Origin of the sequence: Staphylococcus sp. HMSC034G07 (assembly GCF_001835975.1) — a bacterium.
Lineage (GTDB): Bacteria > Bacillota > Bacilli > Staphylococcales > Staphylococcaceae > Staphylococcus > Staphylococcus ureilyticus.
Genome location: NZ_KV826593.1, coordinates 356,851 through 414,521 on the forward strand (window position 1 = coordinate 356,851; position 57,671 = coordinate 414,521).

The 57,671-nt window shown below is 33.2% G+C and carries 47 protein-coding genes and 1 riboswitch (1 of these 48 running past the window's edge); of the genes, 14 read left to right on the top strand and 33 right to left on the bottom strand.

The window, feature by feature from the left end; all coding sequences use genetic code 11:
• Nucleotides 1–166: 166 nt before the first annotated feature.
• The 8 genes from HMPREF2586_RS02965 to HMPREF2586_RS03000 form a co-directional block, all read right to left on the bottom strand.
• Nucleotides 167–1,909 carry a pyruvate oxidase gene (locus tag HMPREF2586_RS02965; protein ID WP_046206750.1) on the bottom strand — a complete coding sequence of 581 codons (1,743 nt, stop codon included), beginning with the start codon at nt 1,907–1,909 and terminating at the stop codon, nt 167–169.
• 81 nt (nt 1,910–1,990) lie between these two features.
• Nucleotides 1,991–2,677, bottom strand: coding sequence for an LrgB family protein (locus HMPREF2586_RS02970; protein WP_046206749.1), 687 nt, complete (start codon nt 2,675–2,677; stop codon nt 1,991–1,993).
• The gene (locus tag HMPREF2586_RS02975) at nt 2,678–3,034 is read right to left on the bottom strand and encodes a CidA/LrgA family protein (RefSeq protein ID WP_164987245.1); all 357 of its coding nucleotides are present in this window, start codon (nt 3,032–3,034) and stop codon (nt 2,678–2,680) included.
• Nucleotides 3,035–3,390: 356 nt separating this feature from the next.
• The gene (locus HMPREF2586_RS02980; protein ID WP_046206747.1) at nt 3,391–4,266 is read right to left on the bottom strand and encodes a cidABC operon transcriptional activator CidR; all 876 of its coding nucleotides are present in this window, start codon (nt 4,264–4,266) and stop codon (nt 3,391–3,393) included.
• Between the two features lie 246 nt (nt 4,267–4,512).
• Nucleotides 4,513–5,973, bottom strand: a complete 1,461-nt coding sequence (gene nhaC / locus HMPREF2586_RS02985) for a Na+/H+ antiporter NhaC (RefSeq protein WP_075100103.1) — start codon at nt 5,971–5,973, stop codon at nt 4,513–4,515.
• 428 nt (nt 5,974–6,401) lie between these two features.
• Entirely contained in the window at nt 6,402–7,376 is a 975-nt protein-coding gene (locus HMPREF2586_RS02990) for an SMP-30/gluconolactonase/LRE family protein (RefSeq protein WP_070812626.1), read from the bottom strand.
• A 196-nt stretch (nt 7,377–7,572) separates the two neighbouring features.
• Nucleotides 7,573–8,853: a hydroxymethylglutaryl-CoA reductase, degradative gene (locus tag HMPREF2586_RS02995; protein WP_070657992.1), complete on the bottom strand. Its 1,281-nt coding sequence runs from the start codon at nt 8,851–8,853 to the stop codon at nt 7,573–7,575.
• A complete protein-coding gene (locus HMPREF2586_RS03000) occupies nt 8,853–10,007 on the bottom strand; it encodes a thiolase family protein (protein ID WP_070657993.1) in 1,155 nt (384 codons plus the stop codon). The genes HMPREF2586_RS02995 and HMPREF2586_RS03000 overlap by 1 nt, the downstream gene beginning before the upstream one ends.
• A gap of 102 nt (nt 10,008–10,109) precedes the next feature.
• Here HMPREF2586_RS03000 and HMPREF2586_RS03005 point away from each other — a divergent pair, with 102 nt between their 5' ends.
• The gene (locus HMPREF2586_RS03005) at nt 10,110–11,282 is read left to right on the top strand and encodes a hydroxymethylglutaryl-CoA synthase (protein ID WP_070657994.1); all 1,173 of its coding nucleotides are present in this window, start codon (nt 10,110–10,112) and stop codon (nt 11,280–11,282) included.
• A gap of 236 nt (nt 11,283–11,518) precedes the next feature.
• Here HMPREF2586_RS03005 and HMPREF2586_RS03010 read toward each other — a convergent pair whose 3' ends face one another.
• From HMPREF2586_RS03010 to HMPREF2586_RS03050, 9 genes are all read right to left on the bottom strand, one after another.
• The gene (locus tag HMPREF2586_RS03010) at nt 11,519–13,078 is read right to left on the bottom strand and encodes a BCCT family transporter (RefSeq protein ID WP_070037317.1); all 1,560 of its coding nucleotides are present in this window, start codon (nt 13,076–13,078) and stop codon (nt 11,519–11,521) included.
• A 165-nt stretch (nt 13,079–13,243) separates the two neighbouring features.
• On the bottom strand, nt 13,244–13,777 hold the full coding sequence (locus HMPREF2586_RS03015; protein ID WP_046206741.1) for a methylated-DNA--[protein]-cysteine S-methyltransferase: 534 nt from the start codon (nt 13,775–13,777) through the stop codon (nt 13,244–13,246).
• 271 nt (nt 13,778–14,048) lie between these two features.
• Nucleotides 14,049–15,434, bottom strand: a complete 1,386-nt coding sequence (locus HMPREF2586_RS03020) for an MFS transporter (protein WP_070812627.1) — start codon at nt 15,432–15,434, stop codon at nt 14,049–14,051.
• A 214-nt stretch (nt 15,435–15,648) separates the two neighbouring features.
• The gene (locus HMPREF2586_RS03025) at nt 15,649–16,341 is read right to left on the bottom strand and encodes an alpha/beta hydrolase (RefSeq protein WP_070657996.1); all 693 of its coding nucleotides are present in this window, start codon (nt 16,339–16,341) and stop codon (nt 15,649–15,651) included.
• Between the two features lie 45 nt (nt 16,342–16,386).
• Entirely contained in the window at nt 16,387–16,851 is a 465-nt protein-coding gene (locus HMPREF2586_RS03030) for a hypothetical protein (RefSeq protein ID WP_070657997.1), read from the bottom strand.
• Between the two features lie 324 nt (nt 16,852–17,175).
• Complete coding sequence (locus HMPREF2586_RS03035; RefSeq protein ID WP_064209399.1) at nt 17,176–18,351, bottom strand: M20 family metallopeptidase; 1,176 nt, start codon at nt 18,349–18,351, stop codon at nt 17,176–17,178.
• A gap of 76 nt (nt 18,352–18,427) precedes the next feature.
• Entirely contained in the window at nt 18,428–19,825 is a 1,398-nt protein-coding gene (locus HMPREF2586_RS03040; protein WP_070657998.1) for an MFS transporter, read from the bottom strand.
• 335 nt (nt 19,826–20,160) lie between these two features.
• Complete coding sequence (locus HMPREF2586_RS03045) at nt 20,161–22,443, bottom strand: transcriptional regulator AryK (protein WP_070657999.1); 2,283 nt, start codon at nt 22,441–22,443, stop codon at nt 20,161–20,163.
• A 357-nt stretch (nt 22,444–22,800) separates the two neighbouring features.
• Nucleotides 22,801–25,338 (bottom strand): MMPL family transporter, encoded by a 2,538-nt coding sequence (locus tag HMPREF2586_RS03050; RefSeq protein ID WP_070812628.1) that lies wholly within the window; start codon nt 25,336–25,338, stop codon nt 22,801–22,803.
• Between the two features lie 148 nt (nt 25,339–25,486).
• On the opposite strand from HMPREF2586_RS03050, the gene HMPREF2586_RS03055 reads away from it, so the two are divergent.
• Nucleotides 25,487–26,041, top strand: coding sequence for a TetR/AcrR family transcriptional regulator (locus HMPREF2586_RS03055; protein ID WP_070812629.1), 555 nt, complete (start codon nt 25,487–25,489; stop codon nt 26,039–26,041).
• Between the two features lie 108 nt (nt 26,042–26,149).
• Here the strand turns inward: HMPREF2586_RS03055 and pruA are convergent, their stop codons facing one another.
• Together pruA and HMPREF2586_RS03065 are read right to left on the bottom strand one after the other, a co-directional pair.
• The gene (pruA, locus tag HMPREF2586_RS03060) at nt 26,150–27,694 is read right to left on the bottom strand and encodes an L-glutamate gamma-semialdehyde dehydrogenase (RefSeq protein WP_046206733.1); all 1,545 of its coding nucleotides are present in this window, start codon (nt 27,692–27,694) and stop codon (nt 26,150–26,152) included.
• A gap of 336 nt (nt 27,695–28,030) precedes the next feature.
• Complete coding sequence (locus HMPREF2586_RS03065; protein WP_046206732.1) at nt 28,031–28,468, bottom strand: DUF4064 domain-containing protein; 438 nt, start codon at nt 28,466–28,468, stop codon at nt 28,031–28,033.
• A gap of 172 nt (nt 28,469–28,640) precedes the next feature.
• On the opposite strand from HMPREF2586_RS03065, the gene HMPREF2586_RS03070 reads away from it, so the two are divergent.
• Complete coding sequence (locus HMPREF2586_RS03070; protein ID WP_070658002.1) at nt 28,641–30,332, top strand: BCCT family transporter; 1,692 nt, start codon at nt 28,641–28,643, stop codon at nt 30,330–30,332.
• 224 nt (nt 30,333–30,556) lie between these two features.
• Nucleotides 30,557–31,342 (top strand): putative hydro-lyase, encoded by a 786-nt coding sequence (locus tag HMPREF2586_RS03075; RefSeq protein WP_070658003.1) that lies wholly within the window; start codon nt 30,557–30,559, stop codon nt 31,340–31,342.
• 189 nt (nt 31,343–31,531) lie between these two features.
• On the opposite strand, the gene HMPREF2586_RS03080 is transcribed toward HMPREF2586_RS03075, so the two are convergent.
• The 3 genes from HMPREF2586_RS03080 to HMPREF2586_RS03090 form a co-directional block, all read right to left on the bottom strand.
• On the bottom strand, nt 31,532–32,548 hold the full coding sequence (locus tag HMPREF2586_RS03080) for a PTS sugar transporter subunit IIC (RefSeq protein WP_070812630.1): 1,017 nt from the start codon (nt 32,546–32,548) through the stop codon (nt 31,532–31,534).
• Between the two features lie 377 nt (nt 32,549–32,925).
• Nucleotides 32,926–33,498 carry a sugar O-acetyltransferase gene (locus HMPREF2586_RS03085; protein ID WP_046206728.1) on the bottom strand — a complete coding sequence of 191 codons (573 nt, stop codon included), beginning with the start codon at nt 33,496–33,498 and terminating at the stop codon, nt 32,926–32,928.
• An 83-nt stretch (nt 33,499–33,581) separates the two neighbouring features.
• On the bottom strand, nt 33,582–34,778 hold the full coding sequence (locus HMPREF2586_RS03090) for a DUF819 family protein (RefSeq protein WP_064209235.1): 1,197 nt from the start codon (nt 34,776–34,778) through the stop codon (nt 33,582–33,584).
• Nucleotides 34,779–34,931: 153 nt separating this feature from the next.
• Between HMPREF2586_RS03090 and HMPREF2586_RS03095 the strand changes: the two genes are divergently transcribed.
• A complete protein-coding gene (locus HMPREF2586_RS03095; protein WP_064209234.1) occupies nt 34,932–36,353 on the top strand; it encodes an SLC13 family permease in 1,422 nt (473 codons plus the stop codon).
• Between the two features lie 151 nt (nt 36,354–36,504).
• Nucleotides 36,505–36,711, top strand: a complete 207-nt coding sequence (locus HMPREF2586_RS03100) for a hypothetical protein (protein ID WP_064209233.1) — start codon at nt 36,505–36,507, stop codon at nt 36,709–36,711.
• A gap of 485 nt (nt 36,712–37,196) precedes the next feature.
• Here the strand turns inward: HMPREF2586_RS03100 and HMPREF2586_RS03105 are convergent, their stop codons facing one another.
• From HMPREF2586_RS03105 to HMPREF2586_RS03115, 3 genes are all read right to left on the bottom strand, one after another.
• Nucleotides 37,197–38,066: an SDR family oxidoreductase gene (locus HMPREF2586_RS03105; protein WP_070658005.1), complete on the bottom strand. Its 870-nt coding sequence runs from the start codon at nt 38,064–38,066 to the stop codon at nt 37,197–37,199.
• 174 nt (nt 38,067–38,240) lie between these two features.
• Entirely contained in the window at nt 38,241–40,127 is a 1,887-nt protein-coding gene (locus tag HMPREF2586_RS03110; RefSeq protein WP_070658006.1) for an FtsX-like permease family protein, read from the bottom strand.
• The gene (locus HMPREF2586_RS03115) at nt 40,117–40,878 is read right to left on the bottom strand and encodes an ABC transporter ATP-binding protein (RefSeq protein ID WP_046206722.1); all 762 of its coding nucleotides are present in this window, start codon (nt 40,876–40,878) and stop codon (nt 40,117–40,119) included. The genes HMPREF2586_RS03110 and HMPREF2586_RS03115 overlap by 11 nt, the downstream gene beginning before the upstream one ends.
• A 236-nt stretch (nt 40,879–41,114) precedes the next feature.
• Between HMPREF2586_RS03115 and HMPREF2586_RS03120 the strand changes: the two genes are divergently transcribed.
• The 3 genes from HMPREF2586_RS03120 to copZ all read left to right on the top strand — a co-directional run bounded on the left by HMPREF2586_RS03120 (nt 41,115) and on the right by copZ (nt 45,393).
• Nucleotides 41,115–42,569 (top strand): SulP family inorganic anion transporter, encoded by a 1,455-nt coding sequence (locus HMPREF2586_RS03120; RefSeq protein ID WP_064209231.1) that lies wholly within the window; start codon nt 41,115–41,117, stop codon nt 42,567–42,569.
• Nucleotides 42,570–42,745: 176 nt separating this feature from the next.
• A complete protein-coding gene (locus tag HMPREF2586_RS03125; RefSeq protein WP_070812631.1) occupies nt 42,746–45,130 on the top strand; it encodes a heavy metal translocating P-type ATPase in 2,385 nt (794 codons plus the stop codon).
• 56 nt (nt 45,131–45,186) lie between these two features.
• On the top strand, nt 45,187–45,393 hold the full coding sequence (copZ, locus tag HMPREF2586_RS03130; RefSeq protein ID WP_046206719.1) for a copper chaperone CopZ: 207 nt from the start codon (nt 45,187–45,189) through the stop codon (nt 45,391–45,393).
• 68 nt (nt 45,394–45,461) lie between these two features.
• Here the strand turns inward: copZ and HMPREF2586_RS03135 are convergent, their stop codons facing one another.
• The 5 genes from HMPREF2586_RS03135 to HMPREF2586_RS03155 all read right to left on the bottom strand — a co-directional run bounded on the left by HMPREF2586_RS03135 (nt 45,462) and on the right by HMPREF2586_RS03155 (nt 50,983).
• Complete coding sequence (locus HMPREF2586_RS03135) at nt 45,462–46,460, bottom strand: D-lactate dehydrogenase (protein ID WP_046206718.1); 999 nt, start codon at nt 46,458–46,460, stop codon at nt 45,462–45,464.
• A 14-nt stretch (nt 46,461–46,474) separates the two neighbouring features.
• On the bottom strand, nt 46,475–47,638 hold the full coding sequence (locus HMPREF2586_RS03140) for an aminotransferase class I/II-fold pyridoxal phosphate-dependent enzyme (RefSeq protein WP_070658009.1): 1,164 nt from the start codon (nt 47,636–47,638) through the stop codon (nt 46,475–46,477).
• 62 nt (nt 47,639–47,700) lie between these two features.
• A riboswitch (SAM riboswitch) is annotated at nt 47,701–47,813 on the bottom strand.
• A gap of 125 nt (nt 47,814–47,938) precedes the next feature.
• Complete coding sequence (locus HMPREF2586_RS03145; RefSeq protein ID WP_070658010.1) at nt 47,939–48,679, bottom strand: aggregation-promoting factor C-terminal-like domain-containing protein; 741 nt, start codon at nt 48,677–48,679, stop codon at nt 47,939–47,941.
• 513 nt (nt 48,680–49,192) lie between these two features.
• Nucleotides 49,193–50,236 (bottom strand): PTS sugar transporter subunit IIC, encoded by a 1,044-nt coding sequence (locus HMPREF2586_RS03150; protein WP_046206715.1) that lies wholly within the window; start codon nt 50,234–50,236, stop codon nt 49,193–49,195.
• 315 nt (nt 50,237–50,551) lie between these two features.
• The gene (locus tag HMPREF2586_RS03155; protein WP_046206714.1) at nt 50,552–50,983 is read right to left on the bottom strand and encodes a 6-pyruvoyl trahydropterin synthase family protein; all 432 of its coding nucleotides are present in this window, start codon (nt 50,981–50,983) and stop codon (nt 50,552–50,554) included.
• A 142-nt stretch (nt 50,984–51,125) separates the two neighbouring features.
• Between HMPREF2586_RS03155 and HMPREF2586_RS03160 the strand changes: the two genes are divergently transcribed.
• Nucleotides 51,126–51,479, top strand: a complete 354-nt coding sequence (locus tag HMPREF2586_RS03160; protein ID WP_046206713.1) for a DUF488 domain-containing protein — start codon at nt 51,126–51,128, stop codon at nt 51,477–51,479.
• A 12-nt stretch (nt 51,480–51,491) separates the two neighbouring features.
• On the top strand, nt 51,492–52,157 hold the full coding sequence (locus HMPREF2586_RS03165; protein ID WP_046206712.1) for a DNA-3-methyladenine glycosylase family protein: 666 nt from the start codon (nt 51,492–51,494) through the stop codon (nt 52,155–52,157).
• A gap of 139 nt (nt 52,158–52,296) precedes the next feature.
• On the opposite strand, the gene HMPREF2586_RS03170 is transcribed toward HMPREF2586_RS03165, so the two are convergent.
• A complete protein-coding gene (locus tag HMPREF2586_RS03170) occupies nt 52,297–52,854 on the bottom strand; it encodes a M23 family metallopeptidase (protein ID WP_226857789.1) in 558 nt (185 codons plus the stop codon).
• Between the two features lie 391 nt (nt 52,855–53,245).
• Nucleotides 53,246–54,184: a nucleoside hydrolase gene (locus tag HMPREF2586_RS03175; protein ID WP_064209225.1), complete on the bottom strand. Its 939-nt coding sequence runs from the start codon at nt 54,182–54,184 to the stop codon at nt 53,246–53,248.
• A 308-nt stretch (nt 54,185–54,492) separates the two neighbouring features.
• On the opposite strand from HMPREF2586_RS03175, the gene HMPREF2586_RS03180 reads away from it, so the two are divergent.
• Together HMPREF2586_RS03180 and HMPREF2586_RS03185 are read left to right on the top strand one after the other, a co-directional pair.
• A complete protein-coding gene (locus tag HMPREF2586_RS03180) occupies nt 54,493–55,461 on the top strand; it encodes a DMT family transporter (protein ID WP_070658011.1) in 969 nt (322 codons plus the stop codon).
• A gap of 88 nt (nt 55,462–55,549) precedes the next feature.
• Nucleotides 55,550–56,119, top strand: coding sequence for a TetR/AcrR family transcriptional regulator (locus HMPREF2586_RS03185; protein WP_103161494.1), 570 nt, complete (start codon nt 55,550–55,552; stop codon nt 56,117–56,119).
• A 125-nt stretch (nt 56,120–56,244) separates the two neighbouring features.
• Here the strand turns inward: HMPREF2586_RS03185 and HMPREF2586_RS03190 are convergent, their stop codons facing one another.
• Entirely contained in the window at nt 56,245–57,012 is a 768-nt protein-coding gene (locus HMPREF2586_RS03190; protein WP_080937841.1) for a trypsin-like serine peptidase, read from the bottom strand.
• Nucleotides 57,013–57,315: 303 nt separating this feature from the next.
• Here HMPREF2586_RS03190 and HMPREF2586_RS03195 point away from each other — a divergent pair, with 303 nt between their 5' ends.
• Nucleotides 57,316–57,671: the start of an LLM class oxidoreductase gene (locus HMPREF2586_RS03195; RefSeq protein ID WP_070658012.1), read on the top strand. The gene runs 616 nt beyond the window's last position; the window shows 356 of its 972 coding nt (coding positions 1–356); it begins with the start codon at nt 57,316–57,318; the stop codon falls past the right edge of the window.

Here is a 57,671-nt window from a genome sequence, read left to right on the forward strand (position 1 = left end):
GCGTCAGCACGCTACAAAATCACTTTGTATTTATTAAAATCCGGCCGCAACTTGATACAAAACTTTACAAAGCAAAAAACGCCAATTCCTATCATATTTCAATAGGAATTGGCGTTTAATCTTAGTCTGAGAAATTAAAGTCTCTGAATCTTTTATTTATAATGATTTAGAAGAAACGTTTGACAGCTGTTGACATTGGTGGAATTTCATCTAAATCTAATTTTTTATCTTCTGTAATAGATCTGTATGCCCATTTACCATAGTTAATAGCTTCATCTTTTACAATTTTACCAGGTAATGGTGCAGCATTTGGATCAACATAAACATTGACAATTGTTGGTCTATCTTGAGCCATTGCTTCTTCTACGACTTCATCAATTCTATTTGGATCTTTAAGTGTATAACCAACACCACCACAACTTTCAGCAAATTGCGCTAAGTCTATGTCAGTGAAGTTAATTGCATATTCTAACTCTCCAGCAGCTTGTTGTTCATATTTAATAAATGATAATTCTTGGTTGTTTAAAACAAATATAGTCATTGGTAAATCATATTGAACTGCTGTTGCAAAGTCTTGCATTACCATTTCAAATGCACCGTCGCCTGCTATACCAACTACTTGACGATTAGGATAAGCACGTTTTGCTGCCAATGCACCTGGTAGCGCACAGCCCATCGTACCTAACCAACTAGAAACGATAAACTTATTATTCACTGTTAGATCTAAATAACGTGTTGACCAAACAGTAGATGTACCGACATCGATTGAGAAAATCGCGTCATCTGTTTTTACTTGGTTGATTGCATCCATTAGACGTTCTGGACGAATTGGTGAACTTTCATCTGCTTTATCTTTATCCATCCAAGAATCCCAAGTCGCTTTTCTTTCTAATGTTTTATTTAAGAAGTCACGATTTTTCACATGTTTAGCACTATCTGTTAATTGTTGCAATGCTAATTTACTATCACCAATAATACCAGCATTTACGTCAAAACGATGTCCAATATTTTCTGGATTTGTATCGATTTGAATTGCTTTGATATTTTTCTTAGGTAAATAGTCAACATAAGGATAGTTTGTACCTACCATTATTAGTAAATCAGCATCTTGAATCGTTTGATAAGATACTTTAGTACCAATTTTACCTAAGTTACCTAAATTATATGGGTGTGCATCAGCTAAGATACCTTTTGCTGGTAAAGTAATGATTGAAGGAATTTTAACCGCTTCAATAAATTCTTTCACTTCATCTTTAGCATGTTTAGCACCAGTACCAATAATCATAACTGGACGTTTACTTTTGTTGATCAACTTAGTAGCTTTTTTGATGCTACGTGGTTTTGGTGCAATACGTGCTGGTGGCGCAGTGTCCACTGGTGTATTTGTTGTATCTTTCACTTTGTTTGTCAATAGGTTATTTGGCAGAATTAAAACTGCAACACCTTTTTTCTCATAAGCTGTACGAATAGCTTCATTAACAATACCAAATATATCTTTATCATTTTCAGAGATTTGACGATTATAGACTGCCACATCGTCTACCATTTTACTGATATCTGTTTCTTGGAATGCTTTTGTTCCTAGTGCTGTACTATCTGTTTGTCCTGCTAAAATAAGTTGAGGCACATTGTCCATTTTGGCATCATACATACCATTAAGTAAATGAACGACACCTGGTCCACCGATACTTAATGCAACACCAATTTTACCAGTTAATTTTGTATGACTGGCAGCTGCTAAACTTGCTACTTCTTCATGACGCACATGAACAAATTCAATATTATCTCTTTCAGTTCTTAAACTATCTACTACTGCATCTATAGAATCTCCTGGAATACCATATAAATGATCTATTTCCCATGCTTGTAATGCTTTTACTAATGCTTCATTTGCTTTAATTTTTGCCATTGTAAAAATTGCTCCTTCCAAATTTTAACGATTTATTTATTATCCCTTAAAATAGTTAATACTGTGCTTTAACACGATTGCTTAATATAAAAAGATTATGAGTATCGGGAGAACGATTGAACTTAATAATGCAGTCAAAATCATTCCAATTGAACTAAACGCGCCTGCTTCTAAATCAATATCAAGTGCTTGAGCTGTACCAAAAGCATGTGATGCATTACCAAAAGTTAGGCCTTTTGCAATAGAAGTTTTAAATCTTCCGAACTTAATCAAATATGCACCTAAAATGCTCCCGATTAAACCAGTTGCAACGATAAATAACACTGCTATGGCATCAACACCACCCATTTGGTGAGATACCTGAATACCTACTGCAGCTGTAATTGATCTTGGCAACATCGTAACAATAACTTCTTTTGAATAACCAAACATTTTTAATATGACATAAACAAATGCAAAGTTCAAAATTACTGCTGTAATTACACTGCTAAATATAATTTTACCATTAGCTAATATTTTATGACGATTTTGATATAGTGGATATGCTAATGTTACAACTGTACAATTTAATAGTTGGTGTATCCACTTACCACCGACCATGTACTGTTGATAATCTAAGTTAAATAATAATAATACAACGATAATTCCAATCGATGATATAAGGGCAGGGTTTAAAAATGGGCTCCGGTATTGAAATTGTAATTTTTTTGCTCCAACGTACATACAAACTGTCAATAGTATCATTAACAATGCTTTTAGAAGTACCATCTAATCTTGACCATTCCCGTATTGTTCAGCTTTAACCATTTTTTCAGCAATAAAACCTGAAATTAAAGCAACACAACATGTGCCTAGAACAATCATGATAAAGAATAAAACAAAATTAATATTAATCATACTAGCGACATCCATAATACCTACGACAGATGGAACAAAGAAAAATACCATGGTAGCTAAGAAAAATTTAGAGCCTTCTTCTACCCATTTTGTCGGAATAATTTTAAATTGCAGTAATAAGAAAAATAAAATTAATCCAACAATACTGCCTGCAATCGGAATATCAAAAATCATTTGAATTTTATTACCAATAAAAGTAATACCCATAATAATTAATGCTTGAAACATAATTTTGACAATCTTTAGCGCTACCTGCAATACTCATCACCCTTTTTAATACTTTTGAACTGCTGACTTTTAACTACTTTGTTGATTACATGACTAAGTATAACGCGCCATTAAATATAATAAAAATATTGTTTTTTCATAATACCTATTATTATTTTCTATGAAAGCGATTTTACATATTCCAAATAGCTATAACCTATTAATTAGATCGACTATTTTTCGATGTATCTTTTCAAATGACTTTTTAAGTATCGGTTTTTACAGCTAAAAAATAGCGGGAATAGGTTTGAAAACAAAACATTCTTTTGATTCCCAAACTACTCCCACAAATAGTACGTAGCGCCTATCTACTTCTTTTATAAACGTTGTTTCATAAAATCTATCCACTGCCTGGTTGCATAACTTAAATATTTATCTCGTTTCCATATCACACCTAATTCCCAACTCATGCCTGGATCTTCAAGTGTTATATTTTTAAAGTCACTGTCTAATAAACCTACGATATTTTCCGGTAAAATACTGACACCTAGATGAGCATTTAACAGATTTTCAATAAAGTTCCATTGTGAAATCTTAGATATTGTATTAGGTATATAACCGGCATTCTTTGCTGCTTCAATAATTTTATCATTCAAGTAAAAATCTTCATTAAAAAGGATAAAGTCTTCGTCTTTTAACATGCTCATTTTCACTTGTTGATATTGCGCAAGACGATGTTCTTTATTCAAAACTAATTTCAACTCTTCTTGATATAACGGCAACGAATGGAAAATAGACTGGTCTACTGGTAAAGTTGTAATACCGATGTCAATTTCATCATTAATTAATTGATGTTCAATCATTTTGCCACCATTTTCCACTAAATTATAAGTTACATTAGGATATTGTTGATGGAATTCACCTAAAATATGTATAAATTTATTCATATTCATGACTGCAGACAAACCAATACTAATATGACCTGTTTCTAAACCTAGTAGACTATTAATTTCTTTAGGTAAATCTTTGTATAAAGATAGGATTTCTTTACTTTTATGATAAAAAACTGAGCCAGCATCTGTTAGTACAAGTTGGCGTTTGCTTCGATCAAACAGTGGCATATCCAATTCTTTTTCAATGTCTTTAATCGCTTTACTTATTGTTGGTTGGGCGATATATAATGATTTAGATGCATTTGTCATACCATGTTGATTTACGACTTCCACAAAATACTTCATATGTTTAATATCCATATATATGCTCCTCTATATTAAACTTCAATTTGTATATCCTAGTATACGGTTAAATATCTTTTTTTCAATCTTTTAAATCAATTCATCATTTGGAACATTAGCATGATTAACACGTTGACAAGCTAAAGTGACTCGAGTGATCAAATTTTTGTGCTAAATTTCACTATAAAAGGAGAAAACAAGTAAGTTTCACTTGTTTTCTCCTCTGTTTAGATTAAATGGTTAATTTTTATAAAATTCAAAAAATTAAGCTAAGTTAATATTATCTGTATGCGCCTTATCTGAATCTTTTAATTTAATTATTTTAAAACCAATGTAGCCAAAAATGACTGAAATTATAGGAACAGTGTAATTCACAATAGCAAATGGTGCATATTCCATTACCGATACGCCTAGCGTTGATGCAATAAATACGCCACACGTGTTCCAAGGAACGAATACTGACGTCAACGTTCCACCATCTTCTAATGCCCTAGATAAGTTTTTAGGATGTAAACCCTTGTCTTTAAAAGCACTCGCATACATTCTAGAAGGTACAATGATAGATATGTATTGTTCTGAACATGTAAAATTAGTACCAATACAAGAAACAATGACTGATGCAATCAATGAACCAGTTGTTCTCGCTACTTTTAAAATCACTGAAATCAATGCAGATAACATGCCTGAGTATTCCAGCACACCACCAAAAGTCATCGCTACTAAGGTCAATGAAATCGTATAAAACATTGATTCTAATCCGCCTCGATTAAATAATTCATCTACAAGTTTATTACCTGATTCAATCGTATATCCTGTTTGCAAAGCTGTCAGCGCTTCTGTTATTGTTCCACCTTGCACAAAAATTTGAGCAAAAAAACCAAATATAATACCGACGCAAATGGCTGGTATCGCTGGGACTTTGAACGTGACCAATACAATAACTACTAAAGGTACTAACAGCAACCATGGTGAAATTACAAAATTATCTTGCATAGTGCTAAGAATTGCATCGATGCGTTTCGTATCAAAATTTTTATTGCCATACTGCATACCAATAAAGAAAAATGCAATTAATGCAATAATTACTGCCGGAATAGTTGTATAGAACATATGCTTAATATGTTCAAATAATTCAACGCCAGATAAGCCTGAAGCAAGATTTGTTGTATCCGATAATGGGCTCATCTTATCCCCAAAATAAGCACCACAAATGACTGCACCAGCAACCATACCAGGAGAAATCCCCATACTAACTCCAATCCCCATTGAAGCTACACCAACAGTCGCCATTGTAGACCAACTACTTCCAATCGCTAACGCTACGACACCACATAATATAACTACAACTGCTAAAAAATACCGCGGATCTATTAATTGTAGTCCATAATATATCATCGTTGCTACAACACCACTACCAATCCATGAACCAATAACTAAACCTACAAGTATAATAATAACAATCGCTGGCAACGCATGCCGTATACCCTTGTACATCATTTCTTCTACTTCACTAAATTCATAACCATGTAGCATTGTCACAATAATCGCTACCGCAGTACCTATCATTAATGGTATATGAGGTTCTTTTTCTAATACCGCCACAGTTATTAACATAGTAATAATCATAATTGACAATGTAACAACTGCCGACGTAACTCCTAACGGCTTCTTTAAATCCTGTTTTTCATCATTATGCTTATCTTTTGACTTTAAAATAGCAAACACCTACCTTTGTTAATTTATATCATACTTAAAAATGTATGCGCTTTCAATAGTGTATTTATAAATTTTTAATGAATTTTATCTCAATTAATTTATTGTTATACTTAAAATTAACAAAACACCTCGCCTTACGATTGTGTTTATAAACTTCAATTAACAATTTAATGCTATGATTTCTACATAATTAATATATAAAAACTACTAACAAAGGTAGTGTATACTGAAAAAGCCTGGGACGACGTTGATTCGTCCCAGACTTTCATATTGTCAGTCATTAAGTTAGTAGGAGTTAAACATGTACTTTAGCTCAGTTAATCACTTTATGCTTTGTTTAATGCTTGTTGTTCTTGTCGCGATGAGATGACGAAACCTTTTTAAGAAATCGAGATTCTTGTCCCACTCAATGACTTAAAACGCTTTTTTATCTTACTTTAATGAAACTGGTAGCTATGATGACCTTTTGCAAATCCCTTTGCTGTATAAATCCAAGAACCGCCACCTTGTTCAATATCATTGGCACAAATCACTAATTGATCCGTACCTGGAATAAATGCAGGATGTGTTGAACGAAGCATATGCCCTTGATCACGTCCTGGTATTAAAATTTGTCCAATAGGATAACCTTTTTTATTAAACACTAACACTCTGCCTTGTCCGTACATTGCAACATATAAATTATCATCACTGTCTATACAACATGAATCTGGCCCTTCATGGCCAGTAAAATGATAAGGTATAGAAGCGCCAAATGGCGCAATGGTCACGCCATCTTCTAGTAAATCAATGCGATGTAATCGATTCGCATTTGTTTCAGTTACCCATAGTGTTTTTTCGTCAGTACTTAAAGCTATGCCATTAGCAACTGCTAAATTTTGAATCACAGGCGTTATGGATTTATAATCTGGCGCAACATAATATACACCACCTTTAGGATTTGTAGAGTATCCTCTAAAATCAGTGAAATAAAATCCACCTTTACTATCAAACACTAAATCGTCCACACAGTATTCTGTATCAATGTCTGACACAATCGTTTCTTCTGCTTTTCCTTCAGCATTAACCGCAAACACGCCACCCGAACGTTCGAAATCACCCAAATAACAAATAAATAGTGTTCCATCTTTATGGATTTTAACAGCTGCAGGATTTTCTTTATGTGATTTAAAAAGCTGAGTGACTTTTTTGTCTGGTAAAGTCACGTGAAAGATAGTTCCACCAAATACTTCACAAAGTGTTAAATCTCCATTTCTATTAAAGCATAACCCTTCTAATTGTAATCCTTCATCTGAAATTTCCAGCCACGGTTCTGCAGTAATTGTTTGTAGGCTTTGTTCCGATGCTAAAAGTGGCACCACAGAATGATTCGTGTAATCATATGATAATGCCGGTATATTATTGCCCATCATATTCCCTCATTTCTTTTAATCTTTTCATTTATATTATATTGAACTCAAATCCCAAAATAAAATATTTATAGTTTAATTCATAATGATTGATTGTACAAAAAGACGGAGTAATGAAAACAATGTATCATCACTCCGCCTTTCATATAAAATGTTTTAAAGACACGATTACACCTATTATAAAAACATCATTTAATTACTAATGTGCTTCTCTCATTTGATTGAGAATCTGTTCTGCCATAGCCGCATTTGCGCTCGGCTTTTCTTTTAACAATTCAGCGACTTTCGTAATTTCGTCACCTTGAGCACCTACGACAATTGCTAATGATTTATATTGTAAACTCATATGACCTTTTTGAATACCTTCTGAAACAAGTGCACGACATGCAGCGAAGTTCTGAGCTAAACCAACTGCAGCTACAACATGACCAAGTTCTTGTGCCGAGTCAACTTTCATTAAATCTAAGGCAGCACGTGCAATAGGTAATACACGTGTCCCTCCACCAACTGTTGCCAATGTCATTGGAACCTCAATCGTACCAACTAATTTTTGACGTGATGCATCATATTGCCAAGTAGCTATGCCTCGATACTGTCCATCTTTACTCGCATAAGCATGAGCACTGGCTTCGGCGCCGCGTGTATCATTACCTGTAGCTAAGACAACTGCGTGAATACCATTCATAACACCTTTGTTATGTGTTGCTGCACGATGAATATCTACTTGCGCTAACACAGATGCCCTTTCCATTCTATGTGCTACTTTGGCCCCGTCACGTCCATCTTTCGATAGTGATTGAACATCTATCTCGCCTTGTACTTTAACCACAGAAGCAGTGGCATGGTTAGAAAGAATACTCATCAATATATCTACATCTTCAATTTCTGTTTTTAAATATGCAGAAATCCCCTCTAATATTGTATTTAACATGTTAGCGCCCATTGCATCTTTCGTATCTACAAATACTTTGAGTGATACTAACTGTGCTTCAGGAAAAGTATCTATTTCAACTCGACGATAACCGCCACCTCTTTTAATAATACTGGGATAAGACTCATCTGCAATTTGCTTAATTTTTGGTTCAAGATTTTTAATATTTTGAGATAACCGTTGGGTATCCTTTACGTTATCAAAAACAATTTGTCCAATCATTAACCGCTCACTAGCGATGACATGAAAACCTCCTGTTTCATTAACTAATTTTGCACCATAGCTTGCAGCTGCAACAACAGAAGGTTCTTCAACCATCATTGGAACAACATATGATTTGTCATCTACAATAATTTCAGGTAGTAATCCGACAGGTAATGCACCTTGACCGATCACATTTTCAATTAAACTGTTAGCTATTTCTTCTGGAATTAAAGGATGTGTTAATAACATATCCTGATTTTCTTTATTCAACCAACCATATTCGACTAGACAGTTTAACTTTTCTTCACGTGATAAATGACGAAAATCTTTGCCTAATGGTAACATCATGCATCCCCCTTTTCTACATATAATGCAATACCTAAACCGCCACCAATACATGCAGTTGCAATACCATTTTGTTTATTTTCTTGCGATAAGATATTCACTAAAGTTGTCACCAACCGCGTTCCACTCGCACCTATAGGATGACCTATAGCAATAGCACCACCGTATAAGTTAAGCTTATCAGGATGTATCCCCAAATTATTTTTAACCGGTATACTTTGAGCAGCAAATGCTTCTGTCATTTCTACAACTTCAATATCATTTATATCTTTCTTAGCTTTTGCTAATAATTCCGTCACTGCATAGTACGGTGCGTACCCCATATAGGCAGGATCACAGCCAATTTCCGCGTGTTCACCTAATGTTGCAATAATTTCAAATCCTTCTTGTTTTGCATAATCTACATCCATCAAAATAATTGTTGATGCGCCATCGTTGATACTTGAAGCATTCCCTCCTGTGACAGTACCATCTTCTTTAAATATTGTTTTTAATGTGCTTAATTTTTCAACACTGCTATTTCCACGAATACCTTCATCTGCTGTCATTAATTGGCCTTCACTATCTGTTAAGGGAACAATTTCATTATCAAATTTACCTGAGCTGGAAGCTTGTGCCGCTTTATGTTGCGAGTCATTCGCAAATTCATCTTGTTGTGCTCGTGTAACATTATATTTTTCTGCTATTTTCTCTGCAGTAATGCCCATTGGTACATTTAGAAATGCATCAGTTAAACCGTCATGCATAAAACTTTCTACTGGCGCTGCATCTTCATTAAGTAATATTTGGGGAGCATTGGTCATACTTTCAATGCCGCCTACTGCTACTACTTTTGCTTCACCTAATTGAATTTGTTGTTTGCCTAATATAATCGATTTCAATCCTGAACCACAGACTTCATTAATAGTCATCGCAGGTGTAGTATTAGGTACACCTGCGTTGATACTAACTTGTCGCGCAGGATTTTGACCATTTCCAGCTTGAAGTACATTGCCATAAATGACCTGCTCTATCATTTCAGGTTTGAGATTAATTGCTGACATTGCAGCTTCTAACGATTTTGTACCTAATTCTACTGCAGTATAATTACTTAATTTTCCTCTGAATTTTCCTATAGGTGTCCGCTTGGCACTTACGATTGCTATTTTTTTCATTATTATTCTCCTTCTGAACATGTGGTAAATCATTGTATTTTATACATGTGATTTGATATGATACAATTGCTTATTTATTAAAGAAAGGTGTCGATACACTTTATGACAGTTGGTATTGATCAAATCAATTTTTATGTTCCAAATTTTTATGTAGACATGGCTAAACTTGCCGAATCTCGTCAAGTTGACCCAAATAAATTTCTTATTGGTATTGGGCAAAATGAAATGGCAGTCAGCCCAATGAGCCAAGATATTGTATCTATGGGTGCCAATGCTGCCAAAGAAATCATCTCTGAAGATGATAAAAAACAAATTAGCATGATTATTGTTGCAACTGAATCTGCTATAGATTCTGCTAAAGCATCTGCAGTTCAAATACATAATCTTTTAGGTATTCAACCATTCGCACGTTGTATTGAAATGAAAGAAGCTTGTTACGCTGCAACGCCTGCAATTCAATTAGCGAAAGATTATATCGCTAGCCGTCCCAATGAAAAAGTTTTAGTTATTGCTAGTGACACTGCGCGCTACGGCCTAGAATCTGGCGGTGAGCCAACGCAAGGTGCAGGTGCAGTTGCTATGATGATAACACAAAACCCACGTATTCTTGAACTAAATGATGACGCAGTTGCATTTACAGAAGATGTATACGATTTTTGGCGTCCAAGTGGACAACCGTATCCACTTGTGGATGGTGCATTATCAAAAGATGCCTATATCCACTCATTTCAAGAAAGTTGGAATGAATATGCACGTAGATATAATACTACACTAGATACATTTAAATCATTATGTTTCCACGTGCCATTTACTAAAATGGGTAAAAAAGCACTTGATTCTATCTTAACTGAAGATATCAACACAGAAACTAAAGAACGATTAACTTCTGGATATGACGCGGCAACTTATTACAACCGTTATGTAGGTAATATTTATACTGGGTCATTGTACTTGAGCTTAATTTCATTATTAGAAACACATACCGAATTAAACGCTGGTGATACAATTGGTCTATTCAGCTATGGTTCAGGCTCTGTTGGTGAATTCTTTAGCGGTAAATTAGTGGAAGGTTATCAAGATGCGCTTGATATAGAAAAACATAAAAATCTATTAAATCATCGTACAGAAATCTCTGTTGACACATATGAAACATTTTTCAAACGTTTCGACAACCTTGAATTTGACCATGATGTTGAGCTAGCAAATGAAACAAAAGGTATTTTCTATCTCGAAAGTATCAATGATCATATTCGTAATTATAATACATTAAATTAAGTTTCAATTCACTTAATCTTATCTCACTTTATTCAGAATGATTAATGACATAAAAAGGTCTATATCTGAATAACTTTATCTAACATCAATGATTATTTATAAACCCGTAAATGAATTTTTAATATTCACTTACGGGTCTTTTTATATAAAAGAAAGAGGATGCCTTTTACTTCACTTACATAAAGGCATCCTCTTTTATCATATTAAAGTCACTATGTTGAAATTTTCTATAAGAATTAATCACGATTTGTTTCGTTTAAATCTTGTGTTTCAATCTCTCTTTTAGGTTGTAACGATAACCCTAAATATTTACGCTCTTCATTTCCATCTTTATATAAGGAAATCATCATTAAGATAACGACAAAACTAAACGGTAAAGCAGAAATAATTGCCGCTGATTGTAATGCATCTAGTCCAGTGTCACCACCAGCTAGTAATAATACGTAAGCGATCGCTGCTAATGCAAGTCCCCATACAATTTTGATAAATCCTGAAGGATTCAATGTACCATATGCAGTTTGCATACCTAGCACAAAGGTTGCAGAGTCTGCAGAAGTGATAAAAAATGAAGCAATTAATGCTAACGCAATAATTGATAATACAAAACCAAATGGTAACTCATTAAAAATACCGAACAATTGCGTTTCTGGTGGCATTTTAAATATCTCGCTATGAGCTTGTCCAACATCTATACCAGTTACACCAAAAGCACTAAACCAAATAATACTAATCACAACTGGTACGCCTAATACGGCAATTACAAATTCGCGAATACTACGACCTTTTGAGATTCTCGCAATAAATATACCCACGAATGGACTCCAACTCATCCACCAGCCCCAATAATAAATCGTCCAACTTTTCAACCACTCAGCTTTTTGTTCATTTAATGGTGCTACATCTAAACTATTAAAAATCAGTGAATTAAGGTAATCACCAGTACCGCTTGTCATCATATTTAATATCAATACGGTTGGTCCTACAATAAAGATAACAATAAGCAACAATGCTGCTAAAAACATATTTAAATTACTTAAATATTGGATACCTTTACTCAAGCCACTCCATGCACTATATAAAAATAATACGGTAACTACAGCAATAATAATTCCTTGAACAACAGAGTTATTCGGCACACCAAATAAATAATTTAAACCACCGTTTATCTGTATTGCCCCTACACCTAAAGAAACCGCAACACCAATAATAGTTGCAAATACAGCTAAAACATCAACAATGACACCAATTGGGCCATCTACTCTATCGCCCAACACTGGTCTTAGCGTTCTAGAAATTAAACCATTTTCTCCTTTACGAAATTGAGAATATGCCAAACCTAATGCCACTACGCCATATACTGCCCAAGGATGAAATCCATAATCAATAAAAGAAGACCTAAAGGCTTGTGCCATCGCTTCTTTCGTTTCAGGATCAGCTGTTGGCGGTGCTAAATAATGTGATATCGGTTCTGAAGCACCATAAAACACCAGACCTATGCCCATACCTGCACTGAATAACATCGCTAACCAAGATACTGTATGAAATTCCGGTTTATCTGTTGGTTTGCCTAATTTCAATTTTCCAATAGGACTAAATACTAAAAATACACAAAAACCTAAAATCACTGTATACAGTAACATATAATACCAACCAAACGTTTTCGTCACCCAAGAAGAAATAACACCAGTAATTTCTCCAAATTTAGCTGGAAAAATAGCTCCAATAACTACTAATAAGCCTACGACTAGTGCTGAATAAATAAACACACTAGAAAACGACTTTTTTGTATTATCCAAATTTTCCACCCCTCTAATAATAATAAAAAAGACGTTTTATAGGATAACACACTGAGCAAGAGAAACAACTTTATATTTTCAGAAAATTTTATTGATAAAAAATACAAAATGTATAAAATAATAATATTTATTTACAATAATTTTCAGTCATGCGCAAATTTACGCTTAAGGTTTCGTACTATATTTTGGTCTGTAAAGCGGTTGCATATCTACTTTTTCCAATTTCAACAACTCTATTTTTGTATCAATGCCACCACCGTATCCAGTAAGACTGCCGTTTTTTCCAACGACTCTATGACATGGAATTATAATAGAAATCGGATTTGTACCAACCGCACCACCAACTGCTTGTGAAGACATATTTGGCTTATTTCTTTTAATACCTATTTCTTTAGCAATTTCACCATAAGTAACAGTCTCTCCATATGGTATTTTCAATAAAACATCCCAAACTTGCTCTCTAAATTCGGTTCCTATAGGTTTCAGTGCAAAATCAATTTTCGGGTTATTTCCTGAAAAATATTTATCGAGCCAACTAATAACTTTTTCAAAAACTGGTAATTCCGCTTCTGTTAATGCCTCGTCATAATTTGATTCGAAATCATCGTGTTTCGGTAACCACAAGCCTGTAATTGCTTCACCATCTGACGTAAGTGCAATCCGACCAATCGGTGACTCATAATATGTTTTATAGTGCATCATACCACTTCTTTCTAGTATATTTTGTGATTATCATAATCCTTTTATATTTTAATGTAAAATAGATACAGTTGATACAAGTCATGATAGAAAAACACGGTAATCGCGCTTTAAGTCATTGTGTAGCAACAAGATTAGTTATACTTATTAACAACATTTTGTCATGATATATATTCCTCATAATCACTCCATTTCACATGTTTAGTAAAAAAAGGCGTGGAACGAATCATAATATCAGACTCAACCTAGCGATTAATAAACGAAATACCCTTCACTGACTCACTTTCCGTGTTGGTATAACAAGTGCACTTGCTAATACACCACATAATACTAAACAAGTCCCCATGATAAAACCTACACCCGCTGCAATGTGTATGCTATGACCACTTTGAATTATACCAGTAAAAATAGAAGTCATAATTGCTATACCGAATGCACCGCCTAATGTAGATCCCATTTTAAAAATCCCTGAAGCAACACCTACTTTTTCCGGTGGAGTCGTAGAAACCGCCGTACTTAAAGCTGGTGTCGCAAATAATCCTGTACCGCCACCAAAACATATAGCACCAATTAGCGCTACAACAACATAAAGCGTAGTATCAAAAAATGTCAAACTGAACATTAATACACCTAAGCCAGTAAATATTGGGCCAATAATCATTGCGCGTTTTGCACCAAATCTTTTAATACTCTTCTCACCTAAGCGAATGACTAGCAATAATGAAATTAAATAAGGTAAAGTTAACAATCCTGCTTGGAAAGCTGTTAATTTCAAGCCGGATTGTACGTACATATTTAATAAAGCAATCACACCTACACCGGTATTCAATAAAAAGTTAGCTAAAAAGGCACCAATATAAGGCCTATTTTTAAATAAATCTAAATCGATAAACGGCACCTTTTTGACACGTTCTACTTTGAAAAATATGTATATACAAATTAAAAATATGACAAATAAGATTACTGTTACAGCATTTAACCAACCTATTTTATAGCCTTGCGTGATGACAAAACTAATGCTACCAATCATAATAATAAAAATGATTAAACCGATATAATCAAACGGGCTCGTTTCTGTTTTATTAATACGACTTTCTGGTAATTTGCGCAGTAAAACTAAAGCTACAATTGATAATATGATCGATAATATAAAAATAGACTGCCAAAAAATAAATGTAGCCAGTGCTCCTGCAAAAAAGGAAGATAACCCAGTACCACCAAATGCACCGATTGACCAAAAACTGAGTGCCTTTTGTCTATCATCACCATCAAAAAAATCGTTCACTATAGAAATTGTGGCTGGCATGATAATCGCTGCAGAAAGTCCCTGTACAATACGACCAAGTAGTAGCATTACAACATTTCCTGAAGCAATCAACATCAAAGAACCAACAATACTTAACACTAAAGCAATTCTCGTCAATTTCACTTTACCAAATTTATCTGATATATTCCCAGCTACTACCATAAATACACCTGTTACAAATGAGGTTAGACTCACTGAAATATTTACGATATCCGGACTCGCATCAAAAGTAGTTTGTATTTTAGGTCCAATATTTAAAAATGCTTGGGCAAATAACCAGTATGTTAATATAGATAAAACAATGCCAGTTAATAACTTACTACCTGAAACTTTTTCTATTTTCACTGTCATAAAAACATCCCCTATTTCAATGTTAATAACGATATATTCATTCATGTATTTTACAAATCTGAAAATTGCAATCAGTGATAATACAATTTATAAAAATACATATAATTAAAATATTACCATTGTTTTATTGAAAAAGGGGATATTGACCGCAGATTATTATGAATTTTCTGATAATTTAAACTAAATACTTAATTTTTTCTTAAAATTGACAATATCAAAATAATTTCTTAATTGCTTTAGCAAAATAGCTTTTAAAATACAATACATTGTGTTTACCGTTCCTATTAGTAGTATAATAAAACATTGCTTTGTCAGAAAACAGTAATTCACTTAATATATCTACAGCGAATTCTGTTCGAACAAACATCTCTTGTTTCATGCTAAATTGTTGTTGTCCTTCGAGCGCTCCGACATACCAATAAATTTGTTTGTCATCTTTAATAACGGTTTGTTGTTTCATAAACTGTACAAATCCTGGGTACCATACAGAAGGTGATATTAATATGTAGCTGCCAAAATTTTCTGGACTTTTAAATAATGTATACAAAGCAAGTAATCCACCTAGTGAAGCGCCAGCTATACAGATATCTTCGTTTCTTTGTGATATATTAAAACATTTTCTTAAATAAGGAAGCAAATGCTTAGTCATCCATAAAATATAAGCATCCGCTTCCCCTTTATAATGAACCCCATCTACAACCGTTTCCCATGGGCTATAATCCTGATTTCTATTGTTGGACTGTACTCCAACCAATATCATATCTCGCTCAATATCTTTAAATAACTCGTCTCCATCTTGCACTAATATAAGTGAATAACCACTTTCTTTTGCTTCATCGTATGCTTTGGGCAATTTCACAAAAATATCATGTTGTTGAAAATGAATTTTAAATGTTCCAATATTCATTTTAATCACCACTTTCTCAGCAGTTCAAATACACATAGATTTTAACTAAGAAAAATTAAATAAGTTTATTTTATTTTTCTTAGCATATTCTAATGCTAAAATTTCTAAAATATTGATAAAAGCTAAATTATCTTTAACCTTAATGTATTGAAACTTTAAATTTTTTTCACTTGCCTTAATATTTTTCATTTCTGCTTCATCTAAACCATGATGCGCTAAATACACTTTTCTAAATTTTGCAGTACCAGCGTCTGAAGCTGAATTAAATTGGCCTAATTTGTCAGATAAATCTTTTTGTGTAAATTTAAAGCCAGTCATAAATCCACCAGCTTGCCCAACAAATATTGGTTTTTTATTTTCAAAAATTACAAAAACACCTTTTTGTTCTGCGACTTTACTTCTACTTTCATTATCAAAACTCAGTGCGTTTGCTTTATCATACTTAAATAATTTCTTTAATTGCTTTTGATAATCTTCTAACAGGGCGTTTGTTTTTTTCTCGCCATTCAATGTAATCATTCCTTTCTTTTTTTCAATTTACATATACACTAAATGACCTAATATTAAACCTTTTGTTATCATGATCAATTTTTAATTAGCGAAAAACCTCATTAGTTATTTAATGTAATTTTATTTTTGTCCTATATCAACGTGTGATTTATACAACAAAAAAACAGGTGTATACGTATGGTTTATCAAGTAATAAACCTCGTATGCGCCCGTTTTTTAATCATAAATATTAATTAGGTTTATCATACTAATCAATATTCTACTATCGTAAATCATGCATTCTACGGCAATAGAAATGTATGGTAGCTTTCATAAGTAATTGTATTATTTAAGATAATTTAATACTGTTAATCCTACTGCTTCTGCAGAAACTCGCATTGAACTTTCACTGATATTAAATTTAGGATGATGGTGGGGATGGATTTCACCATTTTCTGGTGCAGCACCAGCATAAATAAATGTGCCTGGAATTGTTTTTGCATAGTAAGCAAAATCTTCTGAAGGCGGTTGTGGTTCACATCTTTCAACATTTTTAATGGCATCAGTATCCGCTTCTTTTATTGTGTCTACAACAAATTTTGTAAACTCAGGATCATTGTACAATGCTGGGTAATCATCATGGTAGTCTAATTCACATTTGACACCAAACATCGCTTCCAATCCATCTGACAAACGCGTCACTTCTTTTTTAATTGTGTTTTTAGTATCATCTGTTAACGCACGTACGTCACCTTCTATTTCAACACTATCTTTAATCACATTGAATTGTCCTTTACCATCAAATGAACCTATGGTAACAACACCTGTTTCAAATGGATTTAAGCGTCTGGAAACAACGGTCTGTAAAGCATTTACAAAATATGCACCTGCTACAATACTATCATTTGCTGTATGTGGCGAAGAGCCATGTCCGCCTTGACCATTGACTTTAAGCTTAAAGAAGTCACGCCCAGTTTGTACATTTCCTTCTCGATAATAGATATTACCTGCAGGCATATGACTCATGACGTGAACACCTAGTACGTGATCAACACCATCTAAAACACCATCTTTAATCATTGACTGAGCACCACCAGGAGGTACTTCTTCGGCAGGTTGATGTATAACAACCACTTTACCATTAAATTGGTCTTTCATTTCAATAAGTGTCTCTGCAAGAATCAACATATATGCAGTATGTGCATCATGCCCACATGCGTGCATCACACCATCATTTTTAGAAGAAAATGCTAGACCCGTATCTTCTTGAATTGGTAAAGCATCGAAGTCAGCACGAATTGCGATTGTCTTACCTGGTTTACCGCTATCTATAATAACTTTCAAACCATTTGGTCCTACATTCGTTTCAACCTTACAATCTTTACCTTCATAAAACGACTCTATATACTTAGGTGTTTCTTTTTCACAAAATGATAGTTCTGGGTGTTGATGTAAGTATCGACGTATCTCAATCATACGTGCTTCTTTTTCTTTCAATTTTTCAATCAGTTGTTTCATGATAATCATTCCTCCAATGAAATATACGATACCTTAATGTCATTATATACTTTTCAAATGACAACGTTGTAATATTGAATTATGCTTTATTTTGTTTCTTAAATGATGGCACAGCTAAAAGAATAATAACGAATGAAAGCAATGCCATTAATACATTTAGCCATAAACCAGCCATCGCTCCAAATTTCACATTTGTAGATTCTGTAACAACGCCATATAATGCTCCTGATAAAGCTATACCAAACGCACCACCTAATGAGGAAGCCATTTTATAAATACCCGAAGCTACACCAACTTTATCTTCAGGAGAATTAGATATCGCCATATCTGTAGAAGGTGTCGCATAAAAACCTAAACCTAATCCATATAGTAAATAACCTATGATACATACTACGACATATAGTGCGCTTGGCAAAAATGTAAATGATATTAAAATAATACCAACCATATTAAATGTTGTACCTAACAACATCGGTTTTTTAGCACCCACTTTTTGTAAAACTTTTTCACCGACTCTAATCATCAACAATACAGTAACCAAATATGTAATCGATAAAAGTCCTGTTTGGAATGCGTTGAAACCTATACCTTTTTGAACGAATGTATTGGCTACCAGCAAGGCACCTGCAACACCATTAAGTAAGAAATTGGATAATGTCGCGCCTGTATAAGCTTTATTTTTAAATAATTTAAAATCAATTAATGGATTATGCTTTTTGTTTTCAACTATGACAAAAGCTATAGTTGTGATAATAAATACAATAAGCAATCCTATTATTATAGGTGAAAGCATGCCAAATGTACCACTTTGCGTAATCACGACATTAATACTTAACATCATAACTACAAAAAGAATTAGCCCAGTAAAATCAAATTTCAAGTTTGTTGTACTATCAGATTTCGTTTCCGGTGTCCCTTTTATTAATAACATTGCAATTAGTGCAACAATGATAGATAAAATAAAAATCCATCTCCAACCAATAAAAGTTGAAACCATACCACCGAATAAGGATGCTAAACCTGAGCCACCCCATGAACCAATCGACCAATAACTCAGTGCACGCTGTCTATCTTTACCTTCAAAATATGTCTTCATAATTGCTAAAGTTGAAGGCATGATTGCTGCTGCTGATAAACCTTGAATTACCCTTCCTATGATAAGTAATATTGGTAGATTACTAATTATAATCAATAAAGAACCAATGATACTTAACCATAAACCAAAATATGTTATTCTCACACGTCCTACTTTATCCGCTAGACTTCCTGCACCAACAACAAACATCCCTGAGAATAATGCTGTAATACTAACAGCAATACTGATTGTACCAATATTACTATTAAATGATTGTTGTAACGTAGGAACTACGTTTAATAAAGATTGCGCAAATAGCCAAAAAGTGACAACCCCTAATACAATACCTAATATTAATTTGTTGTCACCTTGATAACTCTTCGTATTTCCCTGTTGCGTCATTTGTTCATCCTCCTAAAATATTTTTAAAATGACAAATAGGGAAGATTAGCTTAGTTGGAAAATGTACTTATCTCTCGACATTTTCAATAAATCAATAAATGATACTTGCTATCCTCTCTATAAAATATAGTAGTCGGATATATTTTGCTAAAATATATAATAATTGTGGTTTTAGTATCGATTATTTTCTAAATAGCATTTGTAGTTTTAAATGACAAAAATGGACTATGCTATTTTTGTCATTTTGCATTTAACATTAAACAAATTGGATGACCATTTTATCGTCAAACATACTACTCAGCGAATCATATTGTATTTTTTCTCTATAAATATAATTAAAAGTATTTTTTAAATTCAATTATCTGTATGGCGTTGGTTTGTAATTTCAAATGATAAGATATCGTATCTACGACATCAACTTCACTGACATCTAATTTAGGATAAGAGATTCTATTCACATAATTAATTGTTTCTATATCCATACCATGTTGTGTATTGTACTGTTGCCAAACTTGATAAAGCGCACCATTATTTTTATCTAGTGTTAAATGTTTTATTTTATATGATCCAGTAGTAGCATTTAATATATTGAGTTGATACTCTTTATGACTTAAATAATCTGTTTGTTCATTCGTCATATAATATGGATTGTAATGTTCTGCATCCCATATTACGATTTGAAAATGATCACTCTGTCCTACAACCATACAGTCTTCATTTTTAAAAAGTACTTGATTAAATAATTTTTTAAAAAACATACTTGTAAAAAATGCAGGTCTTTTTCCATCAAACTGATGATATAAATCAATACCATTTAATTCAGAAGTAACCTCATTTGAATTATATTGATGGTGTAATTCGTGATTGAGCCAATAGCCAATTGCGTTAATTTGATGATTCATATCAATCAATTGCTCAAATATGATACCTGCTCTAAAATATTCACCATTTGTAAGGCTTGTATTACCTGTTAAAGTGTTCCAATTAAGTAGGACAATTGAAACATCTTTTCCTTTTATATTAAATCGTTCAGTGATCTTATTATACTGTTCTATGATATGTCTTTTAGCTAAATCATACTGTTGACTTTCAATTGATTTGAAATTAATAATATCATTTTGGTTTGCGCTAAACGCTATACTATCAACATTTTCACTGGAACTATCCAAGATTTGTTGGGCAGTTGTCACTTCATTAATATCAGTGATATCCGTATTAAGTATAATCTGAGTATGTTCAAAGTATTCCTTAAATAACATTATTATTTTTAATAGCATATTGGCTTTTTTGCCCTTCAAGTAAATGACTAATTTGAATTGTTGTCTATTCGGCACAGTATTATAAATATGCTCTAATAAAAATCTTAATTCTTTTGTATATTCCGCAAATTGGGATGGTAATGTTGGAGGATCAATTTCAATTCCTAAACCTATGTGATGTTCAAATAAAAAACTTAAGCATTCATCTACTTTCATATAAGGATGCATAGTAGGAATAAGTTCATCACTTTCAATAACTTTATGATCAATGTAGCCTTTTAAAATAGGATCTTTGATCAAAACATGATCCAAGCCTAAAAATTGTTGCACTTCTATCAGTTGTTTTCTGTATCTTTGAAGACGCAATGTATCAAAACTACCAATTTGAATCACATGGTTATAATCTGATAAATCGTGTGTTTGATCGTAATTCAATGTAATATCAATAACTTTTTGATTATAGGGGGATTGGATCATAGTACCTAGCGTTTGTTGTATATAAGAATTTAAATAGTATAGATACATTTGATAGTTTTCTGACTCAGTGGTTTTTTCGGCGGTGCTCACTATATCTTCTACCTGATATTTTTTTCTATATTGCGAAGGCGTTAATGCTGTGTCTAATTTAAAATATTTCAACAGCATATTAGAGTTACTAAAGCCATTTTTAAAAGCAATTTGAGTAATAGCATCATCTGTTTGTATTAAGTCATTTTTACAATGTTCAATTCTAATATGGTTAACATAGTGATTGAAACCGATACCCATATGTTTTGTAAATAATTTAGACAAATATGTGTGACTTAAATGCACCTTTTCAGCTACTTCACTTAATGTGATTGGTTTGGTGAAATTTCTTTCAATATATTTACATACAAATGCTAGACGATGATCATTGACATGATGTTCATGATTTATATTTTCATAAGCTGGTAAATATCTTACAATCATAAACATTAAGTCAATTAACAGTTGTTCCATATATAATCTATAAAATTTACCTTTTCGAATATAGACGACACCTATCTTAGCCACAACATTCAGAATTTGTTGATAAATGACGTTTTGCAATGTCTGGGAATTTAAAATATATACTTTATCATTATAATCACTGATATATTGTTTTAAATACGATGCTTTCAAATGAATAGCGGTATATAAAGTGTCATCCTCCTCAATCAGTCGATAACGCTCTCGATGATTGATAATAAAAACATCACCTGCTTGAAATTTATGAATACTAGTCCCACTGACAAATTTTAATTTATTTTTTAATACGAGAACGATACGTACACCATCATTAAAATTAAATACTGAATTATTGCTTGGATTAAATTCGATATCATAAAATTTTTCCATAACACACCTCTTTATTAAAATATATTTTAATAAAATAAGTGCGTATTTGCTATTTTGATTTTAATTTGTCGTTAATTGGACAAAAATCTACCTATCTTCAAATAAAGTCTCTGATTTTGTTGACGGTCATTTATGTGCTTAATATATCTTGCTAATTTATGGATATGCTAAAACGATGTTAAAGTGTGTTAAACTGGTATACTTTAACACTTCAAGTGAAGTAGGTACAGAATCGAACGATACTCCAACAGACTTTTAAAAAAACTTTAGCTCTAGGAATATTATAAATAAAAAAAATACTAATCCGTACACAACGGATTAGTATTTTTCTGAGAACAGTGTTAATTCCCGGAATTTTTACTTTTTATTAATTGTTTTTTCAATTAGTTCATTTAAATGTCGAATGTTTTCACTTTGTTGTGCTAATAGCTTAACAATTTCATCATCTTCACGGCCACGCGTACTTTCGTTTTTATTCTCTTCGTGTGTAGCGAAGGATGTTGATTGTTCACTTTCATTTTGCGACTGTGCTAAATCTTTTTTATATGATTTTAAAGCTTCATATAAAAATGCACGTTGCGTTGTTTGTTGTGCAATTTCGTTATATAACATTTTCGTTTTTTGATCCACAGATATTGTATTATTTTCTTCATTATATGTGTTTTGTTGTTTGCGGATGCTAAATGTACGATCATAACTATCATTACCAGCAGACTGATTGATATGTGCATAATTAGATGCAGGCATCTCGCCTTGTAAAGCATGCCCTTCAATATCTACGTGAGGTAATATTCTATATAACCATGCAGGCATATACCAAGACGCTTTTCCAAATAATTGTGTCAACGCAGGAATCAATAATAAACGTACGATAAATGCATCAAACAATATACCAAATGCAAGTGATAATCCCATAGATTTAATCATTACATCATCTTGGAAGACGAATGCAATAAACACACTGAACATAATAAGTGCTGCCGCAACAACGACTGGACCACTTTCTTTAATACCTACTTTAATCGCGTGCTCATTATTACCTGTTTTACTGTACTCTTCATGAATACGAGACATAAGAAATACTTCGTAATCCATCGCCAGACCAAAGAGCAAGCCAATTGTAATAACCGGTAAGAAAGCTAGTAATGGTCCCGTTGTATCTACGCCAAACAGTTCAGACATAAATCCTTCTTGCATTATTAAAGTCGTAAAGCCTAATGTTGCCACTAAAGAAAGGACGAAACCTAGAACTGCTTTTAGTGGAATAATGATAGAACGGAAGACAACCATTAATAGTACGAACGCTAATGCTACGATTACGCCAGCAAATAATGGGATAGCTTCATTTAGTTTTTGCGACATATCTATATTAATTACACTTTGTCCAGATACTTCAGTTTTGAAATTATATTTGTCTCTCGCATCATCATTATAATCTCTCAAATCATGAACTAAATCATTGGTAGATTTAGCATTTGGACCTTTATCAGGAATTACCGCTACTAATGCATAATCTTTATTTTTGCTTAATTGTGGCGGTGCAACCATTTTCACATTATCCATATCTTTAATATCTTTGCTCAAGCTTTGTAAGTCTTTTTGCAACGCTTCAGGATTATCATTTTGATCTTTCACATTGACAAGCATTGCAATTTGACCATTATATCCTTCTCCAAACTTATCAGATACAATATCATATGCTTTTTTCTGAGTTGTATCCGCTGGTTTCATACCATCATCAGGTATACCTAAACGCATATCATTAATCGGTATAGCAGCTACAACTAAGATAATAAGTCCAATAAGCACTGCTGCAAGTGGTTTTCCAACTACAAATTTGGACCATTTCGTATCTACATCTCCCTCAAACTCAGTTTTCGTTTGTTTAGGATGAATTTGCTTATGGAAAATACTAATCAATGCTGGTAATAAAGTTAATGCACTAATCACTGCGACAAATACACTAATTGCAGAAGCGAAGCCCATTACGGCTAGGAAATCTATACCAACAAGTGATAATCCACAAACAGCAATAATGACTGTAACACCTGCAAAGATGACTGCACTACCTGCAGTTCCTACAGCTAAACCTATTGCTTTAATATGATTTGGTTCGCTTTTAACAATTTGACGATATCTAAATAAAATAAATAGTGCATAATCGATACCTACTGCTAAACCAATCATAACCGCTAATGTTAAAGTAACATTTGGAATATCAAATGCATACGTCAATAACGATATGATACCTACACCCGTGCCTAAACCAAGTAAAGCACTAATGATTGGCATACCTGCTGCAATAAACGATCCAAACGTAATTAGAAGTACAACAAATGCGACAATCACTCCGATTAATTCAGAAGAACCGCCAATTTCAGTCGATTCCATACCTGTACCCATCAGTTCTACTTGTACGTTATGCTCATCTTCTAATTTTTCAACTTGGTCTTTCACTTTATCTTTTGAATCTTCTTTTAATGACGTTGCAGACACATCATAATTAATATCTGCGATGGCTGTCGATTTATCCTCACTGATTTGTTTATTGTCATAAGGGTCTGAGATATTTTTAATATCTCCATCATCATCTTTAATATCTTTCAATGTATCTTTGATATCTTTAGTCATATCTTGCTTCACTATGCCATTATCTGAATCACTTTTAAAGACTGCTCTAATTTGAGCTTTCTCACTGTCTTGCCCAAATTCGTCTTCTATTTTGTCATTCGTATCTAATGACTGTAATCCATTCATAGTTATATCATTATCAAACTTAGGTGAACTTATTGTAAGCGGTATAATAATTGCTGCAAGAATAATCACCCAAGCAACAACACTCCACCATTTGTGCTTTGCAACAAATGAACCTAATTTGTATAAAAATTTCGCCAAACTATTGCCTCCTTAATTAATCAACGTTATAGTTTATACATATACTGTAGATTATTTCTATTGACATCTTATAATGATTTACCCTATTTAAAAAAGAACTAAATATCCAATTTCGTATATTTAAACTACAGATTAGGAGAATTGTAGAATGAATGAAAAAGATTTGCGTGTAATCAAAACAAAACGGGCATTATCTCAAAGCTTATATGTACTATTAGAAAAATATGCGTTTTCAACTATTTCTGTTAATCAAATTTGCAATGAAGCGTTAGTTCATCGTACAACCTTCTATAAGCATTTCTATGATAAATACGATTTACTTATTTATTTAATGACTTACTTAACTCAAGATTACTTTTCCACAGATATTAAAGATCGTATCAATAACCCTTTTACTAGCATGGAACAATCCGTCACACACATTGACGATTTTAGTAAAATAAAGCATAAACAAGAAGACGATAAAGAATTTGAACGTACAGTTGAAAATCATTTTATCCGTATACTGCAAAATGATATTAAAGCAAACGAACATCGGATAACGGTTGACCAAAGCGTTCCAATAGATTTAGTATTTTATGTTTACGGTGCGACTTTATACGGTTTTATGGAATGGATGGGTGAACATAATAGTAATATGTCGTATGAAGCCATTGATGCACTTTTTCATAAAATGATTAATATTCAAGTTAATGATGAATAAAAAGAAGCACTCAGATGAATTGAATAAATCATCTGAGTGCTATTTTTCTGGGATTTATCCCAGAATCTTTATTTTACTAGAAATGTTATCCTAGCCGATTGTTAACAATTAAAACATTTCTGAAACAACTTTTTGTTCTAAGAAATGTAATAGATAATCTGGGCTACCTGTTTTTGCATCTGTACCAGACATTTTGAAACCACCAAAAGGATGATAACCAACAACCGCTGCAGTACAACCACGGTTTAGGTATAAGTTACCAACGTCATATTCTTTAACAGCTTCAATCCAGTTTTCGCGATTATTAGTAATAACTGCACCTGTTAATCCATAATCTGTGTCATTAGCGATTTCTAATAACTCATTAAAATCTTTTCCTTTTACAAAACCAACAACAGGCCCAAAGATTTCTTCTTGCATGATTTGATCGCTTGATTTAAGTCCAGAGAAAATCGTAGGTTCAACAAAGTAACCAGTAGCACCATCTGTACCGCCACCTTGTTCTAACTTACCTTCTTTTTTACCAATTTCGATATAATTTTTAATTTTATCAAATTGTTTTTGGTTAATAACTGGTCCCATTGAAGTGTTATTTTCTGTATTTCCTAAAGTTAAATCTTGTGTAAGTTTAACTGCTTTTTCTAATACTTCATCATACACATCTTGATGAACGATCGCACGTGAACAAGCAGAACATTTTTGACCTGAGAAGCCAAACGCTGATGAAACAATAGATTCTGCTGCCAAGTCTGTATCGATCTCTTTATCAACAACAATCGCATCTTTACCGCCCATCTCAGCGATAACACGTTTTAAAAATTGTTGTCCTTCTTGAACTTTTGCAGCTCTTTCAAAGATTCGTGTACCTGTTGCGCGTGAACCTGTAAACGTAACAAAGTGCGTATGAACACTATCAACAAGATAATCGCCAATTTCTTTTGGATCACCTGGTACAAAATTCACAACACCTTTTGGTAAACCTGCTTCTTCTAATACTTCCATTAATTTATACGCTGTTAACGGGGTATCTTCTGCAGGTTTTAAAAGAACTGTATTACCAGCAACAACTGGCGCTAAAGTAGTACCCGCCATAATTGCAAATGGGAAGTTCCATGGTGGGATTGTTACCCCAGTACCAATTGGTTTATAAAAATATTTATTGTGTTCGCCTTCTCTATCTAATACTGGTTTACCGTCTGCTAATTCCATCATTGATCTAGCATAATATTCGATAAAATCAATACCTTCAGCTGCGTCACCAACTGCTTCATCCCATGGTTTACCAGCTTCATACACCATCACTGCTGATATTTCTTCTTTGCGTCGTCTAATAATAGCTGCAACTCTAATTAAAAATTCAGCACGATCTCTGTGCGTCCAACGTTTCCAAGATTTATAAGCTTCATTAGCTGCATCAAAAGCTTTATCTACTTCTTTTGTTGTAGCTTTTGATACTTCAGCAATAACTTCAGAAGTGTTCGCAGGATTGATAGACTGAAATGTATCCTTAGTAAAAATTTTCTCCCCATTAATCACTAACGGAAGTTTTTGATTTAATTCACCTTTAACTTTCTTTAATGCTTCTTTGAATGATTCGACATTGCTATTATCAGTAAAGTCAATGCCTGGTTCATTTGTATAGTTGACAACCATTTTTTCTACCCCCATGTAAGTTTGTAAATAGAAAACTAAAATGGAAAAATTCCATTCTTATTTTCATTGTATAGGTATCACACAACAAATGCAATCGCTTACAATAACTTTTATAAAAATAAATCGTATTTTATGTCTAACTTTTACTTTTAAAAACTGTATTGCGCTTGATTTATATCGTTCAATTGACTTCAAAAAACACTTTCTTTAAATTTTTTACATTTATGAACTTAAAGAAAGTGTTTAATTCGTATAATGTCACATTAAAATTGTTACAACGTCCATTCAATTCAACCATCGTTGAATAATGACATTTATCAAGTCAACAAACAATATTTAATTTTTATGTACTTTTTGACTTTTATTATGTTTATGTGGTTTTTTAACTAACAGTATGATGCCTGCAATTAGCCATAACAATGCTGTAAATATATTTAATGTAAACACACAGACAATTGCAAGTAATATAAATACAACACCTGCAGTTTTTGGTATCTTCTTGATTAATAAAACAAATATTAATGCTAAGATTGTCGTTACAATAACTAAGCCTAAAGCAACGATAAATAATTGACTAATACTATCTAATAATTGTGATGTTTCTGTTTGAGTTAAATTATCGCTAATAGCATCTTGATTTTTAAAAGAACCCATTAATGAACGTTTAAAACTCCGATCGTTTAAAAATGGTGCAGCAATAGCCATTAAAAAAATCAGTACAAATTGTATGAAAATTCCTAGCCAAATTAGTACTTTTTCCAAAGTACGTTTCATATGCAACCTCCTTTGCAATTTATAATTTTTCATATGTTCTATACCCACAAAAATATGAATCATGCAACGTCATCCATATTATAATATTCGCTAGCATTTTCAATGAATAGTGTCATTGTATTAGGGTAATTTCTTAATATAAATGAAAACAAAGGGATGATTTAACACTATTATGAGTGACAAAAATGCACACGACAGAAAGAAGAAACATAGAAATCTTGTTTATATGATATCTGTTGCAATTATTGTGCTTATAACATTAATTGCAGGTATTTTCCCTAAAAGTTTTGGTAATCACGCACAACAAGTCTACGATTATATAGCAAATAGTTTTGGATGGCTGTTTTTAGTAATTATTTTTATTTTAGATATATTTTTAATTGCGTTAGCCATTTCACGTTATGGTCGCTTTAAATTGGGTGATGATAATGAAGCTCCTGAATTTTCTATGATGTCTTGGATTGGGATGCTCTTTTCTGCAGGTTTGGGTGTCGGCATTGTATTTTGGGGTGTAGCAGAACCATTAACGCATTATTTACATTCTCCATTTCCTGGAAAAACGCCAGACGCTTCATCAGAATCAGCGCGTGTTGCTATGGGCTATACTTTTTTTCATTGGGGTATTTCTCAATGGTCTATCTTCGCAATTGCCGGTTTAACAGTGGCGTACTTCCAATTTAGAAAAAAACGTGATGGTCTCATTTCAACGGCGATGGAACCTGTATTTGGTGAATCTTATAAACGACCATATCGAAATGTGATAGATGTATTAGCCATTATAGCTACAGTAATGGGGATTGCCACATCTATTGGTTTAGGTATTATGCAAATTAGTGGTGGGCTACAACATGTCTTTAACGTTCCTAACAATAATATTACCAAAATATCAATCACTATTTTAATGGTAGGTATTTTTTTAACATCAGCGATTACTGGTTTAAATAGAGGTGTAAAATGGTTAAGTAATATCAATATTGGCTTAGGCGCAATATTACTTATCTTCATGTTTATTTTTGGTGATTTTAAATTTATTTTAGAATCTTATACATTAGCAATCGGTGATTATCTACGTCATTTCATTGAATATAGTTTACGCATCAGCCCATATACAGGCGATAACAGTTGGATACAACAATGGACTGTTTTCTATTGGGCATGGGTTATATCTTGGTCACCATTTATTGGTGGTTTCGTAGCTCGTGTCTCTCGCGGTAGAACGATTAGAGAATTTGTTATTGGTGTATTAATTATCCCACCTTTAATTTCATTTACTTGGATAGCTGGATTTGGTGGTACAGCTGTTAAAATAGCATTGAATGGTAACGACAATATCGCTAATATTGTCGACAAGGATTATACTGTTGCTCTTTTTGAATTATTATCCAAATTTCCTATCGCTGACATCACAAGTGCATTAGCAATCGCACTTATCTTTATATTTATCATTACAAGTGCTGATTCTACTACACATATTGTTGCGGGTATGGCAACTGGTGGTATTGCTAATCCTAAAATCAAACATAAAATTATTTGGGGCATATTAATTGGTGCTATATCTGTTTCTATGACAATTGCAGGTGGTTTAACGAGTTTACAAACTGCCTCAGTTGTAACAGGTCTACCATTTTCAATTATTTTATTACTCATGATTTTTTCTCTAATGCGTGCATTGAGAAGAGAACCAACGGAACACTTTAAAATGACCTACATCAATGATGATAAAGATTATTCTATACCACTAGAAGAACGCGAAACAAATCATTTAGAAACCGATGAGGATTCCCCGATAGAAGAAAATGAACCAAGTAATCATAACGATAATGGCAAAAACCATGATAAAGATACCAAAAACAAAGATGATTAATCTATCATACTGTTTAAACTCATCCAGCTGACCCAATAAATTACCATTGTTTAATTGAGTATTAAATATCACAAACGGACATCGTATTGAAATCCAAATGTACTTTAATTTCAATACGATGTCTATTTATATTTTCCAAAAGATTCTGAACATTTTATACAACTTATATGCTACTTTTTGCTAAAATGTAGCTAAGACGTTAAATTTAAGGGGATGAACACTTAATGAATTTACAAAACCAACACCCAAGTATATTAAGAAAAATGATTAGTAAAAATGAACTTACAGGTCATACAAGCGGAATGGCTAAAGGTTATGTCCAAGCTAATGTAGTCATATTACCCTCTATTTATGCATATGATTTTTTAAAATTCTGTTTCAGAAATCCAAAAACATGCCCACTTTTAGATGTTTCAGAAATTGGTTCAACCTCTTTTCCTACTTATGGTAAAGAAGCTAACATCACAAATGAAGTAGCACAATATAAAGTATACCGTTATGGCGAATTAGTAGAATCTCCTACTGACATATCTCATTTATTTAATGATGACATGGTCAGTTTTTTGATTGGCTGCAGCTTCACTTTTGAGCATGCTTTGTTGGAGGCGGGTCTACCAATACGTCACATTGAAGAAGAACATAATGTTCCAATGTATATAACAAATATTCCAGCCGCACCAAGTGGCCATTTCTCAGGAAATATCACTGTTAGTATGAGACCGATGACTATGCAACAAGCTATAAAAGCAACAGAAATTACGACACACTTTAAAAATGTTCATGGTACGCCAATACATATAGGAGATCCATCAACAATTGGCATCGAAAACATAACAAATCCTGATTTTGGCGAACCTGTCACGATTAAAGAAAATGAAGTACCAGTATTTTGGGGTTGTGGTGTTACGCCTCAATCTGTTGCGTTAGATGCTAAACCAGAATTGATGATTACACATGCACCAGGACATATGTTTATCACTGACGTCCCAGATAGTCAGTTAAGCGATTAATTTCACATGATACACATTTTTACACACTAATTTTACTGATGGAAATTTAAAAAGCAGCATGATAGCATCCACAAATACTAAATGGCTGCTATATGCTGCTTTTCATTTTTTAATGGTTTTTATGATCAGTATGAAACACGGTTGACTATTTTAAGATTAACATTTACATCATTTACTTATAACGTAGCATTATCGTGCTTCTATCTCTTCTTTCGAAACGACTGGATAATTTTTAAACCAAACTGAACATACATATCCTACGATTAAACCTATAACACCTACAATGGCGCCATAAATAATTATTTTTATCGGGTTATTGAAACCGAACATAACAAGAAAACCTGCGAGCGGGGTAGCTGTACCTGTCGCATCATTAATCATACCTGATGATGCTATCACCGCACCTGCTAAAGCACCACCAATAAAGTTAGCGGTATAGACGGGTACTGGATTGGCTGACACAACATCTGCTTGTGATAATGGTTCAATACAAACTGCAATTCTAGATTTACGATCTCCTAGTTTAAGTTTATTAAACATCGTACCGTTAATGAAAGATGATGCAAATGAAACCATGGCTGCAATTGCCATTGGCATCCCAGTTAAACCTAATAACGCAGTCAATGCCATGGAACTTAATGGTGCCGTTCCAACAACTGTAATGACGCCACCAAGTATAAGACCCATAATAATCGGGTTAATTTCTGTGGAACTTTGAATAATATCCCCAATTTTCAATAATGAATTATTTACTAATGGCGTAATTACAGTAGCTACTAATCTTGCTAGTGGCGCTATAATCAAAATACCCACTATTAAATCTACGCCGTCCGGCACTTTATGTTCTGCAAACTTCATTAAATAACCAATTGCATAACCAGCAACAAATCCTGGTATTAAATCTAAACCGCCACAAGCTGCTGCAATCACTAAAGCATACACAGGCGAAACCCCGATTGCTAAAGCTACCAAACCTGCAGCTGCCACACCGCCAAGTCCACCAGCAGCATCACCAAGATCTCCTAAAAATTTAATACCAAACAGATTTCCACCAACATACTTATGAAAAGCTTCCACTAAAAATGTTGCTATCGCTGCATTAGCTAATGCTCCCATTGCACGCATGCCATTAGGAGCACGATATGTAAATAATGTAAATAACACTAGTACAACGATTAAAAACAAGGTCCCTATTAAAATATCCATGAATCATTCTCCTCTTTCTTTGAACTGCTCACACAATAAATTTGTGCAATAAATCGTTCAATCCTTTCTAAATATGGATGGCAAAGCTACTTGCAAAAAATAAATATTAAAATATTTGAAAATCACAAAATATAAACTTTTCAATTTCCATATTTATATATTCTAACATAATTTTTTATTATATTCCGAACAATTTTATTAATTTCTAATTAAGCTCCGCGGAACATTTTTTAAAACAAATTTAATTTATTTTAAAATTTCACGCAATAATATTTTATTTATCCTGTTGAAAAATAAAAAAGAGTCGTAACATGATCCGTTGCAAACGTTGAATCATGTCACTAACTCCTATCGAAAAAGTTCAATATTTAATATCATCATGTCGATGCGTTGTTTTCAATCGTTTTTATTGGTTTTGCCGGAGAACCAACTGCAACTACATTCTCAGGAATATCCTTAGATACAACACTTCCCGCACCAATTACAGAGCCATTACCTATTGTTACTCCAGGTAAGACTATGACATTTGCGCCAATCCATACGTTATCTCCTATATGTATCGGTAACGCTTGTTCCAATCCTTGATTTCTATCTTGATATGCTAATGGATGTATCGCAGTGTAAAATCCACATTTTGGTCCAATAAACACATGATTGCCCACAAAAATTTTACCACCATCCATAAAATAACAATCATGATTGATAAACACCTGTTCACCTAAAAAAAGGTTATAACCATAATCGACATAAAATGGACTTAATAATTCCAAATTATTTGGTTCAGCATGTAACAATGCCTTCAAAATAGTTTGACGCTTTGCTTTATTGCTAGGTTTCGTTTGATTTAATTCAAAGCATAAGTCTTTAGCTATATTTCTTTCTTTATCCAAATTTTCATCGTAATTTGCGTCATACCATTGTCCAGCTAACATTTTTTCTTTTTCCCTCATATTACATCCCTCACTCATCTATAATAATTCACCAGATTAACTATATCATCGCGTCATGATATTTCTAAATAATTGTCTTACCACTATGCAATATAAGATAACCATTGATACATTAATGTACCTGCATAATTGCCAATCACATAACCTAATGTACCTACAATTAATATAGGTCCGACTAAATCAGTCCAACCTTTACCAATAGCTAATGCAGCTGCAGTAGTAGGACCTCCAGCAGTTGCATTACTTGCAAGTAATATCTCTTCAATGTTGAATTTCAATAATTTTCCTAACAACAAGCTCAAACCCAAGTTAAATATTAAAATTATCATAACAAAAATAAATAACAACGGTGCCGTTTTTACAATCGTAACAAACGAGGCTGGTGTACCTATGACAACAAAGAAAATATAAATTAAGAATGTTCCAATTTCAGAGGCACCTGCTAATTTTTCAAAGAAGTCTCCCCAAATTGCAACGATGACAAGTGTTAAAGTTGTAAGTAAGAGATAGAAATCCCCAAAAAATGACACAAGTATAGTTAAGAGCAAATTACTTTGAGGTACAACATGTTGTATTAATTCAGAAAGTTTAAAACTGATTGCAACGATTGCTATTGCTGCAGCGATTGAAAATGCGATATCTAATAATTGAATTTTTTTTGGTTGCCAAAATGATTGTTGTGTTGCCGGTGTATGATCACTATGATAATGTGTTTTAAAGTGTTTTTTAATAAACGGAATGGATGGTATAGCAATTAATAACAGAAAATATAATGCCATGACACTATTATCTGCAACAACTGTGGATGAAACCATTTCTCCAGGCGTTTTTAATTTGGAACTTAAGGCCGCAAAATTCACACCCCCACCAATGTAACTTCCAGTCATCATCGCCCCTATTTTTGATAAATAAGGCACTGAATGATTTAATATAATAAAAGCTACAGTTGTCCCTATCATGGTCCCTATTGACGCAATTAAAAAAATAAATAACAATCGCCGACTTTCTTTCCAAATTTTTAATATATTTGAACTAAAAAGTAGCAACGGTATAGATAAAGGAACAATATAATCCCACACGGTATCATAAACTGGTGCACTCGTTGGGATAACTTTAAAGTTAGAAAGTAACATCGCTCCTACCAATGCAATAATCGCTCCTGAAATCGTACTTGCCCATTGATATCGTTGTTCTAAAAAGATACTTATTGTGGCCCAAACTATAATAATCGCCCATAATACCCATGTATCATCTTTTCCTACTAGTGTACCCAAAACCATAAAATCACTCCCCTTTATTTTGCATGCATAAGATTAAATTTATTCTAACAATAAAACAGTTATTTTTTTACAATTTTCTGAAAAAATAAATTGTCATTACTTTTCCAACTTGATATTCTTACTAATGCAAGGGTACAAACAAGGGGGATTTTTATGAAACAAAAAATTGGTTTGATACTAGGACCGTTGCTTTTTCTTACTTTTTATTTTATTCCTGAGATTACTGGGCTAGATGACGCTCCTAGGGCCGTACTTGCTGTAACACTTTTTGTCGCCACGTGGTGGATTACAGAAGCGATTCCCATTCCGGCTACTTCACTCATACCACTTATTCTACTACCTTTAAGTGGAGGCACAGACGAACAAGTAGCTGCAAGTGCTTATGCTGATCCAATCGTCTTTATGTATATGGGGGGCTTCATTATTGCCTTGGCAATTGAAAAATGGAACTTACACAAACGTATCGCTATGACGATTATCGCTATGATGGGTTCTAATAGCAATAGGATTATTTTAGGTACCATGATTGCAACGGCATTTATATCGATGTGGATTTCAAATGCTGCAACAGCCTTAATGATGTTACCGATTGCATTAGCTTTAATACATGAAATCCAAAACGCACAATTTTTAAAGCCTGAGTCAGCACATAAGTTCAGTAAAGCTTTATTACTTACGGTCGCTTATTCCGCTTCTATAGGTGGTCTCGCAACATTAATTGGCTCAGTGCCAAATGCAGTTTTTGCTGCAATCGCTTCTTCAAGCTTAAATAGAACAGTTTCTTTTGCACAATGGATGATTTTTGCATTACCATTAACAATTATATTACTTATCATATTATATTTGTTAATGACAAAATGGCTCTTTAAAATTGAAGATGCAGATCAAATATCTTCTGATTTTGCTAAAAAATCATTACGTGATTTAGGACCTATGAGTCTAGAAGAAAAATTAACAGGTATTGTATTTCTATTTGTCAGTATATTATGGATTTGTGGTAGCCTGCTTCCATCTTCTCTCCACTTATCAGATACAGTTATTGCAATGATAGGTGCAGTGCTTTTATTTTTAATTCCAGCTAAATCCCACAAAGGTGGTTTACTTGTTTGGGATGATATGAGCAAACTCCCTTGGGGTATATTACTATTGTTTGGTGGCGGTCTTTCGTTAGCTGCTGCTTTTGAAGACTCTGGTTTAACAAAGTGGTTTGGGGGTATGCTAGGCGTTGTAAAACCGTTGCCACTCATTTTAATTGTTATCGTGCTTACGACTGGCATTTTATTCCTTACCGAAGTAATGTCTAATACAGCCGTATCAAATATGTTAATGCCAATCAGTATTGGATTTGCTGCAGCTATCAGCCAAGACCCTTTCATAATTATGGGTATTGTAGCAGTATCATCAACATGTGCTTTCATGTTGCCCATTTCAACACCACCAAATGCAGCGGTATTTAGTTCTGATGAATTAGAAATGAAAGATATGGTAAAAGCTGGTTTTATATTAAATATATTCACCATTATTGTCATATCACTATTTGCTTATTTCTGGTTACCAATTGCTTTTGGTCTCTAATTGAAACTTTAATTAGAATCGATGACCATACATTATCATAAGCACGTCGTATACAACTAAGGTACGATAGTATGTAAATACTCTGGACGCATGTCACAGACTAAATTTTCATTTATAATATATGTATTATCATTAAAAGGAGTCATTACTTATGAAAACAATCATCAAAGGGGTAATAGCAATCCTCTTAATCTTAGGTGTCGTAAAAACATTTCAAGATCACGATATCGTAGCAGAAACTACAAATTATTATCAACAATTTAAAGAAGGAGAAATACTACAAAATATTGAAAATGTTAACTTTGACTCTTTAAAAAATATCAATGTCGATGATTTCATTCCTTCAGATTTCTTTTAATATTTTAAAACGTATGCATCAAACTTGATGCCTTAGTTATAAATGATTAACATACTTTTTAGATATAGATGTACATGCAACCTAGCATCTCTCAATTCAAAACTAGATCATTAACATTTCTATGTTAAATATCATATTAACAATACATGCTCAACTTTAGAAAACTTTACAAACATTGCAAAAGCACTTTCATCTTTCAAAGGATTTTACAATTGCTATAAAATATAACAAAACACTTTCGTTCAATTCATGCTTTTACATGAATTGATATGAAAGTGTTTTTTACTACTAATTAATATAGAAGCATAATCAAAGTCTATCCCCTTAAGAGCTACAAAATGATAATGCTAAATCAAATATTTCAATTAACTTTAAAACAAGACACACCCTACATTCATTACTAATTTTATAGAGTAAGCTTTACTATCAAAGTTGCAGTAAGTTGTTATTTCGTTAGTCCATAATAATCAAGCTACACACTATGCTTAAGAAGTAATATAATCACCGCCATTTACATGAATGACTTGTCCTGTAATGTAAGAACTATCTGCATAAGACGCTAAAAATACATACGACGGTGCTAGTTCTGCGGGTTGTCCTCGACGCCCCATTGGCGTTTCTCCACCTTGATGTGCTACTTTTTCTTCTGAAAATGTAGCAGGTATTAAAGGTGTATATATCGGACCAGGTGCAACAGCATTTACACGTACGCCCCGTTCTATCAAACTTGTCGCTAAAGATCTTGTAAACGCTACAATTGCCCCTTTGGTTGCTGAATAATCAATAAGATGCGCTGATCCTCTATATGCTGTTACACTTGTAGTATTGATAATGGCATCACCGTCTGCTAAATGTGGCGCTGCTGCTTGAGATAAAAACATCATGCCAAAAATATTAGTTTCAAACGTTTCTTTCACTTGCTCTGGCGTAATTTCTTGAAAACTATCCTGTGGAAATTGAACGCCACCATTATTTACTAAAATGTTTAAACCTCCAAAGTCTTTAACCACTTTATCAATTAATGCTTGAGCGTCTGACACTACCTTTAAATCATGTGCATAGGCTTTAGCTTTTACACCTATTCTTTTCAAATCATCCACTACTTTTTGAGCATCTTCATGTTCATCATAATAGCCAATAGCAACATTTGCACCTTCTCTTGCAAATAGCATCGCTACAGAACACCCAATGCCAGAATCACCGCCAGTAATCAGAGCAACCTTGCCCGTTAATTTGCCACCGCTTTTATAACCTTCCATCTCTGTTATAGGCTGTGGATTCATCTCTTTTTGAATACCTGGTTGTTTGTTTTGTGTATAACCTTTAATTTGCTTATGAAATTCTAATAAATTCATCATTATACCCCCATGTGTAATCATTGTGTCGTGTACTACATACCACGAATAGACAACGACAAACATATTTAAAAAAACCCGATACATAAACTAAAAATGCTGTGAATCATGTTATATGTTTATAACTTCATTCACAGCATTTTATTTAAGCTTATTTATAGAATGTTTTATTTTTTAAATTGAATGTTTTACAATTCGGCTTGAATGTATAAAAGACATAATTGCAAATATACAATACACAATTGAATATACTATCATGACAACATAAACTGGTGTCATACTTGTCGCATTATAAATACCCATAAAAGCTTTTGCTGCAAAGTAAGCATGCATCAGTGACACAACTAAAGGTAAGCCAAAGTTGAAAATTACTTTTAACCCTAGTCCTTTCAACATATCCTGATGAGTATAACCAATTTTTCTTAAAATGCGAAAGTTCGGGATTTCATCTTCAGTCTCATCCATTTGTTTAATATAAATAATACATCCTGCTGCCACTAAAAATGCCAAACCTAAAAATGAAGTGACAAATAGTAAAATGCCGACACTTTCATTCATTTCTTGTTTTATCACACCTTGTGATTGGATACTCGGTTCAATAGATTGTGCAATTTTCGTTGCTTTTGTCAAATCTGTATGATGTTTCAAATCATAACCGTATTGTTTATTCGTTTCTTTACCTTCTTGCTTGATTTGCTCATATTTATCCGAGCTTACTAATAATACTGGACCACCATAACTTACTTCGCTCATAAATGTCGCTTTATTACTGTCGCCAATCACCTTGAATGTTTCCGTATGACTATTTTTTAACTGAATCTCTTTATTTAAATCATATTTTACTATTCCAGTACCAGCTGCTAAGTTAATCAATTTAGCTTTATTTCCAGAAACTGCTTTATCATTAAAGTATTGATTGCTCGTAACAAACAAGGTTTTCATATTACCCATATTTGATTTTTGAAATACTTGATCATTTAATATATCGCCACGTGTCACTTCTTTATAGTCTTTCTTTACTTCAATGTGTGCTTTTTGTAATTTACTTTCAAATTGTTTTGCTTGTTTACTATCTTTAAAATTTAAGTCATGAGGTGCCATTAACTTTGTATTTTCATCCATCGTTGATTTACTAATTGCACCAAAACATAATACCGTTACGGTTACCGCTGAAATAGTTGCAATGATTGTTAATGATAATGCATTTTTCTTCATTCTGTGCATGATAGATGATGTAAACACAACGTCAGTGATTGACACATTGCCTTTTTTTGAACGTTTTAACGTTTTAAATATAAGCGAAACGGAACTACGGAAAAATAAATATGCCCCTAACACCGTTAAAAATAAAATGATAAATGGTGAATAGATAACCATATTGAGAAACTTACCAAACATTTCTGTTGAGATATAATATCCTACACCAATCATCACAATACCTAACACACCGAAGATCACTTCGATCACAGTGATTTGAGATTTGGTTGCTTCTGTGCGTGCATTGTCATTCATCATCATTAAAATACTACGCTTACGTAAAAAGATAAAGCTTTGTATGAGTATGAGTACAAATGACACCACAATAAGCATCAATGTTTGTATGACTGCTGGCAATTGGAACGATAACGATACGCTCATATTGATGTCTAATATTTTGAGCACGATCATCAGCAGCAATTTCGAACCAAATATGCCGATAATCATTCCGATAACGCCAGTTAATAAAAGCATCATCGCTTGCTCAATGACTAACATTCTCATGATGTTGTTTCTTGTTAAACCAATCAATTGATACAGCGCAAATTCACGCGTTCTACGCTTAATAAATAGTTGGTTTGCATACATTAAAAATATAACAATTATAAAGAATAAAAATACTGCGCCAATTTCTGAACCTTTTTGAATTGTCTTTAATGATTGCTCATTATTAATACTATTTGTATATTTTAAAGTTACAAAACTAAAATATAAAACGATACTGACAATTAAGGAAAATAAATACATGGCATAATGTCTAACGTTTTTCCTTAAATTCTTGATAACGATTTGATTAAAATTCATTTGCCACACCACCTAAGGCAGTTTGCATGTGAATGATGTTTTTATAAAATGCTTGATTACTATCCTCACCTTGATATATTTCTGAATGTATATCACCATCTTTTAGCATAATGACACGATTTGAATAACTAGCTGCAACGGGGTCGTGAGTGACCATTACGATGGTAGCATTCGTCTTTTGATTTAACTCTTCCAAACGGTTTAGTAAGTCTTGTGCACTTTTTGAATCTAAGGCACCCGTTGGTTCATCTGCAAAAATAATAGCAGGTTTGTGTACTGAAGCCCTTGCCGCAGCAGTACGTTGTTGTTGTCCTCCAGATATCTCATTTGGATATTTATGGCCCAGTTGACTAATACCTAATGCTTGCGTGACTTCGTTATAATTTTGCTCTTTTTCTTGTTTAGATAATTTTTGAATAGATAGTGGTAACATTATATTTTCTTTAACAGTTAATGTATTAAGCACACTATAATTTTGGAAAATAAAACCTATTTCTTTTTTACGAAAGTCTGCTAATGCTTTATTACTCATTTTATTAATTTGATGACCATTAATTTCAACAGTACCACTCGTTATATAATCTATGGAACTAATCACATTAAGCAATGTCGTTTTTCCAGAGCCTGATGGCCCCATAATCGTCACAAATTCACCTTTTTCTATTGCAAAATCTATGCCTTTGAGTACTTCTTGTTTTCTATGTTTATTACCATAATTTTTAGTTAATCCTTCTACTTTAAGAATAGACATGTGTTACACTCCTTCAATCACTTTACTTTTATTTATATTTGTATCATAGCGAATTCACTTTATTTTCTCGTTTGATTTTACTAACAAATACATATTTTCAAATTACAAAACTGTCACATGTTTATTTCGTAATAAATTATATTTTTTTAAATTTTTTTTGTCATAAAGTACTATAAACTTTTTTTATGCTATGTGCTATACTATTAAAATTGACTTTTAATAAAGGAGCACAGTTTATGCTAAATAAATTAAAGAAAGAATGGCTCACTGCACCAGGTACAAATATATTAGCAGGTATTGTTGTAGCACTTGCGTTAATTCCTGAAGCAATCTCATTCTCTATCATTGCAGGTGTAGATCCAATGGTTGGATTATATGCCTCGTTTATCATCGCTGTTGTCATTTCATTAGTTGGGGGTAGACCCGCAATGATATCAGCTGCTACTGGTGCTGTTGCTTTAGTTATTGTGCCATTAGTTCGAGATCATGGTATTCAATATTTACTTGCTGCCACCATTTTAATGGGAATCATTCAAATCATCTTTGGGTTGTTGAAAATAGGTAGACTTATGAAATTTATTCCAAATTCTGTAATGATTGGGTTTGTGAACGCATTAGCTATAATGATATTTATGACACAACTTAAACATATCTTTGGTATCTCCATGCCTACATACTTATTTGTCATTATCACACTATTAATCATTTATTTATTACCTCGTGTGTTCAATCGTATACCTGCACCATTAATTGCTATCGTCGTATTAACAATCGCATATTTAGTTACCGGGGCAGACGTTAAAACGGTTGGAGATTTAGGCGAAATTAAAAAAAGCTTACCGCAATTAATAATCCCAAATGTACCATTTAATATGGAGACTTTTAAAATTATATTTCCCTATGCCATATCAATGGCAATCGTAGGTCTTGTAGAAAGCTTATTAACCTCACGCATCGTCGATCAGGCAACCGATAGTTATAGCAACAAGAATCAAGAAGCTCGTGGACAAGGTATCGCAAACTTTATCACAGGCTTTTTCGGTGCAATGGGAGGTTGTGCTATGATTGGACAGTCGGTTATTAATGTGCGCTCAGGTGCAACCACACGACTTTCCACATTTACAGCGGGTGTATTTTTAATTATCTTAATTATGGTCTTTGGTGACTGGGTTGTTGAAATTCCAATGCCAATTTTAGCAGGCATCATGGTGATGGTTTCGGTAGGTACATTTAACTGGGGATCATTTAAATTTATTCAAAAAGCCCCACGTTCTGATGCATTTGTGATGATATTAACGGTCGTTATCGTTTTGTTCACAAGTAATCTAGCGCTTGGCGTCATTGTTGGTGTTATCATCAGTGCATTATGTTTTGCTACAAAGATATCCAATGTTTCTGTCCAATATGAGGAACAAAATCATCACGTCTATTATAAAGTTAAAGGACAAATTTTCTTTGTCTCTATCGATTCTTTAATGAATCAATTAGATTTAGAAATAAGAGATCAAACAATTTATCTCGATTTTAGCCAAGCACATCTATGGGATGATTCAGCTGTCAATGCAATAGATACTTTAATAGAAAATTATAAAAAGAAAAATAATATGATTTATGTAAAACATCTTAATAAAGACAGCCGTAAAATTGTTTCTGAACTCAGCAAAGTCAATCAGCAGCAACATCTAATATAACTTTGATTTAAATCATAAGCTAACATCACTTGTTACATACATACTGATGTTAGCTTATTTTGTTTCAAACAAACACATTGACTTTTATACCTGTAGGGGGTATATTAAATTTAACAGATGACATACAAATAGCGTTTCGTTATAAATCTATAAAACAAAAGGAGGCAGTCACTGAGATGAGTAACAACAAAAAAACGACACTAGGCATTACGGGCATGACTTGTGCCGCGTGTGCAAACCGTATCGAAAAGAATTTAAATAAAATGGAAGATGTCACAGCAAATGTCAATGTCACAACCGAGAAAGCAACGATTGAATATAATTCAGATCATACTTCAATCGATGCTTTAACTCAAAAAATTAAAGATACAGGTTATGATGTTGTCACTGAAAAAGCTGATTTAGATGTCATCGGTATGACTTGCGCTGCATGTTCAAATCGTATTGAAAAAGTTCTTAATCGCACTGACGGTGTTGAACAAGCCAACGTCAATCTCACAACCGAAAATGCAACGATAAATTATAATCCAGAAGTGACATCTATAGATGAATTGATAAAGAAAATACAAAACATCGGCTATGATGCAAAAACCAAAGCAGCTCCTTCAGAAAAGAATTCACGCAAAGCTCAAGAATTAAAAGGGAAACGAAACAAATTAATCATTTCAGCCATCCTTTCTTTACCTTTATTATTGACGATGTTTGTCCATTTATTCGGACTACCATTACCGAGTTTCTTAATGAATCCCTGGTTTCAATTCATATTAGCTACACCTGTTCAATTTATAATTGGTTGGCAATTTTATGTAGGCGCTTATAAAAATCTACGAAATGGCTCAGCCAATATGGACGTATTAGTTGCTTTAGGTACGAGCGCAGCATTCTTTTACAGTATTTATGAAATGATAAAATGGTTGAGCAATACAAATGATACACCTCATTTGTATTTTGAAACGAGTGCCGTATTAATAACACTTATCTTATTTGGTAAATATTTAGAAAGTCGTGCCAAAACACAAACTACCAATGCTTTAAGTGAATTGTTAAGCTTACAAGCCAAAGAAGCACGTATAATCAGAAATGGTAAAACACAGATGGTGCCACTCAGTGAAGTTGTTGTGGGAGATTATATACAAGTAAAACCAGGAGAAAAAATACCAGTTGATGGTCAAATAATTAAAGGTATGACTGCGATAGATGAATCTATGTTAACCGGTGAATCTATCCCTGTTGAAAAAACATTAAACGATAATGTGATAGGATCAACAATGAATAAAAACGGTACGATTACAATAGAAGCAACAAAAGTAGGAAAAGACACTGCTTTATCTTCTATTATTAAAGTAGTTGAAGACGCTCAAGGTTCAAAAGCGCCTATACAACGTTTAGCTGATACGATTTCTGGTTACTTTGTTCCTATTGTCGTAGGCATTGCTATACTCACATTTATCATTTGGATTGCTTTTGTTCAAACGGGCCAATTTGAACCTGCGCTTGTAGCAGCAATCGCTGTATTAGTGATCGCTTGCCCATGTGCATTGGGCCTCGCAACACCCACTTCAATTATGGTGGGTACTGGTAAGGCTGCTGAAAATGGTATTTTATTTAAAGGCGGCGAGCACATAGAACGTACGCACCAAGTCGATACAGTTGTTCTAGATAAAACAGGAACAATCACAAACGGTAAACCAATTGTGACTGATTTTGAGGGTAATAATGAAACCCTACAACTATTAGCTAGCGCAGAAAAAGATTCTGAACACCCATTAGCTGAAGCAATCGTCAATTATGCAAATGAAAAAAACATCGACTTATTAGAAACATCTGCTTTTGAAGCCGTACCTGGACACGGTATTCAAGCAATGATTCATAACCAAGACGTATTTGTTGGCACACGTAAATTCATGAAAGATGCGCATATAGATGTTTCAATGTATGAAGATAATTTAGTTAAATATGAATACGAAGGTAAAACGGCTATGCTCATTGCTATTAATCAATCACTGCAAGGTGTGATTGCAGTCGCTGATACAGTCAAAGACTCTGCCGAGGAAGCAATACAACAACTACACGAATTAGGTATTTCCGTAACAATGCTTACAGGAGATAATGCACGAACAGCACAAGCGATTGCTAAACAAGTAGGTATAGACGCTGTAATTTCAGAAGTATTACCAGAAGAAAAAGCTTCAAAAATCGCTGAACTACAAGATAATAATAAAATTGTAGCTATGGTTGGAGATGGCGTTAATGACGCACCAGCATTAGTTCAAGCCGATATTGGTATTGCTATTGGTACAGGTACAGAAGTAGCAATAGAAGCAGCGGATGTCACTATTTTAGGCGGAGAATTATTATTAATTCCTAAAGCAATCAAAGCTAGTAATTCAACGATAAGCAATATCAGACAAAACTTATTTTGGGCGTTCGGCTATAACGTTGCCGGTATCCCTATTGCCGCTTTAGGTTTACTTGCACCATGGGTAGCTGGCGCAGCTATGGCATTAAGCTCCGTAAGTGTAGTAACCAATTCGCTTAGATTAAAACGAATGAAATTATAACTCAATTTTGTAATAATACTAATAATAAATATCCTTAATTTAAGGAGGTGATTCTTATGGCAACAGAAACAATTAAAGTTGATGGCATGAGCTGCGATCATTGTAAGCATGCAGTAGAATCTGCGCTGACGAATCTAAATGGCGTATCAACAGCTGATGTAAACCTTGAGGCTGGTAATGTTGAAGTCAATTTTGACGACAATAAAGTTACAATGACAAGCATGAAAGATGCTATCGAAGATCAAGGTTATGATGCTAAATAACCTGTACATTTATAAAATAAGGGCTGAGACGAAATCAAACGTCTTAGCCCTGTTTTTATATTACCTATTTAATTAACGCGAAGTTTACTATCCCCTGTATATATTACTTCTAATGTTGCATCTAGCGCATCCACAATAAGATTTTTCACAGCTGCATCTGTATAAAAAGCAATATGTGGAGATAGAATGACATCTTGTCGCTCTATCAATTCAACTAATACTGCATCATCCAATTGTGTATTGCGTTGATCACTTGGGAATAAGCCTTTCTCACCTTCATAAGTGTCTAATGCTGCTCCTTTTAATTTCCCACTATTCAATGCATCTATAAGCGCTTTTGTATCAACAATCGTACCGCGCGCACAATTAATAAACACGGCACCAGTTTTCATTTCTGTAAATACTGTCTCATTAAACAAATATGTATTATCCTTTGTCGCTGGGATATGTACAGTGACAATATCCGCGTCTTTAATTGCTTCACTCATGCTTTCCTGATATGTCAAATACGCTTCGCATGAAATTTGAGGTTCAATATCATATGCTACTACTTCTGAACCAAAACCTTCTGCAAAAATTTTACCAACAATGGAACCAATACGACCTGTACCAATAACTGCAACTTTTAAATCTTTTATAGAACGTGACAAAATACTTGGTTGCCATCTAAAATCATATGTTGCAGTTTTATTTTGTATATCATTAAAATTTCTAATTAAATTTAATGCTTGGGATACGGTATATTCAGCGATTGAATTTGGAGAATATGAAGGTACGTTGGTTATAACTAGTTCATATTGCTTAGCTAACTCAAGATTGTAACTATCAAATCCAGCACTTCTCTGAGCAATTTGCTTAATGCCATAATCATGTAATTTTTTATATACTGTTTCATCTAATTCAATTTGTTGTGACAATGACACCCCATCAAAACCTTTGACACGATCTACCGTTTCCAAAGATAAAATGTCACTATCTAAATCTACTAAAACCTGATTTTTTTCTGACCATTCATTAATAAAAGGGATATCTTCTTCTCTGACACCAAAAAGTTTAATGCTTTTCATTAATCGTTTCACTCCTAATCTGCTTCATATAAATGTTTTAATGATTGAATGCGTTCTGCGGCTTCCATTAAGCTATCATCATCCACTGCTAATGAAATACGTACATAGTGCCGCCCATGTTCACCAAATGGAACACCTGGCGCAACCAAAATGGATTTTTCTTTTAATAAATACGTTTCAAATGTTTCACCATCATAATGTTTAGGGGTTTTCAACCATAAAAATATGCCACCATTCATCGGTTCAAAAGGGATTCCCACTGCATTCAATTTAGCAGTGAACTTATCTCTACGAACTTTAAATATTTCATTTTGACTCAAGAGGAAATCATCATAGTGATTTAAAGCAAAGGTAGCCGCATCTTGCAGTGCACCAAACATACCAGCGTGCGTATGTGTTTGATATTTTTTCAATGCTTGTATCATATCTTTGTTTCCTACAGCAAAACCAACTCTAAAACCTGACATATTATATCCTTTTGATAAAGAGAAAACTTCTATTGCTAAGTTTTTAGCACCCTTTGATTGTAAAATACTTGGATTTTTATAATCAAAACCAAATGCACTGTAGGCAAAATCATGAACAATTTTAGTTTTTGTGCCTTGAAATTGTTTAATTGCTTTATCAAACACATCTTTTGTAGCAACTGAACCTGTAGGATTATTTGGATAAGTTAGATAAACTAAGCGCGTATTCAATAAGACATCTTTATCTATCGTATGCCATTGTGGCAAATAATAAGGTGGCTTTAACACAAGTGGTTGTGGCTTAGCATCTGCCAATAATACACCTGCTAAATAATCTGTATAACCTGGATCAGGAAGCAGCACATTTTCCCCTGGATTAACGATGCATGTAGGCAAAGCGACTAAGCCGTTTTTCGTACCATATAAGATACAAACTTCTTCATCCTTATCTAATTCAACCTCATATTGTCTTTTATAAAAATCCACGATTGCTTGCTTAAATGTTTCTTTCCCATGAAAAGCGACATATTTTTGATTTTCTGGTTTATAGATGGCTTCTGCGTAACAATCAAGAATACCTTTAGGCGTTGCACCATCAGGTATACCTACTGCCATATTAATCAATGGCAAAGGACCAGGCTCTATTTTACGCCCCATCGTTTTGCCAAAGTAACTATCCGGAATTTGTGATAATCGATCTGATATTACCATTAAAAGTCCTCCTTAAAATAAAAAACTATATGCCCCTTAAGTGACATATAGCTCTCACATGACACTTATCTATCAAGTATTTTACTTGTTGAATGTAGCACAGTACTTATGATAATAGATAAGTCTGTTGCTGAAGTTTCAACGGGTCAAGTCCCTCCACTTCTCTGGATAAGTTACTTTATAATTAAATTAATATTAATTTTATCAGAATATTCTAACATGTCAATATAAAAAAGAGTGACTCGCTTGAGTCACTCTTTATCTATATCACCAAACAGAACTCGTTCAGCGTTATAGATTTTACCACCAACCGTGGTTTTTACGGAATTCTAATGCTGCTGCTTCAGAACCGTAACGTTGTTTAGCATAGTTTAACATACCTTTAGTTTGATCTGCTACTGAACCAGTACCCCATGATTCTTTAGTTTGGCCTAAACCTCTATATCCTGCTGGGTTAACCGCATTTGGATTACCACTTGATTCAGGCATTACAATTGAATTCCACATAGCTTCTGATCCACCAGCCGCTAAGAATTGTGCTTTAACTGATCCACCAGTTGAAGCTGCTGATGCTTGAGCTGTTTTATATGTTTGCGTAGCTGCACTTGTTTGTGCTGTTCTAACATTTGTAGTTGCTGAAGCTTTTGGTGCTTCTACTGCTGCTGGAGCAGCATATGATTGTTGCGAACGTACTTCACTTGCAGATTTTTCATTTGTATTAACACTAACTTCTGAACTTACATCTTGTGTAGTGTTAGGTGTTGAAGCTTGTGCACCAACTGCATGGTATTCCCATGACCATGTATTACCGTCTGATGTAAAATTAAACTCGTTACCATCTAGTACAAAATTATAGTTATACGCACCAGCGTGTAATGGTTTTTGATTTAATTCAGCTGAATCATTTAATGCTAATTCTGCTAAATGTGCTTTGTCGATGTTTTGTTCTGAAGCGTGAGCTTGATTGTTGTCAGATGCTGCTGCATATCCTGTTACGCCTAATGCTACTGCTAATGATGAAGCTAAAATTGATTTTTTCATAATAAAATAAATCCTCCAAATTTAATTTCTAATAAAATATATTTTCGATAATTTTTTTGTCGTATTTGCTAAAATTCTTTAAATTTTATGTTTTGTTTTTTGACCATAGTTAATATACCACATATTTTTATCAAACATATTACACTTACATAACAAAACTTTACAAAAATTATTCTGATTTGTAACATTGCAATCTTTTGTAATCATTTTATACAACGTTCTCAAATAATTATTATTGCTCATACGATTTATGAATACTGGCATAAAAAAAGTATTTTCACTTGAACCACTTCATTTTTTATATTGTCTGAAAAATTACAAACAACCGTTTTGTTACATAACTGTAATAATATATTTCGATATCTTTTTTATATATTGGGGTCAAACTTGCAAATTTTTTTGTACAAAATTAAAAAAGACCTTTGATTTGAGGCCTTTTTTAATGTTTTCTCTTACATTTTAACTATACGTATTTTCAATATATTACATTAATCAAGCATATATCTGCTTATTTTATGCTAAAAATTTAAATACTTCCTTATTATATAATTTCAAAACTTTCATATAGAACATATGGATTAAGAAACCTATCATAAACGGAACGACAAAAAAAGCGATAAATACATATAATAGATTAAGTAGTAACGGCGCTTCCATATGTCTAAATGCACTGATTGGCCCAACGAGTCCAATGATACCAAAACCTGCAGATTCTTTGGTACCTGCAATACCTAGCAATGCACCAAAAAAACCAGTGATTAGCGCATTGGTAAAGATAGGTAATAAAATGATAGGATGTCGAACCATATTAGGAATCATCATTTTTACACCACCTAAAAATATTGTGATAGGTACACCTGATCGATTTATTTTCATCGTACCTGCCACGAGAACTCCTTCACATGCTACGATACCTAATGAGGCTGAACCTGCTGCTAAACCACTAATACCAATAGCTAATGCTGTAGCCACTGTAGAAATTGGTGAAATGATGATGAAACTAAAGACAAGTGCAATAAGCATTGACATGATGATAGGTTGTAATTCTGTAAATGTATTAACTAAGTTACCGATACCAGTCGTAATTAATTGTATGTATGGTAATAACGTCAAACCAATCAAACCTGAAATTACACCAACGATGGTTGGTAAAATAATCAATGTGAGACTACCAAAACGTTCACCAATTACCAATATAAAAAATACTGCAATTGCTGCTGTAATCATTGTATTAATTAAGTCTCCTACTCCAGCAAGTACCCATACGCCATCTTTAAATTGCGCAACACCACTGCCAACAAAAGCTGAACTAGCAACTACAGCGGTCGCTAAAGGCGTTAAACTAAAGCGCATTGCAATCAAAGCACCTACCAATAGTGGAACTGTAAATTGAATACCTAAAACAACCTGTAGTAAAGATTCAAAAATGGCATGTTTCGGCGCTAAAAGCTTAAACACCTCACCTAAAATAGCATTAGGTATGAGCCCAGCAACAATTGCAATTGCTACTCCAGATAATACATTATTAATAAATTGTTTCGGACTTACTTTGATCATTGTGTGCCTCCTATGTTGTGATAAATAAAATATACCATATTATCGCAATTTTCAGAATATTTATTTGTGTAAAATTTTCCATTTCAAATTAAAAATGTAGTTAAGTATATTCTCAAAATTTTCCAACTCTACAGTATGCTTACAAATCACAAAAATTGCACACAAAATACGGACAGACATTCATATCTATTGCATGAACTTGTCTATCCGTATACTTTGGTTGCTATTCAAAACGATATTAAACCTTGTTGTCGCTAAAATTTAACATACTCTAGTACATGCGTATTATTGATGAAACCGTGTTATTAACATACCTTATTTTTCGTCCATGAATTCACGCGTCAATACTAAACCTTGTGTTGCATTCTCAAAAAATTCTAGCTTTTGTAGTGTATTTTGCTCTGGCAAGTGTTGCTCAAATTGTTCCCATATCCAAAAGGCAATATTTTCAGCAGTTGTATTCATTGATGGCAATGTTTCATTAACGAGTTGACCATCCAAATAAGTTGCGATTTTTTGATTATATATTTTATCTACTTCATTAAAATCTAATGCCAATCCGGTATCGTCTATTTCAGATAAAATTTCAATATCGAACTTATAATGTTGATTTGCTAAATCTTTGTGTGCTGTTTGACTGAAATATATTCGATTATCACAAGTGAATTCATAATAATTTTTAATAAGCACTGCATTACTACGGTATTTAAATTGTTCGGGTGGTTGTACTTGATCAAAATTCGTCATAGTTAAAATCTCCTTTTCAGCATTATATTTATCTATACCCTTTAAGGTAGAATATATGACCTCTGAGACCTCTGATGTTTTTAATATTAAATTTTAGGCTATAGAAAAATAATTGAAATAATTCAAATTAAAGGAGTATTTTATGACTATTCAAATACAACGCATTTATGAAAAACCACTTAAAGAAGGCGTTCGTGTACTTGTAGACCGTGTTTGGCCAAGAGGTATATCAAAAGATCAGGCCAATTTAGACCATTGGCTAAAAAATATTGCACCTACATCCGAGTTAAGAAAATGGTTCAATCACGATCCTCAACTTTATGCTGCATTTAAAGAAAAATACGAGAAAGAATTACGTGAAAATGAGGAACAACAAGAAGCTTTTAATGAATTGCAAGATATTATTGCTAACAGTAAGCAAGATGTCATTTTGCTATATGGTGCAAAAGATGAGCAACATAACCAAGCAATTGTGTTGCAACAATTATTACAATAAGGTGTGAGTACGATGACTCAGTGGCAAATTGATATAAATGATCCGGCTGTACAAACACTTATGAATCAAGATGAGACACTTGCAAAACTTATAAAGCAAATTGGCAACATAGAAATAACACTACGTACCAATCCGCTAAAATCGTTAATTCGTTCTATCATTGGACAGCAAATTACCAATACTGCCGCTTCAGCAATTTTCCAAAAATTTTCAGATGCTATACACAATCAATGGACCCTTGAATCGATTTTAAGTTTGAAGGAAACACAAATGAAACATATTGGTCTTTCAAAAACTAAAATCAACTATATTCAAAATTTGCTTGCATATATAGAACAAAATAAATTGGATTTTGCTAATTTACATGAATTAGATGATAAAACTGTAAAACAAGTTTTAACACAGGTCAAAGGGATTGGTCGTTGGACATCAGAAATATTTTTAATTTTTACATTAAAACGCGAAAATATATTGCCCATTTTTGATGTAGGTTTACAGAGAGCTGCACAATGGCTATATCAAACCTCAACCGCAGAAAGAAAAAAACAGCTCACTCTCTGTGCAAAACAATGGCATCCATATGCTTCATATGGAGCATTTTACTTGTGGGAAGCAATTCATCGAAATTTATTAAATTACGATTCTATTGACTCAGTTATAGATAAATCAACTTCTTAATAAGTTAATTTTATAGTTCCTAACTATGCCTTCAATATGGTAGAACAAAATTATATAAAATAATTTTGTTCTACCATATTGTTATCATTACATTATTTGGTAAATTGTGCCGTGATAGGCTAAAATATTTTCTAGACATTTATTGCTTATACAAACTTTTTTCACCTTTTGGCAATGATTCTATAAATTTTCTTGGGTTTTCCGCATAATCGTTGCCAACGCCACCTTTCATTCTTTGGAAATGTAGATGCGGTCCTGAAGTTTGAGAACCAGTATTACCAGAAAGTGCGATGATTTTTCCAGCTTCAACTTTGTCTCCAGGTTCCACTTTAAATTCATTTAAATGCATATACCATTGATGGTATACACCATTTTCTTCCCTAATTTGCACTACCTTACCACCTAACTCATTTTCAAAAGTTCTAGTTACCTTACCATCTGTTGCGGCAGTTACTGGTGTGTTTTTAGCTATACCATAGTCGATGCCATAGTGTTTACCATCAAAGTCATTATATTCATAATCACCAAAAGATTCTGTCTCTCTACTAATATTAAAAATACTTCTATCTGTTTCTTTTTCATCTTTATTTCCATCATTTTGTTGCACTAAATTTTCTCTTATATATCGTTGTACCGTATCTATATTTGTTAATAATAGTATTAACGGCACTAACACAATAATTAATAATAGTATCATTTTAAATGTATTTTTCACTATCTGATTCACCTTTTAAATTATGATATTAATATCATAATAAATGCTTTCATCTATATTTTGCTAATTATTCAACTTAAAATCTTCTCATACTTTCGTACTAAATGAATGGCACAAAAATATCAAAACACTTTTAGTAAACATATATCCATTGAATTCAGATATGAAAATCTCTTGATACCATTAATGTAAAATAAACGTCAATTTCTAATTTATTTTACTAGAAACCGACGTTTATTTTCAGTGACAAATATTTAAGCTCTATGCTTTTCTATTATTTTAATAAAATTTAAGAAATGCTAATGCGCACATTCTTACAAGTGATGTATATTAATATCTTCAAAATTTATGAAGCAATACCTATTCATTTAAATTACACGTTATAACTTTCTAACATATGTTCCATCAAAGTCCAAACGCGTTCAACATCTACTGATGTAGCAAAATATGCATTTTTTTCTTTGTTTGTAACATTATTTAAGTCGACTGACATTGTACCGTAAGTGAGTGAACTTTGATGTTCTATGTCGATATGTGTCTGTTGCATGGTAAATAAGTCTGGCTGCAATAAGTATAAAATTGTACACGCATCATGAATAGGACCGCCATCCATATTAAAATGCGTTTTATACGTAGATTTGAAAAATTTTAGTAGTTCAACAACAAATTTGGATATTTTATTATCAATAGCACTAAATCTTTGAATAACTTCATCTGTTGCTAAAACTTGATGTGTCACGTCTAGCCCAAAAACATTAATGTTAATACCACTTTCAAATACACGTGTAGCAGCTTCTGCATCTACCCAGATATTAAATTCAGCAGTAGGTGTCCAATTTCCGAAAGTACCGCCCCCCATGATAGTAATAGAATCAATGTATTGAGCAATACTAGGATCTTTAATTAATGCGGTAGCAACGTTAGTAAGCGGCCCCGTTGCTACAATTGTTACAGGGTCAGAGCTTTGTTTCAATGTTTTAATGATTACATCTGCAGCGTGATATTGTGTTGGTTTCAACGATGGTACTTCTGGTAATTTAGGTCCATCTAATCCAGAATCTCCGTGAATTTCAGAAGCAAACGAAGCAGGTTTTATGAGCGGACGTGAAGCACCTACTGATACTTCGATATCTCGTCTTCCCATAACTTCTAATACATTAAGTGCATTTTTGGTGTTTTTTTCAACTGCTTGATTTCCAGCTACAGTGGTCACTGCTAGTATATCAAGCGTGCTATGTTTCGCACCTGCAAGAATCAATGCTATCGCATCATCATGACCTGGGTCACAATCCATGATTATTTTTTTAGTCATTTAACACACTCCAATCTTCTTATATAAATATAAATTGTACTAACTTTATCTAAGTATCATTTTGAAGTTAATATTTTATTATTAAACACAACTACCTAAATCGCAACAACATGCTTTCAATTATATTGCTCTGTCTTTTTATACTACTGTTAAATCTATCATACTACTTTTCCATTGCATCCGCTTTTTATTTTTCCGAAAATTCACTTATTTTTTTATAAAATATCATCTTATTTGTACGAATTATGTTTGCTGTAATTAAAAAAACTGGTAAGTTAGTATCATTAAACAACTTGAGGTGGTCTTAAATGCGAGCAATTTTAATTGGTATATTAGCTGCTTTCTTTTTTTCTATTACATTCATATTAAACCATGCAATGTCTAACGACGGCGGAAGTTGGCTTTTTAGTGCGTCACTACGTTTTATTTTTATGTTTCCGTTTTTATTAATAATGGTTATTGGGAAGCATAAAACCCGCCATCATGTTGTTCTGTTGCATATTAAACAACATTTTTTCGCGTGGCTATTGTGGAGTTCTCTTGCCTTTGTCTTTTTCTATGTGCCTATAACTTTTGTATCAAATTATAGCCCGGGCTGGCTTATTTCTGCAACATGGCAATTAACTATTATTTGCGGCCTTCTCACTGCTCCTTTTTTCTACACATACATACAACAAGATACAGCTACAATTAAAGTGCGAGAACGAATCGCATGGCGCCCGTTAATTACATCGAGCATTATGATTCTAGGTGTTATTATTGTACAAATACCACACATTTCAAATATAGACTTGCATATATTTTTATTATCGGTTTTACCGTTAATCGTTGCGGCATTTTGTTATCCATTAGGCAATCGTAAAATGATGGTGCTTGTTGGCAATGACTTAAATACGATTGAACGGATTTATGGTATGACCTTAGTCACCTTACCATTATGGTTGCTCATCTTTCTCATTGGATTGGCTAGGCAAGGACCGCCATCTTCAAATCAAATCATGCAAACTTTCTTAGTTGCAATTTTCTCTGGTATTATCGCAACAACATTATTCTTCTATGCTACAAATATGATAAAACACAATCAAACTAAGTTAGCTGCAGTTGAAGCAACACAAGCGATGGAAATCGTTTTTACATTAATTGGTGAAATGTTACTTTTAGGTTTAGCGTTACCAAATATATTGAGTATCGTTGGTATTATGATCATCACATTTGGTATCATTATCTATTGTTTTTTAAATAGTAAAATAAATAATCGTAAAATAGAAATAAAATAATGTTATAGTCAGTTATGTTTATTGACAACTTGTGCGTAAAGCAAGATAATTTGTCTGATGCTAATAACAAATATAGAGGTGTAATCAATTGAATCATACTCATATAGATCCCCGTATTATAAGAACAAAGAAATTATTAATGGATGCTTTTCGTGAAATTGCAAAAGAAAAAAAGTTAGTATCGATTACAGTTAAAGATATCACCGAACGTGCTACTGTCAATCGCGCTACTTTTTATGCTCATTTTTACGATAAATATGACATTATGGATTATACATTGTCTGAAACAATCTTAAAAAATTTAAATCAATCACTCAGTATGGTTGCAGAATTAAATGAAAATGCATTGTGTCAATGTTTTATTACAATCACTAGCTATATTCAAGATACGCACGAAGAGTGCCGTCTAAACAGTGAAGCATATGGTGAAATTGTCGAAAAAAGAATTAAAGAAGAATTAGAAGATATTTTTTTAAAATTAATGTCTGATGAACACAAAGATATAGATAGAGAAACGCTTGCTACAAGTGCACGTTTTCTTTCATGGGGGTTATACGGCATTGCCAAACATTGGTTTCATTCAAGTAAATTGCCTGCTGAAACGTATATCAACAAGTCATTACCCTTCATTACATCACAACTTTCAAAACAAAAATAATTCACATACAATGAGTTTAGACAATGAAAATAGTTGTTCTGTAAACATTCACCCCCTCGTTAAACCATCAGTTATCATAACTTTATTATCACGAGGGGGATAATATATTTGAGTACAACAATTGTTTAAACATTGTGTTTCTTGATAAATTCTAATACTTCACCTGTTATCGCCACTGCATTATTGCTTTCTCCTTCCACTCCTCCGTAATGTAGGCCGATTAGTTCATTATTATCATTAAAGACAGGTGAGCCTGAATTCCCACCAAATGTGCTAGCACTATACGTCAATATGTTATCATTATTACTTTTGACTTTACCGGAACTTTCCCACATCGTTGCTAAAGGTTTGTCACCTGGATAACCAGTAACTGTTATTGGCTCATTGCTCGACACAGTGGTAGATTCTCCAATAGTGGCAGGTGTCACAACATCACCAACCGATTGTCCTTCACTGTTTTTATTAAAATGAATAACTACTAAGTCAGCATCACCAGGATATGCTATCACTTCTTTTGCCTTAAAAGTACCGTACGGAAAACTATTTTCATTTTCAGCAGCGGGCGCAAACGACAGATTTGCATTATTGTTATCCGCTACATGTTTATTCGTCAGCACTGTATTTTTACCAATAACCACACCGGTAGCAATCATTTCTCCTTTTTCTATGTAGCCAATTGATTGGTAATGACTCGTTCGAGTATTTTTAATTTGATGTCTATTTTCACCTGGTAGCATTACCCTTGGCGTGGCAGTACCTATTTGGTTGTGTTCATTACTCTGTTGTGAATCTGGCAAAGTTCCATTTTGCGTTTGTGCTTGCGTCTCATCATTGATAGCGCTTGATAAAAATAATAGAACACCTATAACGATGCTAACTAAAATATTTTTCAACAAAAGTACCTCCTATTTAAAAGATATTACTTTTTAAATTTACAGAATTTTAAGATTTTAATCAATAATCATTAATGTTTCATTATGATTTTATAAATCGTTAATATTCATTCACAAATTCAACAATCATTGGGACATTAACTAAATAACTTAAACAACATATTGCTCACGTTGTTGTTTATACAATGAATCTATAAACATGTTGTTTGCATTATAATAAGTCGTGACATATAATCAATCTAAACAACATATGTTTCTTAGTTTACAATCGTTGTTTAATATGATTGAAGAGGAGGGATAGACGTGACAACAATTCAAACACACAATGGTTTCAAACGAACTTTTCAACAGGAACATTTAACCTTAGGATTAATGTTACCCTTTGACGATTCTGAAAATATCGCATTGCCGTTTGATCAACAAATAGCATTAGTTCAATATGCTGAAAGACTTGGATTCACAAGCTTATTTGTGCGAGATAGTCCTTTATATAGTCCGCATCTTGGTAATGTAACGACAAACTACGATCCGTTTGTATTTTTAACTTTTATCGCTGCCAACACATCCAAAATCGCTCTCGGAACATCTAGTATTGTTGCAACATTACGTCATCCTGTGCATATAGCTAAAGCATCTGCTTCTCTTGATTTAATATCAAA

Excerpts from the sequence above, each read along its gene's own strand:
- HMPREF2586_RS02965 (WP_046206750.1), bottom strand. The coding sequence starts at position 1,909 with ATGGCAAAAATTAAAGCAAATGAAGCATTAGTAAAAGCATTACAAGCA.
- HMPREF2586_RS02970 (WP_046206749.1), bottom strand. The coding sequence starts at position 2,677 with ATGGTACTTCTAAAAGCATTGTTAATGATACTATTGACAGTTTGTATG.
- HMPREF2586_RS02975 (WP_164987245.1), bottom strand. The coding sequence starts at position 3,034 with ATGTTTCAAGCATTAATTATTATGGGTATTACTTTTATTGGTAATAAA.
- HMPREF2586_RS02980 (WP_046206747.1), bottom strand. The coding sequence starts at position 4,266 with ATGGATATTAAACATATGAAGTATTTTGTGGAAGTCGTAAATCAACAT.
- HMPREF2586_RS02990 (WP_070812626.1), bottom strand. The coding sequence starts at position 7,376 with ATGATGGGCAATAATATACCGGCATTATCATATGATTACACGAATCAT.
- HMPREF2586_RS02995 (WP_070657992.1), bottom strand. The coding sequence starts at position 8,853 with ATGTTACCATTAGGCAAAGATTTTCGTCATTTATCACGTGAAGAAAAG.
- HMPREF2586_RS03000 (WP_070657993.1), bottom strand. The coding sequence starts at position 10,007 with ATGAAAAAAATAGCAATCGTAAGTGCCAAGCGGACACCTATAGGAAAA.
- HMPREF2586_RS03005 (WP_070657994.1), top strand. The coding sequence starts at position 10,110 with ATGACAGTTGGTATTGATCAAATCAATTTTTATGTTCCAAATTTTTAT.
- HMPREF2586_RS03015 (WP_046206741.1), bottom strand. The coding sequence starts at position 13,777 with ATGCACTATAAAACATATTATGAGTCACCGATTGGTCGGATTGCACTT.
- HMPREF2586_RS03020 (WP_070812627.1), bottom strand. The coding sequence starts at position 15,434 with ATGACAGTGAAAATAGAAAAAGTTTCAGGTAGTAAGTTATTAACTGGC.
- HMPREF2586_RS03025 (WP_070657996.1), bottom strand. The coding sequence starts at position 16,341 with ATGAATATTGGAACATTTAAAATTCATTTTCAACAACATGATATTTTT.
- HMPREF2586_RS03040 (WP_070657998.1), bottom strand. The coding sequence starts at position 19,825 with ATGACGCAACAGGGAAATACGAAGAGTTATCAAGGTGACAACAAATTA.
- HMPREF2586_RS03045 (WP_070657999.1), bottom strand. The coding sequence starts at position 22,443 with ATGGAAAAATTTTATGATATCGAATTTAATCCAAGCAATAATTCAGTA.
- HMPREF2586_RS03055 (WP_070812629.1), top strand. The coding sequence starts at position 25,487 with ATGAATGAAAAAGATTTGCGTGTAATCAAAACAAAACGGGCATTATCT.
- pruA (WP_046206733.1), bottom strand. The coding sequence starts at position 27,694 with ATGGTTGTCAACTATACAAATGAACCAGGCATTGACTTTACTGATAAT.
- HMPREF2586_RS03065 (WP_046206732.1), bottom strand. The coding sequence starts at position 28,468 with ATGAAACGTACTTTGGAAAAAGTACTAATTTGGCTAGGAATTTTCATA.
- HMPREF2586_RS03070 (WP_070658002.1), top strand. The coding sequence starts at position 28,641 with ATGAGTGACAAAAATGCACACGACAGAAAGAAGAAACATAGAAATCTT.
- HMPREF2586_RS03075 (WP_070658003.1), top strand. The coding sequence starts at position 30,557 with ATGAATTTACAAAACCAACACCCAAGTATATTAAGAAAAATGATTAGT.
- HMPREF2586_RS03080 (WP_070812630.1), bottom strand. The coding sequence starts at position 32,548 with ATGGATATTTTAATAGGGACCTTGTTTTTAATCGTTGTACTAGTGTTA.
- HMPREF2586_RS03085 (WP_046206728.1), bottom strand. The coding sequence starts at position 33,498 with ATGAGGGAAAAAGAAAAAATGTTAGCTGGACAATGGTATGACGCAAAT.
- HMPREF2586_RS03090 (WP_064209235.1), bottom strand. The coding sequence starts at position 34,778 with ATGGTTTTGGGTACACTAGTAGGAAAAGATGATACATGGGTATTATGG.
- HMPREF2586_RS03095 (WP_064209234.1), top strand. The coding sequence starts at position 34,932 with ATGAAACAAAAAATTGGTTTGATACTAGGACCGTTGCTTTTTCTTACT.
- HMPREF2586_RS03100 (WP_064209233.1), top strand. The coding sequence starts at position 36,505 with ATGAAAACAATCATCAAAGGGGTAATAGCAATCCTCTTAATCTTAGGT.
- HMPREF2586_RS03105 (WP_070658005.1), bottom strand. The coding sequence starts at position 38,066 with ATGAATTTATTAGAATTTCATAAGCAAATTAAAGGTTATACACAAAAC.
- HMPREF2586_RS03110 (WP_070658006.1), bottom strand. The coding sequence starts at position 40,127 with ATGAATTTTAATCAAATCGTTATCAAGAATTTAAGGAAAAACGTTAGA.
- HMPREF2586_RS03115 (WP_046206722.1), bottom strand. The coding sequence starts at position 40,878 with ATGTCTATTCTTAAAGTAGAAGGATTAACTAAAAATTATGGTAATAAA.
- HMPREF2586_RS03120 (WP_064209231.1), top strand. The coding sequence starts at position 41,115 with ATGCTAAATAAATTAAAGAAAGAATGGCTCACTGCACCAGGTACAAAT.
- HMPREF2586_RS03125 (WP_070812631.1), top strand. The coding sequence starts at position 42,746 with ATGAGTAACAACAAAAAAACGACACTAGGCATTACGGGCATGACTTGT.
- copZ (WP_046206719.1), top strand. The coding sequence starts at position 45,187 with ATGGCAACAGAAACAATTAAAGTTGATGGCATGAGCTGCGATCATTGT.
- HMPREF2586_RS03135 (WP_046206718.1), bottom strand. The coding sequence starts at position 46,460 with ATGAAAAGCATTAAACTTTTTGGTGTCAGAGAAGAAGATATCCCTTTT.
- HMPREF2586_RS03140 (WP_070658009.1), bottom strand. The coding sequence starts at position 47,638 with ATGGTAATATCAGATCGATTATCACAAATTCCGGATAGTTACTTTGGC.
- HMPREF2586_RS03145 (WP_070658010.1), bottom strand. The coding sequence starts at position 48,679 with ATGAAAAAATCAATTTTAGCTTCATCATTAGCAGTAGCATTAGGCGTA.
- HMPREF2586_RS03150 (WP_046206715.1), bottom strand. The coding sequence starts at position 50,236 with ATGATCAAAGTAAGTCCGAAACAATTTATTAATAATGTATTATCTGGA.
- HMPREF2586_RS03155 (WP_046206714.1), bottom strand. The coding sequence starts at position 50,983 with ATGACGAATTTTGATCAAGTACAACCACCCGAACAATTTAAATACCGT.
- HMPREF2586_RS03160 (WP_046206713.1), top strand. The coding sequence starts at position 51,126 with ATGACTATTCAAATACAACGCATTTATGAAAAACCACTTAAAGAAGGC.
- HMPREF2586_RS03165 (WP_046206712.1), top strand. The coding sequence starts at position 51,492 with ATGACTCAGTGGCAAATTGATATAAATGATCCGGCTGTACAAACACTT.
- HMPREF2586_RS03170 (WP_226857789.1), bottom strand. The coding sequence starts at position 52,854 with ATGATACTATTATTAATTATTGTGTTAGTGCCGTTAATACTATTATTA.
- HMPREF2586_RS03175 (WP_064209225.1), bottom strand. The coding sequence starts at position 54,184 with ATGACTAAAAAAATAATCATGGATTGTGACCCAGGTCATGATGATGCG.
- HMPREF2586_RS03180 (WP_070658011.1), top strand. The coding sequence starts at position 54,493 with ATGCGAGCAATTTTAATTGGTATATTAGCTGCTTTCTTTTTTTCTATT.